Origin of the sequence: Shinella sp. NM-101 (genome assembly GCF_021401195.1) — a bacterium.
Lineage (GTDB): Bacteria > Pseudomonadota > Alphaproteobacteria > Rhizobiales > Rhizobiaceae > Shinella.
In genome coordinates, this window is the sequence record NZ_JACBFT010000012.1 from 56,015 (window position 1) to 112,551 (window position 56,537).

General features: G+C 65.9%; 49 protein-coding genes and 1 tRNA gene (2 of these 50 running past the window's edge). 23 read left to right on the forward strand and 27 right to left on the reverse strand.

All coding sequences use genetic code 11. From position 1 onward, the window contains the following. On the forward strand, positions 1-622 hold the 3' portion of the coding sequence (gene metK / locus L0976_RS20445) for a methionine adenosyltransferase (protein ID WP_234189087.1). It extends 617 nt beyond the left edge of the window; the window shows 622 of its 1,239 coding nt (coding positions 618-1,239); the start codon falls outside the window, past its left edge; its stop codon occupies positions 620-622. A 7-nt stretch (positions 623-629) separates the two neighbouring features. After that, positions 630-1,331: a tRNA (guanosine(46)-N7)-methyltransferase TrmB gene (trmB, locus tag L0976_RS20450; RefSeq protein ID WP_234189088.1), complete on the forward strand. Its 702-nt coding sequence runs from the start codon at positions 630-632 to the stop codon at positions 1,329-1,331. 30 nt (positions 1,332-1,361) lie between these two features. Here trmB and L0976_RS20455 read toward each other — a convergent pair whose 3' ends face one another. Both L0976_RS20455 and L0976_RS20460 read right to left on the reverse strand, forming a co-directional pair. Beyond that, a complete protein-coding gene (locus L0976_RS20455; protein ID WP_203317337.1) occupies positions 1,362-1,619 on the reverse strand; it encodes a DUF1150 family protein in 258 nt (85 codons plus the stop codon). A 130-nt stretch (positions 1,620-1,749) separates the two neighbouring features. Further along, positions 1,750-2,181, reverse strand: a complete 432-nt coding sequence (locus L0976_RS20460; RefSeq protein ID WP_203317338.1) for an Hsp20 family protein — start codon at positions 2,179-2,181, stop codon at positions 1,750-1,752. Between the two features lie 182 nt (positions 2,182-2,363). Here L0976_RS20460 and L0976_RS20465 point away from each other — a divergent pair, with 182 nt between their 5' ends. Both L0976_RS20465 and L0976_RS20470 read left to right on the forward strand, forming a co-directional pair. Next, positions 2,364-3,305: a nucleoside hydrolase gene (locus L0976_RS20465; protein ID WP_234189089.1), complete on the forward strand. Its 942-nt coding sequence runs from the start codon at positions 2,364-2,366 to the stop codon at positions 3,303-3,305. Next, entirely contained in the window at positions 3,305-3,664 is a 360-nt protein-coding gene (locus tag L0976_RS20470) for a hypothetical protein (RefSeq protein WP_234189090.1), read from the forward strand. Before L0976_RS20465 ends, L0976_RS20470 begins: the two co-directional genes overlap by 1 nt. Positions 3,665-3,734: 70 nt before the next feature. On the opposite strand, the gene L0976_RS20475 is transcribed toward L0976_RS20470, so the two are convergent. The 3 genes from L0976_RS20475 to L0976_RS20485 form a co-directional block, all read right to left on the reverse strand. Beyond that, complete coding sequence (locus L0976_RS20475) at positions 3,735-6,062, reverse strand: methyl-accepting chemotaxis protein (protein WP_234189091.1); 2,328 nt, start codon at positions 6,060-6,062, stop codon at positions 3,735-3,737. Between the two features lie 294 nt (positions 6,063-6,356). Beyond that, complete coding sequence (locus L0976_RS20480) at positions 6,357-7,259, reverse strand: ribokinase (RefSeq protein WP_234189092.1); 903 nt, start codon at positions 7,257-7,259, stop codon at positions 6,357-6,359. Positions 7,260-7,303: 44 nt separating this feature from the next. After that, positions 7,304-8,497 (reverse strand): DNA recombination protein RmuC, encoded by a 1,194-nt coding sequence (locus L0976_RS20485; protein ID WP_234189093.1) that lies wholly within the window; start codon positions 8,495-8,497, stop codon positions 7,304-7,306. 112 nt (positions 8,498-8,609) lie between these two features. On the opposite strand from L0976_RS20485, the gene def reads away from it, so the two are divergent. Genes def through truA form a run of 3 tightly spaced genes read left to right on the forward strand, consistent with a single transcriptional unit; the run spans position 8,610 to position 10,863 of the window. Next, positions 8,610-9,134, forward strand: coding sequence for a peptide deformylase (gene def, locus L0976_RS20490; RefSeq protein WP_234189094.1), 525 nt, complete (start codon positions 8,610-8,612; stop codon positions 9,132-9,134). Positions 9,135-9,178: 44 nt separating this feature from the next. Next, complete coding sequence (gene fmt, locus L0976_RS20495) at positions 9,179-10,120, forward strand: methionyl-tRNA formyltransferase (RefSeq protein ID WP_234189095.1); 942 nt, start codon at positions 9,179-9,181, stop codon at positions 10,118-10,120. Beyond that, entirely contained in the window at positions 10,120-10,863 is a 744-nt protein-coding gene (truA, locus tag L0976_RS20500; RefSeq protein ID WP_234189096.1) for a tRNA pseudouridine(38-40) synthase TruA, read from the forward strand. Before fmt ends, truA begins: the two co-directional genes overlap by 1 nt. A 107-nt stretch (positions 10,864-10,970) precedes the next feature. On the opposite strand, the gene L0976_RS20505 is transcribed toward truA, so the two are convergent. From L0976_RS20505 to dapD, 4 genes are all read right to left on the reverse strand, one after another. Continuing rightward, positions 10,971-11,567 carry a hypothetical protein gene (locus tag L0976_RS20505; protein ID WP_234189097.1) on the reverse strand — a complete coding sequence of 199 codons (597 nt, stop codon included), beginning with the start codon at positions 11,565-11,567 and terminating at the stop codon, positions 10,971-10,973. After that, positions 11,554-12,747 carry a succinyl-diaminopimelate desuccinylase gene (dapE, locus tag L0976_RS20510; RefSeq protein WP_234189139.1) on the reverse strand — a complete coding sequence of 398 codons (1,194 nt, stop codon included), beginning with the start codon at positions 12,745-12,747 and terminating at the stop codon, positions 11,554-11,556. The genes L0976_RS20505 and dapE overlap by 14 nt, the downstream gene beginning before the upstream one ends. An 85-nt stretch (positions 12,748-12,832) precedes the next feature. After that, entirely contained in the window at positions 12,833-13,219 is a 387-nt protein-coding gene (locus L0976_RS20515; protein ID WP_234189098.1) for a DUF805 domain-containing protein, read from the reverse strand. A 3-nt stretch (positions 13,220-13,222) separates the two neighbouring features. Then, a complete protein-coding gene (dapD, locus tag L0976_RS20520) occupies positions 13,223-14,080 on the reverse strand; it encodes a 2,3,4,5-tetrahydropyridine-2,6-dicarboxylate N-succinyltransferase (protein WP_234189099.1) in 858 nt (285 codons plus the stop codon). 175 nt (positions 14,081-14,255) lie between these two features. On the opposite strand from dapD, the gene L0976_RS20525 reads away from it, so the two are divergent. Beyond that, the gene (locus L0976_RS20525) at positions 14,256-15,149 is read left to right on the forward strand and encodes an LOG family protein (protein ID WP_234189100.1); all 894 of its coding nucleotides are present in this window, start codon (positions 14,256-14,258) and stop codon (positions 15,147-15,149) included. 244 nt (positions 15,150-15,393) lie between these two features. On the opposite strand, the gene L0976_RS20530 is transcribed toward L0976_RS20525, so the two are convergent. Further along, on the reverse strand, positions 15,394-16,347 hold the full coding sequence (locus tag L0976_RS20530; protein ID WP_234189101.1) for an EF-hand domain-containing protein: 954 nt from the start codon (positions 16,345-16,347) through the stop codon (positions 15,394-15,396). Between the two features lie 137 nt (positions 16,348-16,484). Further along, on the reverse strand, positions 16,485-17,180 hold the full coding sequence (locus L0976_RS20535; protein WP_203317352.1) for a pyrimidine 5'-nucleotidase: 696 nt from the start codon (positions 17,178-17,180) through the stop codon (positions 16,485-16,487). A gap of 93 nt (positions 17,181-17,273) precedes the next feature. Here L0976_RS20535 and L0976_RS20540 point away from each other — a divergent pair, with 93 nt between their 5' ends. Then, positions 17,274-18,176, forward strand: coding sequence for an EamA family transporter (locus L0976_RS20540; protein ID WP_234189102.1), 903 nt, complete (start codon positions 17,274-17,276; stop codon positions 18,174-18,176). 3 nt (positions 18,177-18,179) lie between these two features. Here L0976_RS20540 and argB read toward each other — a convergent pair whose 3' ends face one another. Beyond that, entirely contained in the window at positions 18,180-19,067 is an 888-nt protein-coding gene (argB, locus tag L0976_RS20545) for an acetylglutamate kinase (protein WP_203317354.1), read from the reverse strand. Between the two features lie 205 nt (positions 19,068-19,272). Between argB and L0976_RS20550 the strand changes: the two genes are divergently transcribed. After that, positions 19,273-20,004, forward strand: a complete 732-nt coding sequence (locus L0976_RS20550) for an anti-sigma factor domain-containing protein (RefSeq protein WP_234189103.1) — start codon at positions 19,273-19,275, stop codon at positions 20,002-20,004. A gap of 6 nt (positions 20,005-20,010) precedes the next feature. On the opposite strand, the gene yihA is transcribed toward L0976_RS20550, so the two are convergent. From yihA to rpmH, 4 genes are all read right to left on the reverse strand, one after another. Continuing rightward, on the reverse strand, positions 20,011-20,664 hold the full coding sequence (gene yihA, locus L0976_RS20555) for a ribosome biogenesis GTP-binding protein YihA/YsxC (protein ID WP_234189104.1): 654 nt from the start codon (positions 20,662-20,664) through the stop codon (positions 20,011-20,013). A 136-nt stretch (positions 20,665-20,800) separates the two neighbouring features. Then, a complete protein-coding gene (yidC, locus tag L0976_RS20560; protein ID WP_234189105.1) occupies positions 20,801-22,606 on the reverse strand; it encodes a membrane protein insertase YidC in 1,806 nt (601 codons plus the stop codon). Further along, entirely contained in the window at positions 22,603-22,995 is a 393-nt protein-coding gene (gene rnpA, locus L0976_RS20565) for a ribonuclease P protein component (protein ID WP_203317358.1), read from the reverse strand. Before rnpA ends, yidC begins: the two co-directional genes overlap by 4 nt. A gap of 32 nt (positions 22,996-23,027) precedes the next feature. After that, positions 23,028-23,165, reverse strand: coding sequence for a 50S ribosomal protein L34 (rpmH, locus tag L0976_RS20570; RefSeq protein ID WP_037405882.1), 138 nt, complete (start codon positions 23,163-23,165; stop codon positions 23,028-23,030). Between the two features lie 416 nt (positions 23,166-23,581). On the opposite strand from rpmH, the gene L0976_RS20575 reads away from it, so the two are divergent. The 4 genes from L0976_RS20575 to L0976_RS20590 all read left to right on the forward strand — a co-directional run bounded on the left by L0976_RS20575 (position 23,582) and on the right by L0976_RS20590 (position 28,888). Then, positions 23,582-25,585, forward strand: coding sequence for a methyl-accepting chemotaxis protein (locus tag L0976_RS20575; RefSeq protein ID WP_234189106.1), 2,004 nt, complete (start codon positions 23,582-23,584; stop codon positions 25,583-25,585). A 186-nt stretch (positions 25,586-25,771) separates the two neighbouring features. Beyond that, the gene (locus L0976_RS20580) at positions 25,772-27,241 is read left to right on the forward strand and encodes a HAMP domain-containing sensor histidine kinase (RefSeq protein WP_203317360.1); all 1,470 of its coding nucleotides are present in this window, start codon (positions 25,772-25,774) and stop codon (positions 27,239-27,241) included. Positions 27,242-27,377: 136 nt separating this feature from the next. After that, positions 27,378-27,454 (forward strand) — tRNA-Arg (locus tag L0976_RS20585). A 186-nt stretch (positions 27,455-27,640) separates the two neighbouring features. Then, on the forward strand, positions 27,641-28,888 hold the full coding sequence (locus L0976_RS20590; protein WP_234189107.1) for an alpha/beta hydrolase: 1,248 nt from the start codon (positions 27,641-27,643) through the stop codon (positions 28,886-28,888). A 43-nt stretch (positions 28,889-28,931) separates the two neighbouring features. On the opposite strand, the gene L0976_RS20595 is transcribed toward L0976_RS20590, so the two are convergent. Both L0976_RS20595 and L0976_RS20600 read right to left on the reverse strand, forming a co-directional pair. Further along, entirely contained in the window at positions 28,932-29,570 is a 639-nt protein-coding gene (locus L0976_RS20595) for a DUF1236 domain-containing protein (protein WP_234189108.1), read from the reverse strand. A 123-nt stretch (positions 29,571-29,693) separates the two neighbouring features. Beyond that, positions 29,694-30,500: a phosphodiesterase gene (locus tag L0976_RS20600; RefSeq protein WP_234189109.1), complete on the reverse strand. Its 807-nt coding sequence runs from the start codon at positions 30,498-30,500 to the stop codon at positions 29,694-29,696. A 144-nt stretch (positions 30,501-30,644) separates the two neighbouring features. Between L0976_RS20600 and L0976_RS20605 the strand changes: the two genes are divergently transcribed. From L0976_RS20605 to L0976_RS20625, 5 genes are all read left to right on the forward strand, one after another. After that, positions 30,645-31,679 carry a proline racemase family protein gene (locus tag L0976_RS20605; protein WP_234189110.1) on the forward strand — a complete coding sequence of 345 codons (1,035 nt, stop codon included), beginning with the start codon at positions 30,645-30,647 and terminating at the stop codon, positions 31,677-31,679. Positions 31,680-31,883: 204 nt separating this feature from the next. Then, complete coding sequence (locus tag L0976_RS20610) at positions 31,884-32,312, forward strand: DoxX family protein (protein WP_203317371.1); 429 nt, start codon at positions 31,884-31,886, stop codon at positions 32,310-32,312. Positions 32,313-32,451: 139 nt separating this feature from the next. Beyond that, on the forward strand, positions 32,452-33,150 hold the full coding sequence (locus tag L0976_RS20615; protein WP_234189111.1) for an orotate phosphoribosyltransferase: 699 nt from the start codon (positions 32,452-32,454) through the stop codon (positions 33,148-33,150). Between the two features lie 62 nt (positions 33,151-33,212). Further along, positions 33,213-34,142 carry a carbohydrate kinase gene (locus tag L0976_RS20620; RefSeq protein ID WP_234189112.1) on the forward strand — a complete coding sequence of 310 codons (930 nt, stop codon included), beginning with the start codon at positions 33,213-33,215 and terminating at the stop codon, positions 34,140-34,142. Between the two features lie 41 nt (positions 34,143-34,183). Continuing rightward, complete coding sequence (locus L0976_RS20625) at positions 34,184-35,269, forward strand: glycosyltransferase family 1 protein (protein ID WP_234189113.1); 1,086 nt, start codon at positions 34,184-34,186, stop codon at positions 35,267-35,269. A 3-nt stretch (positions 35,270-35,272) separates the two neighbouring features. Here L0976_RS20625 and pgi read toward each other — a convergent pair whose 3' ends face one another. Together pgi and L0976_RS20635 are read right to left on the reverse strand one after the other, a co-directional pair. Next, positions 35,273-36,898 carry a glucose-6-phosphate isomerase gene (gene pgi / locus L0976_RS20630; RefSeq protein WP_234189114.1) on the reverse strand — a complete coding sequence of 542 codons (1,626 nt, stop codon included), beginning with the start codon at positions 36,896-36,898 and terminating at the stop codon, positions 35,273-35,275. A 116-nt stretch (positions 36,899-37,014) separates the two neighbouring features. Next, positions 37,015-38,715 carry a long-chain fatty acid--CoA ligase gene (locus L0976_RS20635; protein WP_234189115.1) on the reverse strand — a complete coding sequence of 567 codons (1,701 nt, stop codon included), beginning with the start codon at positions 38,713-38,715 and terminating at the stop codon, positions 37,015-37,017. 334 nt (positions 38,716-39,049) lie between these two features. Here L0976_RS20635 and L0976_RS20640 point away from each other — a divergent pair, with 334 nt between their 5' ends. Further along, positions 39,050-40,192 carry an AI-2E family transporter gene (locus L0976_RS20640; RefSeq protein ID WP_370643758.1) on the forward strand — a complete coding sequence of 381 codons (1,143 nt, stop codon included), beginning with the start codon at positions 39,050-39,052 and terminating at the stop codon, positions 40,190-40,192. Positions 40,193-40,203: 11 nt separating this feature from the next. Here L0976_RS20640 and L0976_RS20645 read toward each other — a convergent pair whose 3' ends face one another. The 3 genes from L0976_RS20645 to L0976_RS20655 all read right to left on the reverse strand — a co-directional run bounded on the left by L0976_RS20645 (position 40,204) and on the right by L0976_RS20655 (position 45,396). After that, positions 40,204-41,409: a cytochrome-c peroxidase gene (locus L0976_RS20645; protein ID WP_234189116.1), complete on the reverse strand. Its 1,206-nt coding sequence runs from the start codon at positions 41,407-41,409 to the stop codon at positions 40,204-40,206. Then, complete coding sequence (locus L0976_RS20650; RefSeq protein WP_234189117.1) at positions 41,409-44,099, reverse strand: hypothetical protein; 2,691 nt, start codon at positions 44,097-44,099, stop codon at positions 41,409-41,411. Before L0976_RS20650 ends, L0976_RS20645 begins: the two co-directional genes overlap by 1 nt. Before the next feature lie 400 nt (positions 44,100-44,499). Further along, positions 44,500-45,396, reverse strand: a complete 897-nt coding sequence (locus L0976_RS20655) for a LysR family transcriptional regulator (RefSeq protein ID WP_203317380.1) — start codon at positions 45,394-45,396, stop codon at positions 44,500-44,502. Positions 45,397-45,566: 170 nt separating this feature from the next. On the opposite strand from L0976_RS20655, the gene L0976_RS20660 reads away from it, so the two are divergent. After that, positions 45,567-47,027 (forward strand): MFS transporter, encoded by a 1,461-nt coding sequence (locus L0976_RS20660; protein WP_234189118.1) that lies wholly within the window; start codon positions 45,567-45,569, stop codon positions 47,025-47,027. A 60-nt stretch (positions 47,028-47,087) separates the two neighbouring features. Here L0976_RS20660 and L0976_RS20665 read toward each other — a convergent pair whose 3' ends face one another. After that, positions 47,088-47,861 (reverse strand): FCD domain-containing protein, encoded by a 774-nt coding sequence (locus tag L0976_RS20665; RefSeq protein ID WP_203317382.1) that lies wholly within the window; start codon positions 47,859-47,861, stop codon positions 47,088-47,090. A 230-nt stretch (positions 47,862-48,091) separates the two neighbouring features. Between L0976_RS20665 and L0976_RS20670 the strand changes: the two genes are divergently transcribed. Both L0976_RS20670 and L0976_RS20675 read left to right on the forward strand, forming a co-directional pair. After that, positions 48,092-49,765, forward strand: coding sequence for an L-lactate permease (locus L0976_RS20670; RefSeq protein ID WP_234189119.1), 1,674 nt, complete (start codon positions 48,092-48,094; stop codon positions 49,763-49,765). Positions 49,766-49,839: 74 nt separating this feature from the next. Then, positions 49,840-50,988, forward strand: coding sequence for an alpha-hydroxy acid oxidase (locus L0976_RS20675; RefSeq protein WP_203317384.1), 1,149 nt, complete (start codon positions 49,840-49,842; stop codon positions 50,986-50,988). 13 nt (positions 50,989-51,001) lie between these two features. On the opposite strand, the gene L0976_RS20680 is transcribed toward L0976_RS20675, so the two are convergent. From L0976_RS20680 to L0976_RS20690, 3 genes are all read right to left on the reverse strand, one after another. Continuing rightward, the gene (locus L0976_RS20680) at positions 51,002-52,312 is read right to left on the reverse strand and encodes an HlyD family type I secretion periplasmic adaptor subunit (RefSeq protein WP_203317385.1); all 1,311 of its coding nucleotides are present in this window, start codon (positions 52,310-52,312) and stop codon (positions 51,002-51,004) included. Further along, positions 52,309-54,048, reverse strand: a complete 1,740-nt coding sequence (locus L0976_RS20685) for a type I secretion system permease/ATPase (RefSeq protein ID WP_234189120.1) — start codon at positions 54,046-54,048, stop codon at positions 52,309-52,311. The genes L0976_RS20680 and L0976_RS20685 overlap by 4 nt, the downstream gene beginning before the upstream one ends. 114 nt (positions 54,049-54,162) lie before the next feature. Next, positions 54,163-56,537, reverse strand: partial view of an Ig-like domain-containing protein gene (locus tag L0976_RS20690; RefSeq protein ID WP_234189121.1) — the 3' end only. 3,559 nt of this gene lie beyond the right edge of the window; only the last 2,375 of its 5,934 coding nucleotides appear in the window; its start codon lies off the right edge, out of view; the stop codon is at positions 54,163-54,165.

Below are 56,537 nucleotides of genomic sequence, written 5' to 3' on the forward strand. Positions count from 1 at the left end.
CTCCATCGTGCTCTCCACGCAGCATCTCGATGCCAACTGGGATTCGAAGAAGGTGCGCGAGGTCGTCGAGCCCTATATCCGCGAAGCGCTGCATGACATCGCCATCGCCGATGATTGCTCCTGGTACATCAACCCGACGGGCAAGTTCGTCATCGGCGGCCCGGATGGCGATGCCGGCCTCACCGGCCGCAAGATCATCGTCGACACCTACGGCGGCGCGGCCCCGCATGGCGGCGGCGCCTTCTCCGGCAAGGACACGACGAAGGTCGACCGCTCGGCCGCCTATGCCGCCCGCTACCTCGCCAAGAACGTCGTTGCCGCCGGCCTTGCCGACCGCTGCACGATCCAGCTCTCCTACGCCATCGGCGTCGCCCAGCCGCTTTCGGTCTATGTCGACCTGCACGGCACGGGCAAGGTGAGCGAGGACGCCGTGGAGGCCGCGATCCGCAAGGTCATGGACCTCTCGCCGTCGGGCATCCGCCGTCACCTCGACCTCAACAAGCCGATCTATGCCAGGACGTCCGCCTATGGCCATTTCGGCCGCAAGGCGGGACGCGACGGTTCCTTCTCCTGGGAGCGCCTCGACCTCGTCAAGGCCCTCAAGGACGCACTGAAGAACTGAGGCCGACATGACCGATGCAGAGCGCCGCAGCCGCGCGTCCGAAGCCTTTTTCGGCCGCCGCAAGGGAAAACCCCTGCGGGAACGCCAGGCGCAGCATCTCCAAACGTTGCTGCCGGCGCTGAAGGTCGATCTTTCGACCCCGGCTCCGGCGGAACTCTCCACGCTTTACGACTTCAGCCCTGCCCGCATCCGCCTCGAAATCGGCTTCGGCGGCGGCGAGCACCTCATCCACCGCGCGCTGGAGACGCCCGACACCGCCTTCATCGGCGTCGAGCCCTTCGTCAATTCCATGGCGAAGCTGGTCGGCCGCGTCGAGGAAACGGGTGCGCGGAATATCCGGCTCTACGATGACGATGCGACGGAATTGCTGGACTGGCTGCCGGCGGCCTCGCTCGACCAGATCGACCTTCTCTATCCCGACCCGTGGCCGAAGAGGAAACACTGGAAGAGGCGGTTCGTATCCAGGGTCAATCTGGACCGCTTTGCCCGGGTGCTGAAGCCGGGCGGGCTCTTTTGCTTTGCGTCCGACATCGACACCTATGTCAACTGGACGCTGATGCACTGCGGGGCACATCCCGCTTTCGAATGGACCGCGGAAAACGCGGCCGATTGGCTCACGCCCTATGCCGGCTGGCCGGGCACGCGCTACGAGGCCAAGGCCAGGCGCGAGGGCCGCAAGTCGGCCTATCTCACCTTCCGCCGTCTCTGACGGAAAGCGCTGTTCGAAGCATTGCGGTCGTCAGTGCAGGCTGACGGTGCGCAGGTCGTCTTCGGCGGCCTTGTAGAAGGTGCTGGAGCGGTTGTCGGTGAGCAGGATCGGCGTGCCGTCTGCGCCGAACAGCGCCCAGAGGTCGAGGCTCGGGTCGATTTCCGGGGCTTCCGGGAAGACGCGCGACACCTCGTCGGCTTTCATCTTCCTGATATAGCCGACCTCGCCCGCGCCCAGATGCGCAAGATCTGCCTTCGATACGGTGGGAGTTGCGATTTTCAGGCCCATTTTTGCCTCCATGGCAATGCCGGACGTGCCGGCCACCGGACGCTGATGGCCACCATGGCCCATCGGTCGTTCGGCGATCAGGTTTGCGCGAAACGGTCCGGCGGATGTTCCCGCAGGAACGGCTCATGCCCTAGTCTGGTACGGAAATGTTAATTTTCTTTACCATGCGCACGGGCTCGGGGCGCACGAGGTCCACCGAGAGGAGGCCGTTCTTCAGTTCCGCACCCGAAACGCGCATGCCGTCGGCAAGCACGAAGGTGCGCTGGAACTGGCGCGCGGCGATGCCGCGGTAAAGATAGTCCCGCTCGCTGCTCTCGCTCTGGCGGCCGCGGATGACGAGCTGGTTTTCCTCCGTCGTCACCTCGAGCTCCTCCTCGGAGAAGCCGGCGACGGCAAGCGTGATGCGCAGGCGCTCGGGCGTGCCCGTTTCGCCGTCCTGCCGCAGCCGCTCGATATTGTAGGGCGGATAGCCGTCATTTCCCTTGGCGATGCGCTCAAGGGTCTTTTCCATGGCGTCGAAACCCAGCAGCAGCGGGCTCGTGAAAGGTGTCATGCGTGTCATCGTCCAGTCCTTGGCTCTCAAGCGACCTTGGCGGGACCCGGTCTCGGCATCCCGACGGCTGCAATATGGTGATTGCGGCCCTGTGACGCAAGACGCTTGCGAAAGGCGATCCGGCAAATATAGTCGCCGCTTCGCCTGCGGAGCGTCGGCGGGAATCAGCAGAGACAAGGAACGGAAACGGCATGTCTGAGCCACGCAAGATCATCATCGACACGGATCCCGGCCAGGACGATGCCGCCGCGATCATGCTGGCCCTCGGCAGCCCCGAGCTCGACATTCTCGGCATCACCACCGTCGCCGGCAACGTGCCGCTTTCGCGCACCTCCACCAATGCCCGCATCATCCTGGAATTCTGCTCCCGGCCCGACATCAAGGTCTTCGCCGGCGCCGACCGGCCGATCGCCCGCCCGCTGGTCACCGCCGAGCACGTCCACGGCAAGACGGGCCTCGACGGCCCGGACCTGCACGAGCCGCAAATGCCGCTGCAGGCCCAGCACGCCGTCGATTTCATCATCGAGACGTTGAAGCGCGAACCGTCCGGCACGGTGACGCTCTGCACGCTCGGCCCGCTCACCAATATCGCCACTGCGCTCGAAAAGGCGCCCGAGATCGCCGGCCGCGTGCGCGAGCTGGTCATGATGGGCGGCGGCTTCTTCGAGGGCGGCAACATCACGCCGGCCGCCGAGTTCAACATCTATGTCGACCCGGAGGCGGCCGCCGCCGTCTTCAGGTCGGGCATCCCCATCGTCATGATGCCGCTCGACGTCACCCACAAGGTGTTGACGCTGAAGAGCCGTGTCGAGACGCTGCGGGAGATCGGCAACCGCCCGGCGCTCGCGCTCGTCGCGATGCTCGAATTCTTCGAGCGCTTCGACGTGGAGAAATACGGCTCTGACGGCGGCCCGCTGCACGATCCGACGGTCATCGCCTATCTCCTGAAGCCCGGGCTTTTCGGCAGCCGCGACTGCAATGTCGAGATCGAGACGGCATCGCCGCTGACCGCTGGCATGACGGTCGTCGACTGGTGGCAGGTGACAGGCCGCAGGCACAATGCACGCGTCATGAGGGATGTCGACGCCGACGGCTTCTTCGCCCTGCTCACCGAGCGGGTCGCCCGCCTGTGATGCGCGGCCCCCGCAACGCCGCACCGGGTGCCGAGGCCCGTTTCCACAAGGAGATGCTGGGGCTTTACGAGCGCTTTTCCGACCTCGGCTTCCGTCCGGTCCTGCTGCGCCGCTTCGTGTTGCTGAACGGCGGCGTGGCGGCGGCGAGGGAACTCGTCTTCAAGCCCGGCACGACCGGCCTCGAACGCCTTCTCGATGCCGGCAAGCCGGAGCTTTCCATGGAGGCGCTGATGCTGCACCCGGAATACCGGGGGCTCTTCTCCGAGCTGGAGCTGAAGGAGGCGACGCAGCGCCTGGCAAGCGCCACCCGTTCGCGCTCCCGCGGCCGCCTCCAGGCCCAGCCCACCGACCGCAAGTAGCGCCATCTATCCGCCTCAAAACGAAAGGGCCGGCGTTGCCGCCGGCCCTTTCCGTGTGTGTTGCCGGGTCTCAGAATTCTTCCCAGTCGTCCTGTGCCAGCGCCGTGTTGCCGGCGGCCTGCGGCACGGTGCGGGCCTTGGCGCGCGGTGCCTGGTAGGCGGCGCGCTGCGGCTGCGGGCGTGTCGACTGTACCGGCTGGGCGGCGGCGACGCTGGCCGTGCCGGCGCGGAAGCGGGCGACGAGCGACTTCAGCATCTGCGCCTCGTCGTTCAGCGCCATCGAGGCGGCGGTGGTTTCCTCCACCATCGCGGCGTTCTGCTGCGTCACCTGGTCCATCTGGTTGACGGCCGCGTTGATCTCCTTGAGGCCGACGGCCTGCTCGGAAGCCGAGGACGAGATCTGGCGGATGAGGCCGTTGATCTGGATGACCTGCTCGGCGATGTTCTCCAGCGCCCCGCCGGCCTTGCCGACGAGATCGACGCCCTCGCGGACCTGCACCTCTGACGTGTTGATCAGCGTCTTGATCTCCTTGGCGGCGTTGGCCGAGCGCTGGGCGAGCTCGCGCACTTCCTGTGCGACGACGGCAAAGCCCTTGCCGGCTTCCCCGGCACGCGCCGCCTCGACGCCGGCATTCAGCGCGAGAAGGTTCGTCTGGAAGGCGATGTCGTCGATCACGCCGATGATGTTGGAGATTTCACGCGAAGAGGTCTCGATGCCCCGCATGGCGTCGATCGCCTTCTGCACCACTTCGCCGGACTTGCTGGCGTCGTTGCTGGCGGTGTCGACGGACTTGGCGGCGACGCGGGCATTTTCCGCGCTGGAATTGACCTGCGAGGTGAGCTCGTCGAGTGCCGCTGCGGTCTCTTCCAGGCTTGCCGCCTGCTGCTCGGTGCGGTGCGAGAGATCGGCCGCGCCCTTGGAGATTTCGCTCGTGCCGCCGCCGATATTGCCGACCGAGGCGTTCACCGTCTGGATGGTCTCCTCGAGGCTGGCGATGGCCGAGTTGAAATCGGCCTTGAGCTTGCCGTACTCGCCGGGGAAATCGCCGGAGAGACGGAAGGTCAGGTTGCCGGCGGAGAGCTGGTCGAGGCCGTCGGCGAGGCGCGCGACGATGTCGCGCTGGAGCGCGCCCGATTCGGCCCGCTCGGCTTCCGAGCGGCTGCGCTCGGCCTCGGTGAGCTGGCGCTGGTTGTCGGCTTCGGCTTCGAGGCGCCGCGTGTCGGCGAGCTGGTGGCGGAAGCCTTCGAGGGCCTTGGCGACCGAGCCGGTTTCATCCGAACGGTCCTGGCCGGAGATCGGCCGGGTATAGACGCCTTCGCTGAGCGTCGCCACGTCGCGGACGAGGCCGGCAAGCGGCTTCTGCACGAGCAGGCGCACGGCGAAGTAGAGCCCGGCCAGAACGGTGGCAAGGACGATCAGGCCGCCGATGATCATCATGGTGGTCTGCGCGCTGATCGGCGCGCTGATCGCCGCATGCGGGACGTCGACCAGCACGACCCAGGTCGTGTTGATGTCGGGCAGCGCGAAGGGATAGACGACGCGGTCGAAGGTGGAAAGCTCGTCGAAGGTGAGGTTTTCGATATGGCTGGTCTTGCCGCTGGCGAGCGCGTCCTTGACGGCCTCCATGCCCTGGCCGTCATAATCCTTCATCAGCAGGTCGGCAGTCGGCGCGACGATCCACTTGCCGGTCTGGGAGAGCAGCAGCACGCGGCCTTCGCCGAAGGGCTTCACCTGGCTGAGCTTGTCGTAGAGCGTCTTCAGCGAGACGTCGATGCCGGTGACGCCGATACGCTTGCCGCCCGACACGACCGGGTAGGCGATGGAGGCCATGGTGAAGTTCTCGCCGGTCGAGGTCTCCGCATAGGGCTGGGTCATCGCGCCCTTGCCGCTGGCCGCGGCCAGCGCATACCACTCGGCCTTGTAGTCGGATTCGAAGGTGGACAGCACGATCGAGCCGTCCTTGCGCTTCGTCCAGTACGGGTTGAACGAGCCGTCCTTGAACGTGCCGGTGGCAAGGTCCTCGGGCATTTCGCGCGACTTGCCGTCGAAGGCGTTCGGTTCTTCCGCAAACCAGCTGCCGAGCGCGAAGCTGTTCTTTTCGGCATTCGCCTTGACGATGTCGACGACGGTCCTGCGGTCGAGATGGCCGCCGGAATGGCCCTGCTCGATCACGCCGGCCATGGAGCGCGCCGCGCTCGCAAGCTGGCCGATGTCGGCGGCGATGTCGGATGCGATGGCCTTGGCTTCCGTATCGGCCTGGGAATAGACGAGATCGGCGACGCGGTTCTGGCTTTGGCTGATGAGAACGGCATTGGAGACGAACATCACCAGGGCGATCGTGCCGCCGGTGACCGCAATAAGCTTCGTCGCAAGCGACTTGGCCTGGAACTTGAACATGAAAATCCTCACGATGGGAGACGTCCGCGGCGGATGGCCGCGAAGGGGCACATTCGTTTTGCGGGGGGCTCCATCATGGAGGGCGGGGCGCGCGACCAGCGCCAGAGACGGGGCGGACCTCGTTCATCAAGGCCGATGTCTGAGGATTTCAGTAACCGGTAAGATATTAATAAATAGCCATGCTTCCCCGCCCCGGGATGGTTCGGCTGCCTGATTTTTCAGGCGCCGCGCGGCGAATGCGACGCCTGGTTTGCGGTCTGCCCGCCCACACTGACGCGGCGGTTGTATCCGCCGTCAGACAGCGGCGTCCACGGCGGGGGCGAAGGGGATGGAGGGCTGGGCGCCGGGCTTGAGGCAGGCAAGCGAGCCGGCCACGGCCGCCCGTCGAAGGGCATCCTTGAAGGCAAGGCCGGCGTCGAGCGAGGCGGCGAGATAGCCGCAGAACGTGTCGCCCGCCCCGACCGTGTCGACCGGCTCGATCTTGAGGCCCGCGGCGCGGAAGATCTCGTTCTTGCGAATGGCGACGACGCCGTCGGCGCCGAGCGTCACGATGATCGTCTGGCCGCTTCCGGCATGGAGCTTCTGCATGGTCGCCTTGCGTTCCTCGTCGGAAAGCTCGCCCTTGCCGACGAAGAGGTCGAACTCGTTCTCGTTGGCGACGAGGATGTCGGCCATCGCGCCGAGCCGTCCGGCGGCCGCGCTGAAGGGTGCGATGTTGACGATCGAGATGACGCCCTTTTGCCTGGCGGCGACGAGCGCGGCCTCGATGGCGGCGCTCGGGATCTCGAATTGCAGCATCAGGTAGTCGCCGCGCGACATGGCGCCGACCGCGCGCCGGGCATCCTCCTCCGCGACCGTGCCGTTGGCGCCGGGCACGACGACGATGACGTTCTCCCCGTCGTTCTCGGCAACGAGGATATGGGCTGTGCCGGTCGCTTCCGCCGCCGAGCGCACGGCATTGAGGTCGACGGCGGCGTCGGCGAGGAGGGCGAGCGCCTGGCTGCCCAGCCGGTCGTCGCCGACGGCGCCGGCCATGCGCACCATGGCGCCGGCCCGGCGGGCGGCGAGCGCCTGGTTGGCGCCCTTGCCGCCGGCGGCGGTGGTGAAGCTGGTGCCCATCACCGTCTCGCCCGGCTTCGGCAGGCGTTCAGGCGTGGCGATGAGGTCCATGTTGATGGAGCCGAGGACGGTGATCATGAGAGCTGCCCCTTGTCGTTTCGCCCGGACACTGCCCGAGGCGGTCAGTCCTCGTCAACCACCCTCAGCCGCAACTGGCCCGTCCGGCTCTCCGCCACCGCCTCCCGCGCGTGCGAAAGCTCCGAAACGGTCTCGAATTCGAGCTCGCCGATGCGCGCGCCACGGCGCGCAAGCTTCTCCGTGGACGTCAGAATCAGGTCCACGTCCTTCTGCGCGGCGGTGAAATGGCCATGCAGCTTGCGCACCCGGTCGTCGAGCCGCGTCAAATCGTCCATCAGCCGCGCGACCTCGCCCTGGATGACATGCGCCTGCTCGCGCATCCGCTGGTCCTTGAGGAGCGATTGCAGCACCTGCACCGAAAGCATCAGCAGCGATGGCGAGACGATGACGATGCGGGCGCGATGCGCGCGCTGCACGACGGGCTCGAAATTCTCGTGGATACTGGCGAAGATCGATTCAGAGGGGACGAAGAGGAAGGCGGTGTCCTGCGTCTCCCCGGCAAGGAGGTACTTTTCCGAGATGTCCCGGATATGCACCTCCATGTCGCGGCGGAACTGCTGGGCGGCGATCTTCGCGGCCTCTGGCGAGCGCCCGTCCGCCATGGCGTTCCACGCCTCCAGCGGGAACTTCGCGTCGACGACGAGCGGCGGCTGGCCGTTCGGCATGCGTATGGTGCAATCGGGGCGCACGCCGTTGGAAAGCTGCGCCTGGAACTGGTAGGCGCCGGGCGGCATGGCGTCGGCGATGATCGTCTCCATGCGTGACTGGCCGAAGGCGCCGCGCGTCTGCTTGTTGGAGAGAATGGCCTGGAGCCCGACCACGTCCTTCGCCAGCGACTGGATGTTCGTCTGGGCATTGTCGATCACCGCCAGCCGCTCCTGCAGGCGGCGGAGATTCTCGTGCGTTGCCCTGGTCTGCTCGGAGATCGACTGGCCGAGCCGCTGCGTCAGCCCGTCGAGCCGGCTGTTGATCGCCTGGTTCGTCTCGGCCTGCTTGCTGCCGAACACCTCCGCCATGGCGGCGACGCGCCCCTGCATCTCGGTCTGCGCCTTCAGGAGCTCGGAAAAGCGCACCTCCGCCATCGCCGCCGCCTCCCGCTGGCGAGCCTGGCTGCGGCGCGCGGAAAGGAGCCCGAAGGCCGCCAGCAGCACGGCCGCAAGCAGCACCAGAGCCGGGCCGGGGCCGCCGAGCCGGTGGAGGGAGGAGGAGACGAGCGCGTCGAATGCGGGATCGATCATGCCGCGACCATAGCACGGATTGCGGCGGAAACCAGATCATAACGTGAACAAATCGCCGGAGCGGCCGGTGAAGTCGATTGAAAGCGCAAAAAAACCGCGCTAAGGGAGGCGCATGACCATCAAGCCGCTGATTATCCTTCCCGATCCGATCCTCCGCCAGGTTTCCAGGCCCATCGAAACCGTCGACGGCGAGGTGAAGAGGCTCGCCGACGACATGCTGGAGACCATGTACGATGCCCCCGGCATCGGCCTTGCCGCCATCCAGATCGGCGTCGCCCGCCGCATGCTCGTGCTGGATGTCTCCAAGGACGGCGAGGACAAGACGCCGCTCGTCTTCATCAACCCGGAGATCGTCACCGCCTCGGATGCGCGCTCGGTCTATGAAGAGGGCTGCCTGTCGATCCCGGACTATTATGCCGAGGTCGAGCGCCCGGCGTCGATCACCGTCCGGCATCTCGACCGCGAGGGCATGGAGCAGGTGACGGAGGCCGAGGGCCTGCTCGCGACCTGTCTCCAGCACGAGATCGACCACCTCAACGGCGTGCTGTTCATCGACCATATTTCCAAGCTGAAGCGCGAGATGGTGATCCGCAAGTTCACCAAGGCGGCCAAGATGCGCGGCAGCAAGGCGCTCTGAGGCGGCAATAGCCGCCCGCAATCCATTTCACGGGAGGCTGACCGATGGCCCTTCGCATCATCTTCATGGGCACGCCGGATTTCTCCGTCCCGACGCTGGAGGCGCTTGCCGAGGCGGGCCACGAGATCGTCGCGGTCTATTCGCAGCCGCCGCGCCCGGCCGGCCGCCGCGGCCTCGAACTGGTGAAGTCGCCGGTGCACCAGGCCGCCGAGCGGCGTGGCATTCCCGTCTTCACGCCCGTCAATTTCCGCGCGGAAGCCGACCGCGAAGCCTTCCGCGCCCATGCGGCGGATGTGGCGGTGGTGGTCGCCTATGGCCTCCTGCTGCCGGAAGCGATCCTGACCGGCACGCGCCTCGGCTGCTATAACGGCCATGCCTCGCTCCTGCCGCGCTGGCGCGGCGCGGCGCCCATCCAGCGGGCGATCATGGCGGGCGACGACGAGACCGGCATGATGGTGATGAAGATGGACAAGGGCCTCGATACCGGCCCCGCCGCGCTCACCCGCCGCGTGGCCATAAGCGAGAACATGACGGCCGGCGCGCTGCACGATGCCTTGATGCAGGTGGGCGGCGCGCTGATGGCCGAGGCCATGGGCCGGCTGGAGGCCGGCGACCTGCCGCTGACGCCGCAGGCGGAAGAAGGCGTGCTCTACGCCGCCAAGATCGACAAGGCAGAGACCCGCATCGACTTCTCGAAGCCTGCAAGCGACGTGCACAACCATATCCGCGGCCTCTCACCCTTCCCCGGCGCCTGGTTCGAGCTGCAAATCGGCGGAAAACCGGAGCGCGTGAAGGTGCTGGCGAGCGAGCGGGCGGGCGACGGCGTGTCGAAGCCCGCCGGGACGGTGGTCGACGACCGGCTGACCATTGCCTGCGGGAAGGGCGCGGTGCGCCTCGTGCGGTTGCAGAAGGCAGGCGGCAAGCCGCTGGATGCGGCGGATTTCCTGCGCGGCACGCCGGTTTCGGCCGGCGAGGTGCTGGGCTGATGCCGCGCTACCGGCTTCGCATCGAATATGACGGCACGCCCTATGTCGGCTGGCAGCGGCAGGAGAACGGTCCTTCCGTACAGGGCGCCGTCGAGGCGGCAATCCTGTCGCTGACGGGCGAGACGGTCTCGATCCGCGGCGCGGGCCGCACGGATTCCGGCGTCCATGCCATGGGGCAGGTCGCCCATGCCGATCTTTCTCGGCAATGGAAGGAGCACACGCTGAGGAACGCCCTCAACGCGCATCTCGGCATGGCCGGCGAGCACGTCGCGATCCTCGATGCGGCCGAAGTGCCGGACGATTTCGACGCCCGCTTCTCCGCGAAGAAGCGGCATTATCTCTACCGCATCATCTCGCGCCGCGCGCCCTTGGCGCTGGAGGCGAACCGGGCTTGGTTCGTCGCCAGGGAGCTGGATCACGAGGTGATGCACGCCGCGGGCCAGGTGCTGGTCGGCAGGCACGACTTCACCACCTTCCGCGCCGCCCAGTGCCAGGCGAACAGCCCCGTGCGCACCATCGACAGGCTGGAGGTGACGCGCAGCGGCGAGCTGATCGAGATCCGCGTCTCGGCGCAGAGCTTCCTGCACAACCAGATCCGCTCCTTCGCCGGCACGCTGAAGCTGGCGGGCGAGGGCAAGTGGACGGTGGACGACGTGCGCGCCGCGCTGGAAGCGTGCGACCGCAAGGCCTGCGGCCCGGTGGCGCCGCCGGACGGGCTTTACTTCATGGCGGTGGATTACTGAGCCATCTAGAGCAATTCCAGCAAAAGTGTGCAGCGGTTTTGCGTCCGGAATTGCGTAGAAACAAAAGGATAGAGCGTTTTCGCGATTCGAAGAAAAGCGGAAATGCCCTAGCCGGGCAGCATGCCGAGGATGCGCTGCAATTCCTGCCCGACGATCATCGGCGGCAGAACGTAGATCGCGGTGATCGCCGCCGCCAGCAGGTTCTGCTTGCCGACGCACATCCAGACGAGGCGGAATTGCAGCACGACGCTCGCGCCGAATACGGCGTAGAGCAGCAGGCCGGCAAAGGGCGCGCTCTGCGGCAGGACGAGCGACAGCGCGAAGGGCAGCGCCGCCGCATAGGCGAAGGGCACGGAAATCCAGTTGCTCGCCGTCACCACGGTCGCAAGAAACCTGCCGTAGCCGAGCAGGCGGGCCAGCGCGACGAGCAGCACGAGCGGCAGCAGCCAGCCGATGATGTCGATCACCAGCAACCTGATGACGAAGCCGGCGCCGGCCGGCGTGCCCGCCGGCATGCCGGCGAGATAGTAGAGCCGCCACGAGGCCCAGATGACGGCGAAGGCCGGCAGGCACCAGGCGAAGGCCCAGAAGGAGCGGACGAGCCCGCGCAGGGTCAGGTCCAGCCAGCCGAACCCCTCCTGCTTCTGCTTCAGCAGCAGGTAGATGCCGCTCAGATAGTGGAGGACCTCGTCAAGACCGGGCATCGCCGAACCAGCGCGCGATGAAGGTCTCGTAGATCACGGTCAGCGTCTCGAGATCGGCTACCGCCACCCGCTCGTCCACCATATGCATGGTCTGGCCGACGAGGCCGAATTCCACGACCGGGCAATAGTCCTTGATGAAGCGCGCATCGGAGGTGCCGCCCGTCGTCGAGAGCTTCGGCGCACGGCCGGTCACGGCCTCGACGGCGCCCGACAGCGAGGCGATGAGCTGGTTGTTGCGCGTCAGGAAGACATGGCTCGGCCGCTCGGCCCATTGGATGTCGTAGCGCACGGGCGCGCGGCCGGGCCGGAGCTTCTCGTCCCGCGCGGCGGCGTCGAGCCGGCGCACGATCTCGGCCATCACGGTCTCGGCGGTCCAGGCGTCGTTGAAGCGGATGTTGAAGCTGGCGCTCGCCTCGGCCGGCACGACGTTGGTGGCGCGGTTGCCGACGTCGATTGTCGTCACTTCGAGGTTCGACGGCTGGAAATTCTCCGTGCCGGCGTCGAAGGGCGGGTGCATCAGCGCGTCGGTGAGCGCGATCACGCCGCGCACCGCATTGTCGGCAAGGTGCGGATAGGCGGCGTGGCCCTGCACGCCACGCACGGTGAGCGTGCCGGAAACGGAACCGCGCCGGCCGATCTTGATCATGTCGCCGAGCTGGTCCGGATTGGTCGGCTCGCCGACGAGGCAGGCATCCCAGCGCTCGCCGCGTTCGGCCGCCCATTGCAGCAGCTTGACCGTGCCGTTGACGGCCGGGCCTTCCTCGTCGCCGGTGATGAGGAAGGAGACGGAGCCCTTCGGCGGGCCGTTCTTCTCGATGTGGCGCGCGACGGCGGCGACGAAGCAGGCGATGCCGCCCTTCATGTCGACGGCGCCGCGGCCGAACATCTCGCCGCCGGAAATCTCCGCGCCGAACGGGTTATGCGTCCAGGCGGCCGCATCGCCGACCGGCACCACGTCCGTATGGCCGGCGAACATCAGGTGCGGGCCCTCGGTGCCGATGCGGGCATAGAGGTTCTCGATATCGGGCATGCCGGGCTCGCTGGCGACCATGCGCTCCACCGTGAAGCCGAGCGGCTCCAGCATGGCGGCAAGCGCCGTCAGCGCGCCGCCTTCGGCCGGCGTCACGGAAGGGCAGCGGATGAGGGTCGCGAGGTTTTCGATCGGGTCGGCGGAGGTCATGGGCATGCGTCACGGCACCTGAAAGGGAGAGAATCGAGGTGTAGCCGATCGTTCGGGGCCTGTCACGCGCGGCCGATGCGCGCGCTCAATCCTTCGGCCGGTCGGGCAGGCGGCCGTAGTCGTTCGGGCCGGGCGTGCCGGGCCAGACGAGGAAGACGAAGAGCGCGAGGAAGGAGATGGCGGGAATGAACAGGCAGACGATCAGCGGCAGCGGCAGGTTCATGTCGTGCAGCCGCTTGATCGTCAGCATGATCGAGGAGACCGTCGAGACGATGGCGACGATGAAGAAGGCGAAGGCCCAGAACAGGAAGGCCGGGTCTTCCTTCGGCACGACGACGATGCGGGTAAGCGCCGCCGAGAGCAGCATCAGCCAGAAGGCCCAGCCGAGCGCGAAGGGCACGCGGCTGAGGCGGCCGGACCAGCCGAAGAAGAGCCAGGCAAGGGTCGGTCCCCGCTCTTGCCCGGCCGCCATGGATCAGTCCCTGAGGAGTTCGTTGATGCCGGTCTTCGAGCGGGTCTGTGCGTCGACGCGCTTGACGATGACGGCGCAGTAGAGGCTCGGGGCCACAACGCCGTTCGGCATGGTCTTGTCGGAGGGCATGGAGCCGGCGACGACGACCGAATAGGGCGGCACTTCGCCATAGGTCACCTCGCCCGTCGCGCGGTCGACGATCTTGGTCGACTTGCCGATGAAGACGCCCATGCCGAGCACGGAGCCCTCGCGCACGATGCAGCCTTCGACGACTTCCGAGCGAGCGCCGATGAAGCAATTGTCCTCGATGATCGTCGGGCCGGCCTGCATGGGCTCCAGCACGCCGCCGATGCCGACGCCGCCCGAGAGGTGCACATGCTTGCCGATCTGCGCGCAGGAGCCGACCGTCGCCCAGGTATCGACCATCGTGCCCTCGCCGACATAGGCGCCGAGATTGACGAAGGAGGGCATCAGGATGGCGTTCGGCGCGATATAGGCCGAGCGGCGCACCACGCAGTTCGGCACGGCGCGGAACCCGGCCTTCTCGAACTCGTTGACGCTCCAGCCGTCGAACTTTGAGGGCACCTTGTCCCACCACGACGAATCCCCGGGGCCGCCCTTGACGATCTCCATCGGGTTGAGGCGGAAGGAGAGCAGCACGGCCTTCTTGAGCCACTGGTTCACCGTCCAGTTGCCGTCCTCGCCGCGCTCGGCGACGCGCACCTTGCCGCTGTCGAGCAGGTTCAGCGAGGCCTCGACCGCATCGCGCACTTCGCCGCGCGTTGAGGTGTTGACGCCGTCGCGTTCCTCGAAGGCGCGCTCGATGGTTGCGGAAAGAGTGGCGAGGTCGTGCGTGCTCATCGGAATTCCTTAAACTTCGACGCTTATTTTCGATTGTCGGGATGCCGGAAGGTCGATTTCATCAATCAGCAAGATGCTCTAGAGCAAGTGCCGGGAAAGATGAAGCCCCTTTCCGGCAGATACTGTCGCACGGGCGAACGGGTAATCCCGTGAGATGTGAAAGCAGGAAAACGAGATGGCAAGATTGAAGAAGAAGAGCCTGCGCCGGAAGGACGGCGTCTGGGATCCGTTGGCAGACAGCGCGCAGGACAAGCACCGCGCCGCCGTGGTGCCGCAGACGCCGCAATCGGCAAATCCCGCCTACCGGCTCGCCTATGTCGACGACGACTTCCTCTGCCGCGAGGAATTGCGCCCGGTGCGCCTGCAGCTCGAATTGCTGAAGGTCGAGATGATGCTCGCCGAGCGCGGCATCAAGTCGACCGTCGTCATGTTCGGCGGCGCGCGCATTCCCGCCCCCGGCCAGGAAGCCTGGGCGGCGCGCAACGAGACGCAGCGCGTCAATCTGGAAGCGGCCTCGGTCTATTACGAGGAAGCCCGCAAATTCGCCCGCATGTGCTCGCAAAGGTCGGCCGAGCTCGGGTTCAAGGAATATGTCGTCGTCACCGGCGGCGGGCCGGGCGTCATGGAGGCGGGCAACCGCGGGGCGACCGATGTCGGCGCGCCCTCGATCGGCCTCAACATCGTGCTGCCGCACGAGCAGGCGCCGAACGCCTATGTCACGCCGGAGCTCAGCTTCAACTTCCACTATTTCGCGGTCCGCAAGATGCACTTCCTGCTGCGCGCCAAGGCCGTGACGGTCTTCCCCGGCGGCTTCGGCACGATGGACGAACTGTTCGAGACGGTGACGCTGATGCAGACCGGCCGCATGGCGCTGGTGCCGCTGATCCTGTTCGGCAGGGAATTCTGGCACAAGATCATCGATTTCGAAGCGCTCGCCGCCTTCGGCACGATCGCGCCCGGCGACATCGAGCTGATGCAGTTCGTCGAGACGGCGGACGAGGCCTGGGACATCATCGTGAAGTTCTACGAGAAGCTGGAAGCCGAGCAGGCGGCCGCCGCGCACGGCTGAGGGGCCTTTCATAAAAGACGCCCCGGCCTCGCCGGGGCGTCAGCTTGTCGACAAACCTTGCTCCATCCACTGCCGTCATCCTCGGCCTTGTGCCGAGAATCTGCCAGCGCATTGAAAATGGAGACGTCGCAGATGCTCGGGACAGGCCCGGGCATGACGAAAGAGAGGTTGTCGCACTTTATCAGTAGTCTGGACGCCCCGGCGAGGCCGGGGCGTTGCGGTCGGATGTGCTTGCCGAAATTGCCTATTTTTTGTGGCGCCTGCCCATCTCGTCCAAGGTGATGAAACCATCGCCGTTGCGGTCGCGCTGCTTGAACATCGCGGTCGCGGCGGCCTGCATCTCCGCCTTGGTCAGCGTGCCGTTCTTGTCGGCGTCGGCGCGTTCGAACATGCGGGCGCCCATGCGGTCCATGTGTGCGTCGCGAAGCGCCGCCCGGGCGGCGTCCCTCGCTTCGCCCTCGCTCGCCTTGACCTCGCGGAAGGCCTTGCGGGCGTCGCGGAAGGCTTCGCGCCTGGCGTCGACCTCTGCCTTCGTCACCTCGCCGTTCTTGTCGGCATCGAAGCGCTCGAACATCCGCGTGGCGCTCGCCAGCATCTCGTCCTGCGAAATCTTGCCGTCCTTGTTCGTGTCGAGCCGGTTCAGCATGCGCTCGGCGCGCTTTTCGCCGCCCTTGCCATGATGCCACTTGCCCTTGCCCGGACGGGCGTCGGCGGTATCGAGCACGCCGTCCTTGTTGCTGTCGCGCCGCTCGAAGATCTTCTCCGCCGCGGCGAGCACCTCGGCCTCGGAGAGCGTGCCGTTCTTGTCGCTGTCGGCCTGCTCGAACATCCTGCCGGCGCCCGGCAGCATGTAGGGGCCGCCTGCCCGCAGCGTCTCGCGGGCCTTGTCCTTGTCCGCCTTGCCCGCCTCGCGAACGGCCTTGCGGGCATCCTTGAAGGCTTCGTGGCGCGCCTTGATCTCGTCTTTCGTCACCTGGCCGTTGCCGTCGGCGTCGAAGGCCTTGAAGGCGGTGGAGACATTCGCCTTGAATTCGGTGAGCGAGACCTTGCCGTCCTTGTCGGCGTCGAGGCGCTCGATCATCGCGGCATGGCGGTGATGATGCTTGCCTTCGCCCTTGGCGGCGAAGGCGGGGGCGGCTGCGCCCGAGAAAACGAGGGCGGCGGCGACGGCGCCGAGAAGAAGTTCCTTTTTGGCCATGGTCGTTCCTTTCATCCATCCTTGTCCCTTGGGGGCAGGATAGGGGGAACGCCGGCGGGCGCCAGTTACAAATTGGTAATTCAACCTTTTGACCGGAAAAGGCTTTTTCCGTGTCCGCAATGGGGCTCCCGCGCCGGCTAGAGAAGCGCGTTGAGGAAGGCCGTCAGGTCGGAGGTCGCATAGTCGATATGCCGGTCTTCCTGCGTGCGCTTTTCCCAGGCGTCGACGAATTCGTGGCTGGCGTCGCGCGGGGTGAGCAGCACGGTCTTCATGCCGAGCGTCTTCGGCACGACGAGGTTGCGTGGCAGGTCCTCGAACATCACCGCATGCGTGGTGTCCACCCGGTGCAGCGCCATGAACTTGTCATAGGTCGCGCCCGCCGGCTTCGGCACGTATTCCGCGGCCACGATGTCGAAGACGTCGTCGAAGTGATGGAAGATGCCGAGCGCCCTGGCGGCCATCTCGGCATGTTTCACGCTGCCGTTGGTGAAGATGAACTTGCGGCCCGGCAACGCCTGGATCGCCTCGCCGAGCGGCAGGTCGGGCGACAGCACGTCGTAATTGATGGCATGCGCCTTCTCCAGGAAGTCGGAGGGGTCGATGCCGTGGTGGATCATCAGCCCCTTCAGCGTGGTGCCGTGATCGAAATAGTATTGCTTCTGGAGCGCGCGCGCGTCCTCGCGCGACAGGCCGAGCAGCGCCGAGACATAAGCCGTCATGTTCTTGTCGATCTGCGCGAAGAGATCGACATGGTGCGGATAGAGCGTGTTGTCGAGGTCGAAGACCCAGTCACGCACATGGGAAAAATCGGCTTTGTTCGGAAGATCGCTCATGGCCGTCTTATGGCATGGCGCATGGCAGAGGGAAACGGATTTTTCCGTGCGGGAACGATGGATTCGGCAGGGCCGCCATGCTAGCGGGCCGGCATGGAACTCTGGATCCCCATCACCATCGCCGCCGCCTTCCTGCAGAACCTGCGCTCGGCGCTGCAGAAGCACCTGCAGGGCTCGCTCGGCACGCGCGGGGCGAGCTTCGTGCGCTTCGGCTACGGCTTCCCGCTGGCGATCCTCTATGTGACGATCCTCCACTGGGCCTTCGGCCTCGCCTTCCCGGCGCTGAACGGCACCTTCGCCTTCTGGGCGGTGATCGGCGGCCTGGCGCAGATCGTCGCGACCATGCTGCTCGTCTACCTCTTCTCGCTGAGGAACTTCGCCGTCGGCACGGCCTATTCCAAGACGGAGCCGGTGCAGGCGGCGATCTTCGGCTTCATGCTGCTCGGCGAGCGCATCACCTTCGGCGCGGTCGTCGCCATCATCGTCGGCGTCGTCGGGGTGATGCTGATCTCGCTCGCCCGCGCACCGCTCTCCTGGCGCAACACCTTCGCGGCGCTGACCAGCCGGACCGCCCTCATCGGCATTGCCTCCGGCGCCGTCTTCGGCGTGTCGGCCGTCGCCTATCGCAGCGCCTCGCTCTCGCTCGACGGGCCGGGGCCGATCATGAACGCGGCCGTCACGCTCGCCTGCGTCACGACGTTCCAGACCGCCTTCATGCTGGTCTGGATGGGCTGGAAGGACAAGCGGGAGATCGTCGACGTGCTGAAGAGCTGGCGCTCCTCGTCGCTGGTCGGCATTGCCGGCGTGCTCGGCTCGGCCTGCTGGTTCACGGCGATGAGCCTCCAGCAGGTCGCCTATGTGCGCGCGCTCGGCCAGATCGAGCTCGTCTTCACCTTCATGGCCTCGTATTTCCTCTTCCACGAGCGGGTGAACCGCGCGGAAGTGGCCGGGTGCCTGCTGATCGTCTGCGGCATCCTCGGCCTTCTCTTCCTGTGATCGTCAGGGCACGAGAAGCGTGCCCGCGCCGTGCTCGGTGAAGAGTTCGAGCAGCACCGAATGGGCGGTCTTGCCGTTGAGGATGACGACGCCCTGCACGCCCGCCTTGATGGCCTCGATGCAGGTCTCGACCTTGGGGATCATGCCGCCGGAGATCGTGCCGTCCTTGATGAGCGCGCGCGCCTCGGCGACGGAAAGCTCCTTGATGAGCTGGCCGTTGCTGTCGAGCACGCCCGGCACGTCCGTGAGGAAGAGCAGGCGCGTCGCGTTCAGCGCGCCGGCGATGGCGCCGGCGAAGGTATCGGCATTGATGTTGTAGGTATGGCCGTCGCGGCCGGGGGCGACCGGGGCGATGACCGGGATCATCTCGGATTTCGCAAGCAGGTCGATCAGCGTGCGGTCGACCTCCACCACTTCGCCGACGAAGCCGAGGTCGAGGATGCGCTCGATATTGCTGTCCGGGTCGACGACGGTCTTTTTGGCCTTCTCGGCGAAGACCATGTTGCCGTCCTTGCCGCACAGGCCGATCGCCCATTCGCCGGTCTGGTTGATGAGCGCGACGATCTCCTTGTTGATCGAGCCGGCCAGCACCATCTCGACGATCTCGACCGTCTTCTGGTCGGTGACGCGCAGGCCCCCCTCGAACTTCGATTCGATGCCCATCTTCGTCAGCATCGCGCCGATCTGCGGCCCGCCGCCGTGCACGACGATGGGATTGACGCCGGACTGCTTGAGGAGCGCGATGTCGCTGGCGAACGCCTTGCCGAGCTCCGGATTGCCCATGGCATGGCCGCCGTATTTCACGACGATGGTCTTGTTCTCGTAGCGCTGCATGTAGGGCAGGGCCTGGGCAAGAAGACGGGCTTGGGTTTCGCTTTCGGTCAGGGACATGGCGGCCTCGTGGGAATGGGTGGGGGCCTGTTTAACGCATGTTTTGCGACGATGGAATGATCCCCTTGGCCGGTGGCGCAAAAAGCCGAGGGGGAATATGATGCGCCGCGCGCCGGCCATATAGGCAAAGGCGCACCGTCGTTCCTATATGTAAGGAGAGGCAAGGTCCTCGCGGCAGTCGTTTCAACCAAGAGAGCATGAGCCGATGACGGCGTTCGACCGAGAGATGAGGAAACCGTGCTGCGACGAGGTGATCGCGGGCGAATACGTGCTCGGGATGCTCTCCGCCGACGAGTGCCGAAAGGTCGAGGCGCGGCTGCGGCGGGACGGCCAGTTCGCGGCCATGGTAGGCCGCTGGCAGGAAAACCTCGCCACCTCCGATGACGATGCGGCGCTGCACCCGCCGCCCGGCATGCGCGCGCCCATCGGGCAGGACCTTCTCGTCGACACGCCGTGCGACGCCGTCTTTTCCGGCAGGGTCTCCGGCGGTTGCTGGCATTCGCTGACGCTCTGGCGCGCCTTCGCCTTCGCCTCCTTCGCCGTTGCCGCCGGCCTTGCGCTTTCGCTGAGCGCGCTTCTTGCGCCGCGCCCCGTCAGCGGTGGCCGTCTGGTCGCCGACCTTTCCGGCGGGAATGCCGCGGTCGGCCTCCTCGCCCGCTATGACGATGCGAGCGGGGCCTTGGAGGTCACGCCCGTCGCCGCTGGCGGGAAGAAGGCCGGATCGCTGGAATTCTGGCTGTCGGAGACGGGCATGCCACCCGTTTCGCTCGGCATCCTGCCGCAGACGGGCGAGGGCCGCTTCGCCGTGCCGCCGGACGTGCGCGGCCGGCTTGCCGAGGGCGCAACCATTTCCGTCAGCCTCGAACCGTCAGGCGGCTCGCCAACCGGCGGCATGACCGGCCCGGTGCTCGCCACCGGCGCCGCCCGTTTCGACTGAGCGGCCCTAGCGGTCGATGGCCCCGAGGATCGCGGCGCGCAGTTCGTCGAGACCGCGGCCCTTTTCCGATGACGTGGCAAGCACCTCCGGATAGGCGGCGGGGTGCTTGGAGATTTTCTCCAGCGTTTCGCCGATGAGCCGCGGTACGCCGGCATCCTTGATCTTGTCTGTCTTCGTCAGCACGACCTGATAGGAGACCGCCGCCTTGTCGAGCAGCGCGAAGACCTCGTCGTCGTTCTTCTTGACGCCGTGGCGGCTGTCGATCAGCACATAGACGCGCTTCAGCGTCGAGCGCCCGCGCAGGTAATCGAAGACGAGCTTCGTCCAGGCGTCGACCTGCTCCTTCGGCGCCTGGGCATAGCCGTAGCCGGGCATGTCGACCAGCGCCATCGGCGGCAGGTCGTCCTCGGCGCCGGAAAAGCCGTCCGGCACGAAATAGTTGAGCTCCTGCGTGCGGCCGGGCGTGTTGGAGGTGCGCGCCAGCCCCTTGTGGCCGACGAGCGCGTTGATCAGCGACGACTTCCCCACATTGGAGCGGCCGGCAAAGGCGATCTCCGGCGGTCCCTCGGGCGGCAGGAATTTCATGGCCGGCACGCCGCGGATGAAGATCCACGGGCTGCCGAACAGCGGCTTGTCGCGCGGTGGCGTCGTCTCGGTCATTGCTTGCGCCTTCTCTGTCGGGCTTCCGGATTCCGGGTTTTGGCCGCGAAAGTCAAGCGCGCCGCGGCTACGGGGAATGGGGCAAAAGAAAAACCCCGGCACGAGGCCGGGGTTCTGCCTGCCGCCTGACGGGCCGTCAGGATGGCTTGGTTTTGTTGCCGAACAGGCCCTTCAGATTGTCGAACAGCTCGATCTTCACGCCGTGGCGCTTCATGATGATCGCCTGCTGGATGATCGACAGCGTGTTGTTCCAGGCCCAGTAGATGACGAGGCCGGCCGGGAAGGTCGCCAGCATGAAGGTGAAGATCAGCGGCATCCAGGTGAAGATCATCGCCTGGGTCGGGTCCGGCGGCGTCGGGTTCATGCGCATCTGCAGGAACATGGTGATGCCCATGATGATCGGCCACACGCCGATGAGCAGCATGTGCGGCACCTCGAAGGGCAGCAGACCGAACAGGTTGAAGAGCGACGTCGGGTCGGGCGCCGACAGGTCGCGGATCCAGCCGAAGAAGGGCGCGTGGCGCATCTCGATAGTGACGTAGATCACCTTGTAGAGCGCGAAGAAGACCGGCACCTGGAGAAGGATCGGCCAGCAGCCCGCCAGCGGATTGATCTTCTCCTCCTTGTAGAGCTGCATCATGGCCTGCTGCAGCGCCATGCGGTCGTCGCCGTGCTTGGCCTTCAGTTCCTCCATCTTCGGCTGCATCTTCTTCATGTTCGCCATGGAGGCGTACTGCTTGCTGGCAAGCGGGAAGAAGAGACCCTTGACGACGATCGTGGTGAGCAGGATCGCGATGCCGAAATTGCCGAAATAGCGGAAGAAGAAGTCCATGAGCTGGAACATCGGCTTGGTGAAGAACCAGAACCAGCCCCAGTCGATCATCAGGTCGAAGCGCGGGATCGAATAGGACGTCTTGTACTGGTCGATGATCGGCACTTCCTTGGCGCCGCCGAAGAAGAGGTTCTTGACCTCGATCGACTGGCCGGGCGCGATGGTGATGTCGTCCTGGCGGTAGTCGGCCTGGTAGCGCGGGCGGCCGTCCTGGAAATAGGAGAAGCGCGTCTCGTAGGGCGTCGCCTGCGGCGGCACGAGCGCGGTCGCCCAGTACTTGTCGGTGATGCCGAGCCAGCCGCCGGTCGCCTTGCCGGGCGCGACGGTGGTGTCCTTCTCGGTGTCCTTGTACTTCACTTCGTGCAGGCCGAGATCGCCGAGCACGCCGATGAAGCCCTCATGCAGCACGTAGACCGACGGGGTGGTCGGCTTGAAGAAGCGCGTCGTGCGACCGTAGGGCGAAACCGCGATGGCTGCGTCCGTGCGGTTCTCGATGTTGTCGCTCACGGTGAACATGTAGTGTTCGTCAACCGAGATCGTGCGGGTGAAGGTGACGCCCTCGTCGTTGGTGAACGACAGCTTGACCGGGCTCGCCTGCGTCAGCTTGCCGGCGCCGTCCTGCGTCCAGACGGTCTGCGGGCCGGGCATCTGGCCGGTCGCCTCGCTGCCGACATAGCCGATCTCGGCGAAGTAGCCATGCTCGGTCTCGGCCGGGCTGAGCAGCGTGATGATCGGGCTCGTCTTGTCGACGGTCTCGTGGAATTCCTTGAGCTTCAGGTCGTCGAAGCGGGCGCCCGTCAGGTTGATGGAGCCGGAGAGGGCGGGCGTGTCGATCTCGACGCGGGCGGACTTGGCAAGGGCCTCGTCACGCGTTTCGGTCGTGGTCGCGCCGGCCGCAGCGCCCGGCAGCGCGCCGTTCGTCCCGGTCGCGGCCGGCGTGGTGCCACCCGCGGCGGTGGTCGTCGTCTGCTCCGTCTGCGCGGGCTGCTGCGCTTCCAGCGCGACACGGTCCTTCTCGAGCTTGGGGTTCACGTAGAGGAACTGCCACGCGACGAGGATCAGCACGGACAGCGCGATCGCCACGAAATAATTGCGGTTGTTTTCCATCATTCTTTCCCGGGAGCAGCAGGGCGCTGCTGCTGCTTCTGTTTCCTGCCTGTCGCGATCCTGTCCTTGAGACCGGCTGCAAGCGTTTCGAAGGACGCGCCGAGCACATCCCGCCTGGCGACAACCACATAGTCGTGTCCGGGCTCCATTGCAAACCCGGCCGATAGCCGCACCGCCTCTTTGAGGCGCCGGCGCATGCGATTGCGCTCCACGGCATTGCCGTGCTTCTTGGTAACGGTGAAACCGACGCGGGGCGGCTCGTCCGGCATCTGCCGGTCGCGCACTTCGAGAAGGAACAGCGGTCCCTTGCGCCTCTCGCCCTCGCGCACAAAAAGAAACTGCGGACGGCTTTTCAGCCGTCCGACAGCAGATTGTCTAACAGTCTTGGTCATTGCCCGTCGCCTCTGTTCGGGCAGGCACGGCCTTAGGCCGAGAGACGGGCGCGGCCGCGGGCGCGGCGTGCGGACAGGACCTTGCGGCCGCCCTTCGTAGCCATGCGGGCGCGGAAGCCGTGACGACGCTTGCGGACAAGCTTGGAGGGTTGGTAGGTACGCTTCGACATTTATTTAATACCGCGGTGTGCGGCCCTTCTTGGGTTTGCGTTACGCAAGGAGCGTTGAAAGTCCGGCACGGCCCGGCCCTCGCGGGAAGGCAGCATTCCAGACGTGCGCGGCTTATAAGGGCAAAGACGGTGGAAAGTCAATCGCGCGCCGCGCAAGACGCGCCGCCGTCATAATCGTTAACGGGCTTGCAGCCGGCGATTGCATCGCGGCGGCATCGCGGAATGTCCTCCTGCCGTAACGTCAGGCCTGCGCGCTGATTTTCCCGGGATTTTTCAAGCCTGCGCCGCCCGTTGCAGCGCACGAGCCTCCGGCAACCGCATCAAAATCTAATTAACTTTTAGCAATTACCGTCTCTGCCAATGGCGAGATGGATCATGCCGTCTTGTCGACCTGCTGTCTGTTCCGGGAGTGAGATGTGAAGATACGCGGCAAGATTTACCTCATCGTGGGCGTGATGGGCCTCATCTCCGTCCTCATCGGCGGCATTGCCGTCCATGTGGTCTCGGAATTCAGCGACAAGCTGAAACAGTACGAGAACGCCGCCGACCGCGCCTTCCTCGGCGAGCACCTGAACCGCCAGGTCACCGCCGTCGTGATGGAAGCCCGCGGCATCTACGCCGCCAAGGACGCGGAAGGCGCAGGCAAGTTCGCCCAGGGCATCGCCAAGGAACTCGACGGCATCGACAAGACGCTGAACGAGTGGCGTCCGCTGGTTCCCGAAGAGCAGAAGGCCGCCTTCGACGCGGTCGTCGCGCGTGCCGCCGAGTTCCGCACCTTCCGCACGGAAACGGCGCGCCTCGGCACCGAGGGGGCGATCGTCGCCGCCAACACGCAGGGCAACAACGAGGGCAACCGCGCCAACCGCAAGGCCTTCCAGCAGGAAATCGACGCCGTCGTCGAGACGGACAACCAGAACCTTGCCGCCATCAAGGACGACATCTCCGCCTTCGAGACGCTGATGCTGACCCTGGTGCTCGGCACCGTCGGCGCCGGCCTCGTGCTCGGCGGCGGCATCGCGTTCTACATCGCGACCAACGAGCTCAGCCGTCCGATCCAGAACGTCACCGAGACGATGAAGCGCCTTGCCGGCGGCGACCTCGACACCGAGGTGCCCTATGCCGCGCGCAAGGACGAGATCGGCGAAATGGCCGGTGCCGTCGCGGTCTTCCGCCAGAACGCCATCACGGTGCGCGACCTCAATGCCCAGGAGCAGATCCTGCGCGAGAAAAGCGCCGATCTCCAGTCCTCCATCGCCACCGTCGTGCATGCCGCCGCGGCGGGCGATTTCAGCTCGCGCATCGCCAAGGACTACCAGAACGACGACCTCAACCGCTTCGCCCACAGCGTCAACGAGCTCGTCGCCGGCGTGGAGGAGGGCATCGCCGAAACCCGCCGCGTCATCGGCGCGCTGGCCGAAGGCGACCTCACGCAGACCATGAACGGCAGCTTCCGCGGCGCCTTCGCCGAGTTGCAGCAGAACGTCAATTCGACGCTCGCCACGCTCCAGCGCACCATGCGCGAGGTGCGCGCCTCCACCGACGCGATCAACGCCAATTCCGGCGAGTTGCGCACGGCTTCCGACGACCTCTCCAAGCGCACCGAGCAGCAGGCCGCCGCGCTGGAGGAGACCTCCGCGGCGCTGGAAGAGATCACCGCCGCCGTCAAGAACTCGACGGAACGCGCCAGCGAGGCCAGCCTCATGGTCGGCGAGGCGACGCAGAGCGCCAAGCAATCCGGCGCCATCGTGCGCAACGCCATCGACGCCATGGGCCGCATCGAGCAGGCCTCCAGCGAGATCAGCCAGATCATTTCGGTCATCGACGAGATCGCCTTCCAGACCAACCTGCTTGCGCTGAATGCCGGCGTCGAGGCCGCCCGTGCGGGCGAGGCCGGCAAGGGCTTCGCCGTCGTCGCGCAGGAGGTGCGCGAGCTCGCCCAGCGCGCCGCAAGCGCCGCCAAGGACATCAAGGGCCTCATCACCAAGTCGGGCAGCGAGGTCTCCGTCGGCGTCAAATACGTGCAGGAGACGGGGACCGCGCTCTCCGACATCGAGACCCGCGTCGTCACCATCAACGATCGCATCCACGCCATCGCCACGGCCGCCCGCGAGCAGGCGACCGGCCTGCAGGAGGTCAGCACCGCCATCAACCAGATGGACCAGGTCACCCAGCACAATGCCGCCATGGTCGAGGAGACCTCGGCCGCCACGCACAAGCTCAAGGGCGAGGCCGACAGCCTTGCCGACCTCGTCGCCCGCTTCCGCACCGGCGACATGGCGGCGGCCCGTGTGGCGCCCGCGCGCGCCGAGGCCCGCCCGGTCGAATCGCCCGCGCGCCGCATGATCGGCAACGTCGCGCGCGCCTTCGGCGGCAACCGCGCGACGGCGGCCGCAGCCCAGGAGAACTGGGAAGAGTTCTGACAGGCCAGAGGTCATCATAAAAAAGGCGCGGCGGTCGCAGGACCGCCGCGCCTATGTCTTTCCTGTGGCGGCGTTGGAAAAAATGCCGCAATCCTCTATCATTGGCTGTCGGCGTGGCCGACGATATGTCGTCGATCCTGGGTCGCGATCTAGAGCGCCGCCTTGCGGCAGTCCGGGAGTGGAGACATGGTGGAAAGAGACGGGACGCCGCCCCTGACCGAGACGCCGGTGCCGGCGGTCGGTTTCCTGTCCGGCCTTTCCGGAAAGCTCCTCCTGCTCACCGCCGTCTTCGTCATGATCGCCGAGGTGCTGATCTTCGTGCCCTCGGTCGCCAACATGCGGCTGATGTGGCTGCGCGACCGGCTGAACACGGCGGCCGCCGCCAGCGTCGTCATCGAGGGCCTGCCGGACCAGGAGCTGCCGCGCCCCGTGCAGGAGGAGACCCTGCTGGCGACGGGCACCAAGGCGATCGTGCTGAAGAAGCAGGACGCCTCCCGCATGGTCGCCGCGGTCGACATGCCGCCGAGCGTGGACGCGCAATACGATCTTTCCGACGTCTCGCTGCCCGCCGCCATCTATGACGCCTTCGACACGCTGCTCTTCGGCGGCAACCGCGTCATCCGCGTCTACGGCCCGGTCGGCGAGACGACCACGCGCATCGAGCTGCTGCTCGACGAAGGCGCGCTGCGCCGCGCCATGCTGCACTACGCGCGCAACATCTCCATTATCTCCCTGGTCATCTCGCTGGTCACGGCAAGCCCGATCTTCTTCGCACTGAACCGCCTGCTGATCCGCCCGATCCGCCGCATGACCGCGAACATCCGCGATTTTGCCGCCGATCCCGCCAACCCGGCCCGCGTGCTGGAGCCGTCCGGCGGGCGCGACGAGATCGCCGTCGCGGGCGTTCACCTCGCCGCCATGCAGCAGACGCTGCAGCGCACGCTGAAGGAGCAGAAGAACCTCGCCGATCTCGGCCTCGCCGTGTCGAAGATCAACCACGACATGCGCAACATCCTCTCCTCCGCCCAGCTCATGTCGGACCGACTGTCGGATGTCGACGATCCCGTGGTCAAGCGCGTCGCGCCGAAGCTCCTGCGCAGCATCGACAGGGCCGTGGGCTATACGAACGAGGTGCTTTCCTACGGCCGCATGCGCGAGCCGGAGCCGCGCCGCCGCTTCGTCGCGCTCCACCCGCTGGTTCAGGAAGTCTCCGAGGTTCTGGCGCTCGATGCGCGCGGCGACATCGACTTCGTCGTGCAGATCGAACCCGGCCTTCAGGTCGATGCGGATGGCGAGCAGCTCTTCCGCGTCATCCACAATCTCTGCCGCAACGCCGTTGAGGCGCTGGCGCAGGAGGCGGGGCTCAAGCAGCGCGCCGTGCTGGTGACGGGCCTGCGCACGGGCAGCGTCGTGTCCATCGCCATCGAGGACAACGGCCCGGGCATGCCCGCCAAGGCGCGGGAAAACCTCTTCGCCGCCTTCCGCGGCTCCGTGCGCTCCGGCGGCACCGGCCTCGGCCTTGCCATCGCCCGCGAGCTGGTACTCGCCCATGGCGGCACGATCGCGCTCGTGGAAAAGGCGACGCCCGGCACGCTCTTCCGCATCGAGCTGCCGGACCGCCCCGTGCCCCTCGACGCCTTCCGCCACCGAGCCTGATGGCCGGGACTTGCCGCCGGGTCGGGGCGGCTCCATGAAAAAAGTACATTATTTCTCCGAAAGACGCTTGCAATGCGCCCGGCTACCCTTTAGAGAACCGCCTCGCAGCAGGGCACAACGACCCGCCACTGCCAGCGCACCCGTAGCTCAGCTGGATAGAGCACCAGACTACGAATCTGGGGGTCAGGAGTTCGAATCTCTTCGGGTGCGCCATTCTTCCCCTCTCGTGATTTCCCGCGTCATGCCGTGGCCGATATGCCACGCGGCGCGCGCTCCCTTTCGTCATGTTCCGCCGCGCCCGCACGGCTTCTCTTCAAATCCCCCCGCCGCTCGGCTAAGCAATGACAAGCGGTGCGTGTATGGCGCCGGCCAAACCAGGATAGCGGAAGGAAGCGGGACATGGCGAACAGCGTTATGCCGCGTGTATTGCGTCGCGTGATCTTCGCCGGGGTGCTGGTGCTGGCGGGCTGTGCCGGACGGCTGGAAGGCGTGCTGGTGCCGAGCGGCGAGGCACCGCCGGGCGTTTCCAAGGTGGACCTGCTGGTCGCGACCACGCGTGCGCCGTCCAGCCAGCCCGGCGTGCTCTTCTCCGGCGAGCGCGGTTCGCAGCTCGAACTGCGCGACATCGCCGTCTCCATCCCGCCCGATGCCAATCGCAAGGTCGGCCAGGTGCAATGGCCGAAGAAGCTGCCGGCCGATCCGATGAAGGATTTCTCGACCGTCAGCGTCAAGCCCGTCGAAAGCGCGCGTGCGGCCCGCACATGGCTCGACCATAACCTGCCGAAGAGCCGGCGCGTGTTCGTCTTCGTGCATGGTTTCAACAACCGCTACGAGGATGCCGTCTATCGCTTCGCGCAGATCGTGCACGATTCGAAGACCGACGCCGCCCCCGTCATCTTCACCTGGCCCTCGCGCGCCAGCATCTTCGACTATTCCTACGACAAGGAAAGCACCAACTATTCGCGCGACGCGCTGGAGGAATTGCTGCGCGCGGCGGTCGATACGCCTGAGGTCGGCGAGATCACCATCATGGCCCATTCCATGGGCACCTGGCTTGCGGTGGAGACGCTGCGCCAGATGGCGATCCGCGACGGGCGCGTGCCGAAGAAGATCCAGCAGGTCATCCTCGCCTCGCCCGACCTCGACGTCGACGTCTTCGGCCAGCAGCTCCGCGCCATCGGGCCGGAAAGGCCCCAGTTCACGCTCTTCGTCTCGCGCGACGACCGGGCGCTGACGCTCTCGCGGCGCATCTCCGGCAATGTCGACCGCCTCGGCCAGATCAACCCGGCTGAAGAGCCCTACCGTAGCATGCTCGAAAAGCAGGGCATCACCGTGCTCGACCTGACGGCGCTGAAATCCGGCGACCGGCTCAACCATGGAAAATTCGCCGAAAGCCCGGAGGTCGTGCGCCTCATCGGCAACCGACTGATCGCCGGCCAGTCCGTCACGGATTCGCAGGTGGGTCTGGGCGAGCGGCTCGGTGCCGTCGCGCTCGGCACGGCCCAGACGGTCGGCAGCGCCGCGAGCATCGTGGTCTCGACCCCCATTGCCGTCTTCGACCCCGTGACGCGAAAGAACTACGACGACCAGTGGCGCCGCCTCGGCAACTCCGTCGAGGACACGACGATCACGGCCGTCGGACAATGAAAAAGGCGGCCCCCGGGCCGCCTTCTCCGTTTGCTGCGGGGGATTATCGCACCCAGATCACTTCGCGCGTGCCGCGGTCGACGAGGACGGGGCGCTGGTCGATATAGATATAGCCGTAGCTCGGGTTTTCCGGCACCTCGACGATCTGCACCGTGTCCGGGATCACCACCCCGGCCTCGACCGGCCCTTCCAGGACGACGGGATCGACCGGGTGGCGCTCGACATAGGTGATCGTCGCCTCGGGAATGTCGGGCGAAATGCTGCCGGTCGTCGTCTGGACGTCAGGCGCGTAGATCACCTGGCGGCTGTCGGTCCGCACGATGACCGGGCGGTTGTCGACATAGACATAGGCAAGGTCCGGGTGCCTGGGGATCGGCGTCAGCGTCACGGTATCGTCGAAGCGCGTATCGGCGCTGACCGGGCCTTCGAGGATCACGGGCGGCGTCGGGTTTTCCATGACGTAGACGCGGGCGTCGTCGGGAACGGCGGCTTCCGCGCCGATCGCAAAGCCCGCAACGCCGCCGACGACGGCGCCGATCGGCCCGCCGACCACGGCGCCCGCCGCGGCACCCGCGGCCCCGCCGGCAGCGCCGCCGAGAACTTCCTTGTCGCGATCGTCCGCATGGGCGGCGGTGGCGCCGATGAGTGCCAGGGCGGCACCGGCCATGAGAATCTTGCGCATGTTCTTCTCCTTCGAATATCGGGTTTCCCACCCCTTCGGCGGAGACAACGCCGCATGTCCGGACCGGTTCCCCGGCAAGGCCCGTCGGGCATCACGATGTGTAACGCCTGTTAACCGGCCCCCTCAGGCGATCTCGGGATCGCGCCGGGCGATCTCGTAGTCCTCGTTGTGCACCTGGAGACCTTCCGGCGTCACCACGACGATGCCGTAGGCGGCGGGCTCGTCGACGGAGAGCGAGGCGTTCGGCGTGTCGAAGGGCATCGGCTGCTGGTGCACCGGGCTCTTGAAGATCGAGAAGGGGATGCCGCGGTGCGAGCCGCCGATCGTCCGGTGCACATGGCCGGCGAAGATATGCCGGACATTGCCGTGCCTGAGGACGAGATCGTAGAATGCATCCTCGTTACCGAGACGGATGGCGTCCATGCCGGTGAAGCCCGTCTTGTGCGGCGGGTGATGCATGAAGACGAGCACCGGAAGGCCGTTCGCGCCGCCGAGAGCCCGGTCGAGCCAGGCGAGGCGCCTTTCGCAGAGATAGCCGGCATGGCTGAGCGGATAGTCGTAGGGCGGGGCGAAGAGCGTGTCGAGCAGCACGACGCGGCAGTCGGTAAAGTCGATTGCCTGCTGCACGAAGCCGTTCTCGTCCGGCTGCACATGGGAGAAGGTCTCGAGGAACCGGTCGCGATAGTCGTGGTTGCCGATGGTGATGGCGGCGGGCGGCACGAGCAGCGAGAGGAGATCGCGCAGCCGCTCGTAGGAGAGCGTATCGGCGCGATGCGTCAGGTCGCCGGTGAAGATCACCCGGTCGGCGTCCGCGTGATGGCGGTTGACGTGCTCGATGCCGGCTAGCAGCCGCCGGTAGGGATCGAGGCCGATGATCGTCGCGCCCTCGGGCACCATGTGCAGGTCGGTGAAGATGATGAGTTTGGTCATGAAGCTTCTCTTGGCGGGAAAGGGCGCGGACCCTGTTGTCGTAGCGCGCGAACCTGTCGCATGAAAAGCTGTTGGAACGTATGACGATCTGATATATCAGGGCTGGAAGCAGCCGGGCGGCCGGCGAGAACGGAGCATGTCGACATGAGATGGAAGCGCACGATCCAGTTGCTGGACGTTCATTGCGAGGGCGAGATCGGCAAGGTGGCGATCGGCGGCGTGCCGAAGATCCCCGGCAACACGATCGCCGAGCAGCTCAATCACATCAACACGGTGGACGACAGCCTGCGCCGCTTCCTGTGCCTGGAACCGCGCGCGGCGGCGACCGGCTCGGTCAACCTTCTGGTGCCGGCCAAGCGCCCCGAGGCCGATGCCGGCTTCATCATCCTGCAGGCCGACCAGGCGCATGCCTCCTCGGGCTCCAACTCGATCTGCGTCACCACGGCGCTGCTCGAATCGGGCATCGTCGAGATGAAGGAACCGGAAACGATCGTCGTGCTCGACACCGCCGCCGGTCTGGTCAAGGCGACGGCGACCTGCCGCGACGGGCGCTGCGAGAAGGTGAAGCTGACCATGGTGCCGTCCTTCGTGCAGGAACTGGACGTCGAGATCGACACGCCGCACTGGGGCCGCGTGCGCTTCGACATCTCCTATGGCGGAATCTTCTATGCGCTGGTCGATGTCGACCAGATCGGCACGAAGATCGAGAAGGCCAATGCCCGCGCGCTCGTTGATGCCGGCATGGCGCTGAAGGATCTCATCAACAAATCGATGACGATCGTGCATCCGGAAATCCCCGAGATCAACGGCGTCGCCTATGTCATGTTCCGCGACCGGGACCCGGACGGCCTCGTGCGCACCGCCACGACCATGTGGCCGGGCCGCGTCGACCGCTCGCCCTGCGGCACCGGCAACTCCGCCAACCTCGCCACGCTGCACGCCCGCGGCCTTGCGAAAGTGGGCGACACGTTCCGCTCGCGCTCGATCATCGGCTCCGAGTTCGAAGTGGGGCTGGAGGCCGAGACCGAGGTCGCCGGCCGCAAGGCGATCATTCCCACCATCACCGGCCGCGGCTGGACCTTCGGCCTGCACCAGATCGCGCTCGACCCGACCGATCCGCTGGCGAACGGCTTCGCCATGACGGACACCTGGGGTCCGCAGGCGGGCGAGATCCGCTAGCGCGAGGCATGTTGCTCTGCGACGGTGCCGGCGGCGGCACCGTCGCAGGCGTTTCCAGGAAAGGACGGGCGGGTGGCTTCTTGCCCGCACAAGGAGATCGTTCACAAAAATAGAACGATCTGTCGTCCGGGCGGCCGGCTAGTTTGACGCTGGAAAGCTGGTATTTCTGATCCATCGCAAACGACAGAGCCTCAGGAGCTTTTCATGCCACAGAACGCCGTCGTCCTCGTCGGACGCATCCTCCTCGCCCTCATGTTCATCACGTCGGGCTATCCCAAGCTCATCGATCCCGCGGGCACGGCGGGCATGATCGCCGGTGCGGGCCTTCCGGCCGCCACCGCGCTCGCCTATCTCGCCGGCATCTTCGAGCTGGTCGCCGGCCTCTTCATCCTCGTCGGCTTCCAGACGAAGATCACCGCCTATCTTCTCGCCGCCTTCTGCGTCTTCACCGGCCTCGTCTTCCATAGCGGCGCGATCAACGTGCCGGACTTCCCGGAAGGCGCCAACGGCCTGCTGACCATGTTCAACGGCCTGATGATGTGGAAGAACATCACGATTGCCGGCGGCTTCCTCGTGCTCGCCGCCTTCGGCCCGGGCTCCATCTCGCTCGACGCCCGCCGCGCCGCAGCCTGAATATCGGCAAAGTCCCGATCCTCCCGAAACCCTTCCCGGCCTGCCGGGGAGGGTTTTTCCGTGTCCGGGCCGCCCATGCGCTGGAAAGCCGCCGCTCTTGCTGCTATGCGCAGGCAAGACAGTCATGCGGGAGATGCCGATGTTTTCCAATTCCTTTCCGGACAGAGACGTGATGGCGGAGCTGATGGCCCGCATGCTGTGGGAGATCAGGGCGGTGCATTTCCGCCCGGAAGAGCCCTACAAGCTCGCCTCCGGCATGGCATCCCCCGTCTACATGGACTGCCGCAAGCTGCTCTCCTATCCGCGCATCCGCTCGGCGATCATGGATTTCGCGGCCGCGACCATCACCCGCAATGCCGGCTTCGAGCGTTTCGACGTGATTGCCGGCGGCGAGACGGCCGGCATTCCCTTCGCCGCGCTCCTCGCCGACCGCCTCGGCCTGCCGATGATCTATGTGCGCAAGAAGCCGAAGGGCCACGGCCGCAACGCCCAGATCGAGGGCGTGATGGCCGAGGGCGCGCGCGTCCTCGTCATCGAAGACCTCGTGACGGTCGGCGGTTCCATGTTCACCTTCATCGATGCAATCCGCGCCGCCGGCGGCGTGGTCGAGCACGGCATGTCGCTCTTCTACTACGGCATCTTCAAGGAGGCCGAGGCGCGCTATGCCAATGGCGGCGTGACGCTGCACCATGTCGCCACCTGGCGCGACGTGCTGGCCGTCGCCCGGCGGGAAAAGCTCTTCGACGACGCGACGCTCGCCTCCGTCGCGGCTTTCTTCGATGCGCCGCTCGCCTGGTCCGCCGCTCATGGCGGCGTGGCGGAACTGCCCACGTCGTAAAGCCTCTGGCGCTTTCCGTCGAGATCGTTTAAATCGATTGAAAATCGATTGGAGGAAGGTTCATGATCCTGTGTTGTGGTGAAGCGCTGATCGACATGCTGCCGCGGACGACGACGCTCGGCGAAGATGCCTATGCGCCCTACGCGGGCGGGGCCATCTTCAATACGGCGATCGCGCTCGGTCGCCTCGGCGTTCCCGCAGGCTTCTTCACCGGCCTTTCCGACGACATGATGGGCGACATCCTGCGCAAGACGCTGGGCGAAAGCGGCGTCGACTACAGCTACTGCGCCACGCTCTCGCGCCCCACCACCGTCGCCTTCGTCAAGCTCGTCGACGGCCACGCGACCTACGCCTTCTACGACGAGGGCACCGCCGGCCGCATGATCACCGAGGCCGAGCTTCCGGCGCTGGGCGAGGACTGCGAGGCCCTGCATTTCGGCGCGATCAGCCTCATCCCCGAGCCCTGCGGCTCCACCTACGAAGCGCTGCTGCGGCGCGAGCACGACAGGCGCGTCATCTCGCTCGACCCGAACATCCGCCCCGGCTTCATCAAGGACAAGGACGCCCATATGGCGCGCATCCGGCGAATGGCGGCCATGGCCGACATCGTCAAGTTCTCCGACGAGGATCTCGCCTGGTTCGGCCTCGAAGGCGACGAGGACGCCCTTGCCCGCCACTGGCTGCATCACGGTGCAAAGCTCGTCGTCGTCACGCGCGGCGCGGAAGGTGCGGTCGGCTACACGGCAGGCCACAAGGTCACGGTGCCGAGCGAACGCGTGACGGTCGTCGATACGGTCGGCGCGGGCGATACCTTCGATGCGGGCGTGCTGGCCTCGCTGAAGATGCAGAACCTGCTCACCAAGGAGCAGGTGGCACGGCTCTCCGAAGAGCAGATCGCCAGGGCGCTCGCCCTCGGCGCAAGCGCCGCCGCCGTCACCGTCTCACGCGCCGGCGCCAACCCGCCCTGGGCAAGGGAGATCGGCCTCGCCTGAGGCTTTCACGCGCCTGTCATTGCGGCATGGTCAAAGGGACCATGCTCGAAGACACCGCCCCTGATTCGCACTCGCCCGCCCGGCCCGGTGACCGGGCACCCACCGTCCTCGTCGTCACGGACGCCTGGCGGCCGCAGCTCAACGGCGTGGTGCACACGCTGGAGGAGCTCGCCCGCTCCGCGGCGGAGGAGGGCGTCGATGTCGTCTTCCTGACGCCGGAGAAGTTCGCGACGGTGCCGCTGCCGTCCTATCCGGAAATCCGCCTCGCCATCGCCTCGAAGCGCCGCGTGCTGGCCGAGATCGAGGCGGTCGCGCCGGACTATATCCACATCTCCACGGAAGGCCCGCTCGGCATGGCGGCGCGGCGCGCCTGCCTTGCGCGCCGGCTGCCCTTCACCACGGCCTACCACACGCGCTTTCCCGAATTCATCAGCGCGCGCCTGCCGATCCCGGAAAGCTGGAGCTACTGGTGGCTGCGGCGCTTCCACAATTCCGGCGAGGGCATGATGGTGGCGACGCGGTCGCTCGGCGCGGAAATGGCGGCGCGCGGCTTCGTGCGCATCAAGCGCTGGTCGCGCGGGGTCGATACCAAGCTGTACGATCCGGCACGGCGCCGCGACCTCGGCCTGCCGCGGCCGGTCTTCCTCAATGTCGGGCGCGTGGCGGTGGAAAAGAACCTGCCGGCCTTCCTCGACCTCGACCTGCCCGGCAGCAAGGTCGTCGTCGGCGACGGGCCGGACCTTGCCATGCTGCGCCAGCGCTATCCGGACGCGCATTTCCTCGGCCGCAGGACCGGCGAGGAGCTGGCGACGATCTACGCCTCGGCCGATGTCTTCGTCTTTCCGAGCCGCACCGACACGTTCGGCAATGTCATGCTGGAGGCGCTGGCAAGCGGCGTTCCCGTCGCCGCCTTTCCCGTCACCGCCCCGCGCGACGTGCTGGGCGAGGCGGGCGCGCTGTCGGAAGACCTGCGCGCGGCGGCGCTCGCCGCGCTCGACATCCCCGGCGATGTCGCCCGCAGCCGCGCCATGACCTATAGCTGGCGCGCCTGCGCCCGCGAATTCCTCGGAAACCTCGCCCGCGTGCCGCGCGATGCTTTCGCGGCACGCCGCCTCGGCCTTCGCTGAAGCCTACGTCGCCGCCTTCAGCAGCGCCGCGACGAGCCCGGCCGTCGAGGAATCGTGCCCCGCCGCGCTCTCCTTGCCTTCCACCACGGGCAGGAGGCCCGTCGCCAGTTCCTTGCCGAGCTCCACGCCCCACTGGTCGAAGGAATTGATGTTGAAGAGCACGCCCTCGACGAAGACGCGGTGCTCGTAGAGCGCGATGAGCCGGCCGAGCGCGAAGGGCGTCAGGCTGTCATAGACCATGGTGATCGAGGGGCGGTTGCCGGAGAAGACGCGGTGCGGCGCGATCCTGTCGGCCTTCGCTTCGTCCATGCCCTTGGCGGTGAGCTGCGCCTTCGCCTCTTCGAGCGTGCGGCCCTTCATCAGCGCTTCGGACTGCGCCAGGCAATTGGCGATGAGGAGCTGGTGCTGGTGGCGCAGGGTCTTCTCGTGGCCGTTGGCCGCGATCATGAATTCGGCCGGGATGATCGCCGTGCCCTGGTGGATGAGCTGGTAGAAAGCGTGCTGGCCGTTTGTGCCGGGCTCGCCCCAGACGACCGGGCCGGTTTCGCCCTCGACCTGCGTCGAATCCATGGTGACGGACTTGCCGTTCGATTCCATGTCGAGCTGCTGGAGATAGGCCGGGAAGCGCGACAGGCGCTGGTCATAGGGCAGGATCGCGCGCGAGGGATAGCCCAGCACGTTGCGATGGTAGTAGCCGATCAGCCCGAGCAGCATGGGGATATTCTCCCGCACGGGCGCGCTTCGGAAATGGGTGTCGACGGCATGGCCGCCGGCAAGGAACGCGGCAAAGTCCTCTTTGCCGATGGCGATCATCAGCGGCAGGCCGATGGCCGACCAGATCGAGTAGCGCCCGCCGACCCAGTCCCAGAAGCCGAAGACGCGGGCCGCGTCGATGCCGAAGGCCGCGACCTTGTCCAGCGCGGTGGAGACCGCGCAGAAATGGCTGCCGACGGCGGCATCGCCGAGCGTCTCGACGATGAAGGCGCGGGCCGTCGCGGCATTGGTCATCGTCTCGATGGTGGTGAAGGTCTTGGACGCGACGATGAAGAGCGTCGTCTCCGCATCCAGCAGCTTCAGCGTATCGGCGATATGCGCGCCGTCGATATTGGAGACGAAGTGCAGGCGCGGGCCGTCATGGTAGGGCGCCAGCGCCAGCGTCGCCATGACCGGGCCGAGGTCGGAGCCGCCGATGCCGATATTGACGACATCGGTGATCTTCCTGCCCGTCGCGCCCTTGAGTGCGCCCGAGCGGATGCCGTCGGCGAACTTGCCCATGGCCTCCAGCACCGCATTGACGTCCGGCATGACGTCCTTGCCATCGACGAGAACGGGCGTGTTGGCGCGGTTGCGCAGCGCGGTGTGCAGCACGGCGCGCTCTTCGGTGATGTTGATGATCTCGCCGGCGAACATGGCGTCGCGCTTCTTCTCGACGCCGGCATCCTTCGCCAGCGCCACAAGCGTCTCCAGCACGGCGTCGTTCACCGCGCATTTCGAATAGTCGAAGAGAAGGTCGTCGAGCGTTGCGCTATAGCGCGAGAACCGCTTCGGATCGGCCGCGAAGGCCGCCCTGATGTCTGTGGCGTTGGTATCGCGGACGATGGATTTCAGCTTTTCGACAAGCGGCTTCATCGGCGTCTTCCCTTGGCTTTGGACGATGCCGCTAGCTAGTCGCTTTGGCACCAGCAAATCAAGACCGCAAGTGTCCTCCGATCGAAAAAATTAAATCGGTTTAACCGCTGGTGTCCTCAGCCTCGGAGGTCCTTGCGCAGGATCTTGCCGACGTTGGATTTCGGCAGTTCGGTGCGGAATTCGACGAATTTCGGCCGCTTGTAGTTGGTGAGGCTTGCCGCGCAATGGGCCTTCACGTCCGCCTCCGTTAGCGCCGGGTCCTTCTTCACGACGAAGAGCTTGACCGCCTCGCCGGAATGCTCGTCCGGCACGCCGATCGCCGCGCATTCCAGGATGCCGGGATGCGACATCGCCACCTCCTCCACCTCGTTGGGGAAGACGTTGAAACCGGAGACGAGGATCATGTCCTTCTTGCGGTCGACGATCTTGGTATAGCCCTGCGCCGTCATGAAGCCGATGTCGCCGGAGCGGAAGAAGCCGTCCGGTGTCATCACCTTCGCCGTCTCGTCCGGGCGCTGCCAGTAGCCGGCCATCACCTGCGGGCCGCGGATGCAGATTTCGCCGACCTCGCCGAGCGCCAGCGTCTTGCCGTCGTCGTCGCGGATCTCGATGTCGGTCGAGGGCAGCGGCAGGCCGATGGTGCCGGTGAATTCCGGCTTGTCGAAGCGGTTGGCGGTCGCCACCGGCGAGGTCTCCGAAAGCCCGTAGCCCTCGGTGATCGCGCAGCCCGTAATGCTCTGCCAGCGCTCTGCGACCGGGCGCTGCACGGCCATGCCGCCGCCGAGCGTCAGCACGAGCTCGGAAAGGTCGAGCCTGGAGAAGTCCGGATTGTTCATCAGCGCGTTGAACAGCGTGTTGAGGCCGGGGAAGATATGGACGCGGTACTTCGCCAGTTCCTTCACGAAGGCGGGAATGTCGCGCGGATTGGCGATCAGCACGTTGTGGCCGCCGAGCGCGATGCCCATCAGCCCGTTCACCGTCAGCGCGAAGATGTGGTAGAGCGGCAGCGCGCAGACGAAGACGAGCTGTTCCGGCCGCTTCTTGATCGTGAAGGTCGGCTCGATCCACAGCTTGATCTGCTCCATGTTGGAGAGCAGGTTCGCATGGGTGAGGGTGGCGCCCTTGGAAACGCCCGTCGTGCCGCCGGTATATTGCAGGAAGGCCGTGTCGCCGGGCGCGATGCTGACGGGCCTTGCGGTGCTGCGCGCGCCCTCGGCCATGACCTGGCGGAAGGGAACGTGGCCCGGCAGCGACCAAGCCGGCACGAGCTTCTTCACCTTGCGCACGACGAGGTTGACGATCAGGCCCTTCAGGCCGAGCATGTCGCCCATCGTGGCGACCACGACATGCTTCAACGCCGTGCGGGAGACGACCTGCGCCACGGTGCCGGCGAAATTCTCCAGCACGAACAGCGCCTTGGCGCCAGCGTCCCTGAGCTGGTGCTCCAGTTCGCGGGGCGTATAGAGCGGATTGACGTTCACCACGACGAGGCCGGCGCGCAGGATGCCGAAGATGATGACCGGGTTCTGCAGGATGTTCGGCATCATCACGGCGACGCGGTCGCCCTTTTCCAGCCCGCGCGCCTGCAGCCAGGCCGCGACCCTTGCGGAAGCCGCTTCGAAATCACGGAAGGTTAGCGTCTTGCCCATGCTGGTGAAGGCCGGGCGGTCGGCGAACTCGGCGCAGCAGCTTTCCACGAGCGCGCCGATGGAGGTGTGGCGCAGCGGCGCGATCTCCGGCGCCATGCCGTCCGGATAGGAGGCGAGCCAGAAGCGGCCGGACGGCGCGGTGGACGGGTGCATCTGTGAGACCGACATATGTGCTCCTCCTCGTTGGGCGCGGGCATCCCTCGTCCCGCCGCAGCGAAAGGTCCTCCAACCGTCCGATGCGGACAAGATGATGCTTTTGATAGGCGCCATCAAGGGACATCGCTATATTACATTGACGTAAACGTCAATAATCCGGTCGGCGGCCGGCGGCTTTTTCGCGCAGCGGGCGGGCTGCGGCGTCTCATCGCGCGCGGGCCGCAAAAAACGCGTATATGTTTAACATTCTTCAGTTAGACCTTATCTTGTAGGTCCGGCGCGGACGCCGGACCAGGAGTGGACGAGTTTGTTGCATCAGGAACATCGCAAAAATGAGCCCCGGCTACTGGGCGCGGCGCGCCAGAGCGGCGCGGCGCTCATATCCCCGATCTCGGCGGCGCGCTGGCTCCTCGTGCTCATCGTCTTCGCCGGCATCTATTTCTTCCACGGCTTCGTCGTGCCGGTGCTCGCCGCCCTGGTCATCGCCTTTGCGAGCTGGCCGCTCTATGTGCGCCTGCTGGCGCAGGTGAACGGCAACCGCACGCTTGCCGCCTCCATCGCCATCCTGCTCATCCTCGCCTTCATCGTCGGGCCGATCGTGATCGCCTCGACCTATGCGCTGCACGAGATCCGCGACTGGATCGGCTGGGCGGTCGAGACGAACCGCACCGGCGCGCCGACGCCGGAATGGATCGGCGCCCTGCCGGTCATCGGCGGCTGGCTCGACATGCAGTGGACGCGCTTCCTCGATCATCCCGGCGCGATCGGCGAACTGACGCAGATCGTCAGCGGCGCCAATATCGGCAATATCTACCGCGTCGCGCTGGCGGCCGGCGGCAAGGCGTTCAACCTCCTGCTCGCCATGCTCTTCATGCTGATCGCGCTCTTCTTCATCTACCGCGACGGCCAGTCCTTCGCCGGCCAGGTGGACCGGCTCGGCGAGCGTATCCTGCCGATGCGCTGGGAGCGCATCTCCCGCATCGTGCCGGCGACGATCAGCTCGACCGTCACCGGCATGACGCTGATCGCCATCGGCGAGGGCATCGTCCTCGGCGTCGCCTACTGGATCGCCGGCGTGCCTTCGGCCGTCACGCTCGGCGTCCTGACGGGCGTCATGGCGCTGTTTCCCGGCGGCGCGCCGCTCTCCTTCACGCTGGTGTCGCTCTATCTCGTCTCCAGCGGCTCGCCCGTGGCGGGCCTCGCCCTCTTCGCCTGGGGCTCGGTGGAGCTTTTCATCGTCGACAAGACGCTGCGCCCGCGTCTCGTCGGCGGCCCGATCAAGCTGCCCTTCCTGCCCACCTTCTTCGGCCTGATCGGCGGCGTGAAGACCATGGGCTTCCTCGGCCTGTTCATCGGCCCCGTCCTCATGGCCCTGCTCGTCGCCATCTGGCGCGAATGGATCCGCGAGGTCGAAGCGACCGAGCCCGCACCGCCGATCCTTCTCGACCATCATACCGAACCGCCCGACCAGGAACGAAACGTCGGCTGAGCGAGCCGCCCTCAGAGCGCCTCGAGGAACGCCACCAGCGCCCGCCTCTCGCGCTGCGTCAGCGGGAAGGGCTCGAGGAACGGCGATGTCATGCCGGCATAGGGCATCAGCGGATTGGCCTCTTCGCTTTCGTTGCGCGGGCGCGTCCGCCCGCCGCCGACCTGGTAGAAGATGACGGTGCGTCTGAGGTCGCGGATGATCCCGTTGTGCATGTAGGGCGCGGTCCGCGAGACATGGCGCAGGCTGGGTGTCCGGAAGCGCCCGACATCCAGCAGCCTGTCGGTGACGGCATAGCGGCCGACATCCTCGCGCGGGCGGCCGAGCAGGGAAAGGCCGAGATTGTGGAACTTGTTGTCGGTCAGCAGCGGACCGTTGTGACAGTTCGCGCAGCCGCCCTTCGTCCGGAAGATATGCATGCCCCAGATCTGCTCGTCATTCAGCGCGTCATGCCGGCCCGACAGGAACCGGTCGAGGACGGTCGGCTCCTCCAGCGTCCGCTGGAAGGCCGCGATCGCATCGGTCACGTCCTCGATCGCCGGGCTGGATACGTTGTAGACCGAGCGAAACGCGTCCCGATAATCCGGCCGCGCGCCGATGCGTTCGACCACGGTGGCAAGGTCGTGGTTCGCCATTTCGCGCTGGTCCGTCAGCGGCAGGAGCGCCTGGTCTTCGAGCGTGTCCGCACGTCCGTCCCAGAAGAGCGGCGAGCGCAGGCCGGCGTTGAAGAGGGGCGGGGCGTTGCGCTTGCCCTTCGCGCGGTCATGGCCGAAGGAGGTCTGCAGGCCGTCGCCCCATCCAAGCTCGCGATTGTGACAGCTCTGGCAGGCGATCTGCCCGGACCGGGACAGGAGGGGATCGGTGAAGAGCTTGAATCCGAGCCGCGCCTTTTCGAGGTCCTTGCCCTTCGGCCGCGGCGGGATCGGTAGCGGCGCGAACTCCTGCGCCTCGATCCCCGGGAAAAGCCGCATGGGCGGAAACGCCTCGACCGGCTGCCGGTAGGCCGCCGCAAGGATCGCAAGGTCCTGATCGGACGGCTCTCCCGGGAACGCGGCGAGCAGCGCTTGCCGGCGCTGCTCGAATGCCCGTTCTTCCAGTGTCGCAAGTCGCACCAGGCGGATCGCATCCCGCCCCCTGGCGGCCTCGTAGAGCGAGGCTGCCAGGATGACCGAGAGGCCGACCGCCCAGAAGGCGATGAGCAATCTGAACTGTATCTTCATCAGAACGTCGCCTTGGCGCCTAACCAGATGCTCCGGCCGGGAATCCAGGGCTGCGTCGCCGTGGAAATCTTGTTGCCGGTTTCGTTGAACATGTTCTGGACCTTCATTTCGAATTCAAGCGACCCGTACTCGGATTCCACGGCCTTGTACGTCGTGTTGAGGTCGAACGTCGCGACGGGCCTGAAATGGAAGTCCTCGTATATGTCGTGGAGCATGCCCAAGCCTTCCGAACCGGCCGGCAACCGGCATTTTGCGGCAGCGCTCGTCGAGGGCGTGCAGGTCGTGTCCGTCGCGCGGGCGCCGTCATAGGAGAAGTTGAGGTTTCCCGAAAGACCCACGGTCAGCCGCTCGTCGAGAAAGGTCGTCACCAGATCGACGGAGGTCCTGACCGGAATGTCCATGTTTCCCGTCGCCATGGCGAATTCACCGAGTGAATAGGAAGCGTCGTTGTACCAGATGCGGGTATCGGTCGGGTCGTCGAAATAGCCGTTCGAGGTCGTGCGCTGCTTGGACCATGTAAGGCTACCCGACAGGCGGACGGTATCCATGTGCCCCTCGTTCACCGCCCATGTCTTGCCGTATTCGATGCTGGCCGACTGGTACTGCGAGTCCCCGTCATTGGTGAGTGCCATGACGGTGCTCGTTGAGGCGGCGGACTTCAGATACTGGTCCTTGCCCTGCCGCAGGAGATAGCGTACGCGCAGGTCCCCATCCAGCCATGGATCCGTCCATTTGACGGCAGCCGTGAACTCGTCCGTATAAGGCGTGTCGAGGTCGAGGCCGGAGAACGTGTAGTACCGCTGCGTACCGGCTCCGGCCCAATTGGAGACGACACCCGCCGAATTGTGCGAACGATTGTAGGCGCGCGATATCGGCTGGCCGTCGCGGATGGCATAATAAATCGAATTCGCATTGTAGTAGCGATTGAAGCCGGCAACGAAATCAAGGTCTTCGGTCGGCGAGACCGTCGCCGTCAATCGTGGTGCGAGATTGAGGTTGCCGAAGAAATCCTCATAGCTGAGACGAAGACCTGCGCGGATATTGAGCCAGTTCCACGTCTGGTCGACTTCCGCATACATGTCGAGGGCATTGATAGACGCTTGGTTGTGGTACGCGGAGGTAACGATTTTGGTCTTCGCATATTGCTCGCGAGAGCAGGCAACATCGCCGGGCGCGCAGATGAACGAGGAGACGAGCGGCGTGTTCAGCAGGGTATTGTTCGCAGAGTAGGACGTATATTCTTCTGCCTCACGATACGCGTCGATCCTCCTGTAATCGAAACCGGCGGCGAACGTCCCGGCGAGGATATCGCCCTCGACGTCGGACTTGAAGCCGGCTTCCTCCTGGCCCTGCCTCTTGTTGCCGTAACCGCCCTCGCGGCAAAGCTGCGCGGTGCCGGTCAGGCCGGACGGGAGCGGAATCCGGCACCAGGAGAGCAGACTCGGATCGGTTGAGTAGAACCATTTCGTTGGATCCGTGACCGAAACGCCGGTGCGCGCCCAGACGGTCCGGTAGATCGTCTCGTTTTCCCCGCCGTCGTTCTCCGTTCGGGACTTGTTGAAATAGGCTCTGCTGTCGATCTTCACATTGGCGAGCCCGAGTGGCTCGTAAACGGCGGTATCAAGATCCTTTTCCCATCGGAGCTGGCCGGTGAAGCCCTTGTTGCGGGCCATGATCTGGGTATCTCGATAGAAGTAACCGTCCCACTCCTGCTCGTAGTCCGTATAGGACCCTTCGAGCGTGAACAGCCCGAGATCGGTATCGTGCTTGCTTGCGAGACGGTAGAAATTGTTGAGCGAGAACTCGTCGGCTATCTGGCTGTAGTACCGGTAGTCCTTCACCTTGTTGGTGTCGCCTCCGGAGCGGCTGTACTGGCCGAGGATCGCCCAGGTGTCCGTCAGGGGAACGTTGACCTGCGCGGACGTCTTGTACCGGAAGAATTCCGGGGGCGGGTTGTTCTGGGGGTTGAGGCCGTCCTTCGTTCCCAGGACAAAGCTCGTCGTGTCGTCGCTCTCGAAGCCGTAGCTGAGCGAGCCGGTCACTTTCTCGGCTTGCGGCTTGGTCAACGTGTAGTCGACGACGCCGCCCTGGAACTGCCCGTAACGCGCCGAGACGTTGCTGTCCAGCACGGTGGCCTTGTCGAGGAAGTCCGCCGGCACGAAGACGGTCTGCGAATGGAGCCCGAACACTTCGTTGATGTTGGGGGTATTTTCATAGCTTCCAAGCGAGCCGCCGAAGGGGTCCTGCGAACCCGTGACATTGTTGATCCCGATTCCATTAAGGATGAAGTTGTTCTCGTAGACCTTGCCGCCGGAGATCGACACTTCGAGCGGGCGCAGGTTGATCATGTCCTGGCCGTCGACCCCAGCGCTGTTGTCGGAATCGTTCTGGTACTGAACGTTGGGAAGGTTGCGCAGGATCGAGTTGGCGTCGCCGATGCCGCTGGCCTTGTTCATGATGACGACGCTTTCGAGCGAGGTCGTCCCCGTGTCGGACGTCGCCTTGCCGCCAAGGCTCAGCCACAGGGGGCGAAGCTTGACGACGATCTGCTCGAGCACCGTGGGTTTTTCAGGCGCGGCCTTCTCCTGCTGGGCACTTGCCGGAGAAATGAAAGCGATGCCGATTGCGATCGAAAGCAGGCACGCGGCGGCATTCGCCACGCGCGGTGACGTCCGTCGGTTCGGATACATGACTGAAATCCCTCCAGAAAGTGCAGCGCGCGGGCGCCGTGGAGGTTCGATAATAAAACACGACATAAAGAGTCAAGTTTTTATTGCGCCAAATATGACGATTCTCATTCGTACTGCGTTTTTGCACCGTTTCGGCGCAATTGCGCGTATGCGCCGCTTAGACCACCTGCTGATGACCAGGCGATCGCCGGGGATGCGCACCTGCTCTGGTCCTGTGGCCTGACGGACGCAGGGCGGTCATGTCGCTAAGCTAAATTCCAGGGCGAACCGGAAGCGTCGGCGGTTATGACAATGCCCTCGCTGAAACGATCAACGGCCTCCGTAAGGCCGGGTCATTCATCGTTGCGGATCGTGGCGAAGCTGCGAAGCAGGACGCCGGCAACCCGGTGCGGTTCGAACCTTACCATTCAAGCGGGCTGATCTGTCGTGGCGGAGTGTTGTGAAGCTGCTGGACAAAATGCTTCACCGTCGGGGAGCTTTCGCTGGAGCGAAAGACCGCCGCGACTTCCGAAAAAACGGGCTCTCCGGCGATGCGATGGAATGTAACTCCCGGCAATGTCACGACATTGCGCACCACGCTCGGGATGACCGCCACGCCCGCACCAAGCGAGACGTGGGTGAGGACGGCCAGGAGGCTGCCGGGCGCGGCGACGATATCGGGTTTGAAGCCCCCGCGTTTGGCGACTTCGTAGGTCCCGGACTCCTGCTCGGGCGCGATGAACGAAGCGCCCGACAGGCGGGCCGCGCGGACGTCGCCCTTGATGTCGCGATAGAGCGAGGAGGGCGCTGCAAGGCAGAAGTAGTCCCTGAGAAGCGTATGCATTCGCAGCGACCGCGGCATCGCGACCGGCATCCGGACAAAACCGATGTCGACCGTGCCGTCAGCGATCAGGTGCGGCAACGCGTCCATGGGAAACTCGCGGGCGTTGAGCTGGACACCCGGCCACCGTTCCGAGAAGGCGCTCATCTGATACTGAAGAACACCGGCATAGGCCGCCGATCCGACATAGCCGATCTCGACCCGCCCGATCTCGCCGCGTCCGGCGCGTCGGCCCACGCTTTCCGCCTTCGCGTACTGGTCCAGTACATTGCGCGCCTCGGCCAGGAAAATCTCGCCGGCCGGCGTCAGCGCCACGGAGCGCTTGGTGCGGTGCAACAGGCGTGCCGACAGGCTTCGCTCGATCTCCTGGATCTGCACGGTGAGGGTCGGAGGCGCGATGTTCAGACGCTCGGCCGCGCGCGCAAAATGCAGCTCCTCGGCAAGCGCGACGAAATAGCGAAGATGCCGAAGCTCCATGATCGATCTCCGATAATTAGGTTTTACCTAATAAACGGGAAAAAAGGCAAGAATGAAAGGAATTCACGAATCTGCGACAACTCCGGCGCCCCGCATCGAAGGAAAATGAAATGCCCCCACTGTCTTCCAGACCGACACTCGTGCTGCTCGCCGCATCGACGGGATGCGCTATGACGGTGCTGGACACCAATGTCGTGGCGGTGGTGCTGCCGACGATCGCGCGGGAGTTCGGTGCGAGTTTTGCCGAAGTCGAGTGGGTGGTCAGCACCTATGTCCTCTGTTTCGCATCGCTGCTTCTGCCCGCCGGATCCATCGCGGATCGGTATGGGCGGCGGAAAATCTATCTGGCGGGCATCGTGGCGTTCGCGCTTTCGTCCTGGCTTTGCGGAGCGGCCACGACGGCGAAATATCTGTATCTGGCGCGCGCGGTGCAAGGCGCCAGCGCGGCCTTCATGCTGGCACCCGCCTTGGCGATCATCGGCCATACGTTTCATTCCGACAGTGACCGCAACCGCGCCTGGTCCATCTGGGGCGGTATAATGGGACTGACGATGGTGCTGTCCCCGATCATCGGCGGCGTCATCGCCCACACTTTGGGGTGGCGGTGGGCGTTCTACATCAACATTCCCATCTGCCTCGCGCTCGGGGCCGTCGTGTTCGTCGTGATCGGCGAATCCAGGGACGATAGCGCCCGGCGCCTGGACCCGCTGGGGATCGTGGCCTTTACGGGGGCGATGTTCGGATTGACATGGGGGCTGATCAATGGCCAGGCGCATGGCTGGACGTCGCCGGTTGCCATGGCCGGTTTCCTCGGCGGCGCCGTGGCGCTGGCGGGTTTCCTGCTTGCCGAGAAGGCCCAGCAGAGACCCATGCTCGATCTTCGCCTGTTTGGAAATCCCCGCTTCGTCGGCGGTGTATGGGCGATGTTCGCCTATGCGGCCTGTGCGCAGGTCATGGCGTCGATGCTGCCGCTGTATCTCCAGAACGGCCTGGGCCGGACGGCGCTGGAAGCCGGTTTTTCCATGCTTCCGTTCGCCTTGGCCATGCTGGTCTTTCCGCATCTCGGACGCGTTCTGTCCCATAGGCTGTCTTCCCGCGAGATCCTGGCGATCGGGCTGTTCGTCGTTGGCATCGGAAGCTTCATCACGGCATGGGGAGCGAACAGCGCCCATTGGGTCACCGTGATGTGCGGCATGCTGGTGCTGGGAAGCGGCGGCGGCCTTCTCAACGGCGAAACGCAAAAAGCGATCATGAGCGTCGTTCCCCGGGAGCGGGCCGGCATGGCGTCGGGAATCAGCACGACGTCGCGGTTTTCGGGAATATTGCTCGGCTTCGCCGTTCTAAGCGGAATACTGGCGACTGCGGTCCGCGCCGATCTGTCGTCTGCCGGCTGCGGGAATGGGGCGTGCCCGCCGGAATTTGCCGAAGCGGTCGTCGCAGGAGACGTGCGGAACGCTGTTGCCGGCTTGGATACGGCGTCGCATGCCGCATCCATTGCCCGCGCCCTCGAAGCCTATTCCCATGGGTTTTCCGCCGCGCTCCTCACGTCGGGGATTCTAGCAATCGTCTCGGCGTTGGTTGTCCTGAGGCTCATGCGGCGGCCGGTTGCCGCCGCCGTAACGTTGCAGTGAGACCGTTCGGCGCGATGAACGTCCCGGCCGGGACCTGAAACCAGACGGACCCGGCGACTTTCAGCGGCGACGGGAGGCAGCGACGCTGCCGCCGCCGATGCGGCGCAGGGAAATCCCCAGCCTTGCTTCGGCTGCGTTGACCTCCTTGAGCGCCCGGTGCGTGTAGTGGATATGCGCTTCGGCCGCCTGTCCCGCGGCTTCCGCATCGCCCGCCATCACGCCCTCATAGATCGCCCTGTGCTGCGCCCGCAGGGCATCGCGCGTCTCGGGACGCTGGAAAAGCTTCTCACGGTTCTCGATCACGCCGCGCCGCAGCATGCCCGAAAGGGCGCGCATGACGTGCAGCACGACGAGGTTGTGGCTCGCTTCGTAGACGGCGATATGCAGATCGACGTCCGCATCGCCCTCGTCCTGCTGCGAACCGCGTTCGTGCGCCTCGTCTATACGCTCCATGCAGCGCTTCAACTGCGCGCGGTCCACGTCGTTCGCACGCCTGGCGGCCAGTTGCGCGGCCATCTTCTCCGTGGTGGCCCGAAACTCGAGATAGTCGTCCACCACGTCGGAATGGGCCATCAGGTCCATGAGCGGATCGGTGATCGTGGTGCCCAGCGGAGCGATGGAGCGGCTTCCGTCCCTGGACAAGATCAGCCCGCGGTCCTCAAGGATCCTGATCGCCTGCCGAAGCGTCGGCCGCGACACATCGAGGCGCTGGGCCAGTTCGCGCTCGGGCAGAAGATGGTCGCCGGGGCTGAGGGAGCCCTCGAGAATCAGCATTTCGATATGCCGCGCGGTCTTCTCCGCCGCGCTCTCGTCCTTGGCAGTATTATCGTCCACGTCGTCGCCTCCCGGATGCTACCGTTACAATCGTGCGTGCGGAAAAGCTAGCTCTCCGGCTTGACCTTTTTGGTAAAATGATTTTACCAATGGGGAAGCATGGTAACATGCGGTGACCGATCCGGTCATCGGGAGGGGTGTTCAAGCACATCGAGCCGGGCCGCAAGGGCCTGCAAGTCGGTTGGTCCCTGGCTGCCCATTGGCTGCGCGATCAGGGAAAGGGAGGAAATATGACCTGGAATCAAATCTACGATCCGTTGGGCAACATGACATTGTCCACGCTGCTGGCGGTCCTGCCGATCGCCGTCCTGCTGGGCGGCATCGGCATTTTCCACATGAAGGCGCATATCGCGGCGTTGCTCGGCCTTGCCGTCGCGCTCGGCGTTGCCATCATCGGCTTCGGCATGCCGGCGCAGATGGCCGGTGCCACCGCCGTCTACGGTGCCGCCTTCGGCCTGCTGCCGATCGGCTGGATCATCCTCAACGTCATCTTCCTCTATCGGCTCACCGAGCAGACGGGGCAGTTCAACGTCCTGCGCGATTCGATTGCCGGCATCACGCCGGACAAGCGCCTGCAACTGCTGTTCATCGCCTTTTCCTTCGGTGCCTTCTTCGAGGGCGCGGCGGGCTTCGGCACGCCCGTGGCCGTGACGGCCGCCATGCTGATGGGGCTCGGTTTCGCGCCGCTTCCGGCAGCCGGGCTTTCGCTCATCGCCAACACGGCGCCCGTCGCCTATGGCGCGCTCGGCACGCCCGTCATCGCGCTTTCCGCCGTCACCGGCATCGACCTGCTGCAGCTTTCCGGCATGATCGGCCGTCAGCTTCCCTTCTTCTCCGTCATCGTGCCGTTCTGGCTGATATGGGCCTTCGCGGGCCGCAGGGGCATGATGGAGGTCTGGCCGGCTTTGCTGGTCGCAGGCGCCTCCTTCGCGGTCCCGCAATTCCTCGTCTCCAATTTCCATGGCCCCTGGCTGGTGGACGTGGTGGCGGCGATCTGCTCGATGGGCGCGCTCGCAGGCTTCCTGCGCATCTGGCAGCCGAAACGTATCTGGACCTCGACGGGGAAGGACGACGAGGACGCCGCCGCGCCCGTGCAGGTCAAGCACAGCCATTCGACCGGAACGGTGTTCAAGGCCTGGCTGCCCTGGCTCATCCTGTCGCTGTTCGTCTTCCTCTGGGGCACGCCGCAGTTCCGCGCCTGGCTTGACGCGCTCTGGGTCTGGAAGGTGCCGGTCCCCTATCTGCACAACCTCGTGTTCAAGGTTCCGCCGGTCGTGGCCGAGGCGCATGCGGAAGCTGCCGTCTACACGCTGAACCTGCTCTCGGCGACCGGCACGGGCATCGTGCTCTCGGCGATCCTCGCAGGCTTCGTGCTGGGCTTCAGCCCGGCAAGGCTGATAAAGGCATACCTGCAAACGGCTTATGTCGTGCGCTATTCCCTGCTCACCATCGCCGCCATGCTGGCTCTCGGCTATGTCACCCGCTATTCCGGCACCGATGCGACGCTGGGGCTCGCCTTCGCGCAGACCGGCTGGGTCTATCCGTTCTTCGGCGCCATGCTCGGCTGGCTGGGCGTGGCCCTGACGGGGTCCGACACGTCGTCGAACGTGCTCTTCGGGGGATTGCAGAAGATCACCGCCGAGCAGCTCGGACTCTCGCCCGTGCTGATGGCGGCGTCCAAGTCCGCCGGCGGCGTGATGGGCAAGATGATCGACGCGCAGTCCATCGTCGTCGCCTCGACGGCCACGCAATGGTACGGGCATGAATCGAAGATCCTGCGCTACGTCTTCGTCCACTCGATCGCGCTCGCCAGCCTGATCGGCATCCTCGTGATGCTGCAGGCCTATGTGTGGCCTTTCACGCTCATGGTGCCGGCCGAGGTCATCCCCGCCGTCACCCACTAGGAGCAAGCGGCCGGGACGCCCCGTCCCGGCCGCCTCATGTCCAGCCATCGGGAAACGCCCGCGGAGCAGCGAAGATGCGTTTGAGCAACTGTCACAATTTCCACGACTTCCGGCGCCTGGCGAAGCGTCGCCTGCCGGGACCGATCTTCAACTACATCGACGGCGCCGCCGAGGACGAGGTGACCTACCGCCGCAACACCGCCGCCTTCGAGAACTGCGACCTTCTGCCGAACGTGCTGCGCGGCGTCGATGCCGTCGATCTCTCCGTAACGGTGATGGGCCAGAAGCTCGCCATGCCCGTCTACTGTTCGCCGACCGCGCTGCAGCGCCTGTTCCACCACGAGGGCGAGCGCGCGGTGGCGGCGGCGGCCGGCAGGTTCGGCACGATGTTCGGCGTCTCCTCGCTCGGCACGATCAGCCTGGAGGAGGCCCGGCGCATCAGCCAGAGCCCGCAGGTCTACCAGTTCTATTTCCACAGGGATCGCGGCCTGAACCGCGAGATGATGGCGCGGGCCAAGCAGGCCGGCGTCGAGGTGATGATGCTGACGGTCGACAGCATCACGGGGGGCAACCGCGAGCGCGACAAGCGCACCGGCTTTGCCATTCCCTTCAGGCTCAACCTTGCCGGCGTCGCCCAGTTCGCGGTCAAGCCCGGCTGGGCGCTCAACTATTTCATGCACGAGAAGTTCAGGCTGCCGCAACTCGACAGCCATGTGGACATGGGCAGCGGCACGATGTCGATCAGCCGCTACTTCACCGAAATGCTCGACCCGGCGATGAACTGGGACGACGTTGAAGAAATGGTGCGCCACTGGGGCGGCCATTTCTGCCTGAAGGGCATCATGACGGTCGAGGATGCCCGCCGCGCCGCCGATATCGGCTGCACGGGCATCGTGCTGTCCAACCACGGCGGACGCCAGCTCGACGGCTCGCGCAGCGGCTTCGACCAGCTTGCAGAGATCGTCGATGCCGTGGGCGACCGGATCGACGTGATGATGGACGGCGGCGTGCAGCGCGGCACCCATGTCCTCAAGGCCCTCTCGCTCGGCGCCAAGGCCGTGGGTCTCGGCCGTTACTATCTCTTCCCGCTTGCGGCTGCCGGCCAGGCCGGCGTCGAGCGTGCGCTCGAGCAGATGCGCACGGAGATCGAACGGGACATGCGGCTGATGGGCTGCGCATCCGTCGCACAGCTCACGCGCGAGAACCTGCGGTTTCGAGCGTGAGCCGCCGGCCGGCTCAGCTCTCGCGGAACGCGCGGTTCATCTGGTCCATGAGGGGCTTGATGAAGTAGGAGGCGACGGAGCGCTCGCCGGTCGTGATGAAGGTTTCCACCGGCATGCCGGGAACGAGCGTCACGGCGCCGAGGCGGGCATATTCGGCCTCGCTGATGGCGATGCGGGCGGTGTAGAAGGAAACGCCCGTCTTCTCGTCGACCGTCACATCGGCGGAAACGCGCTCGACGGTGCCCGCGATCTCCGGCGTGGTCTTCTGGCTGAATGCGGAGAAGCGCAGGACCGCACGCTGGCCGACGAAGATCTGGTCGATGTCCTGCGGCTGCACCTTGGCCTCCACCACGAGCTTGTCGACACGCGGCACGATCATCATGACGGGCTCGCCCGGAGCGATGACGCCGCCCACCGTATGCACCGACATCTGATGCACGATTCCGCTCTGCGGGGCGATGATGTCGACGCGCTTCAACTGGTCCTCGGCGGCGATCCGGCGCTCGGCATATTCGCCTATGCGCGCGTCCATCTCGCGCAGGTCGCTTCCCACCTCCTCGGCCCATTGCTCATCGACCTGGATGATCTGGAGAGAAGTCTCGGCCATCTTCTCGCGAACGCCCGCGATACCGGCCGTCAGCCGGCCGATCTCGCCGTCGGCATCGGTCGTCTGGCGCTTGAGGGCCGTCAGGCGACTCCTGTCCGTCAGGCCCTGGTCGTGCAGGCGCATGTAGCGGTCGAGTTCCTCCTCGATCAGGCTTCTTTCCTGCTGGCTGGCGGCGCGCTCGGCCTCCATGCCGCGGATCTCGTCGTGAAACTGCTCTATCCGGCGCTCGAGCTGCTTCTTCTTGCTCTCGCGCACGTCCCTGCGGCTCTCGTAGAGGCGCTGCTCGGCGGCGAGCATGTCGGCGATCTCCGGCTCGTGCTTGCGGGCGAGCAGGGTATCGGGGAAGAGCACGCGTGCGTGCCTGCTGCGCTCGCTCTCCAGCCGGGCCTTGCGCGCCGCGAACTGGTCGAGGCTCTTCAGGATGATCTGCAGGTTCGCCTTGGTCATCGTTGCGTCGAGCCGCATGACGACGTCGCCTGCCTCGACGGGATCGCCGTTGCGCACGAGGAGGTCGCTGACCACCCCGCCGACGGGATGCTGTACCTTCTTCAGGCTGCTTTCGACGACGATCGATCCCGGCGCGATCACCGCGCCGACGATTTCCGTGGCCGCCGCCCATCCGCCGATGCCGCCGACGAGCAAGGCGAAGGCGAGGGTGCCGATCCCGATATGCAGTCTGATGGAGCGTTGCAGGCTGTGCCAGTCATCGGTTTTCATGCGTTTGCCGCCTCTGCGTTCTGGACGACCTTCAGGGCGCCCGTTTGCCTCAGGACCTTCGACAGGACCTCTTCCTTCGGGCCGAAGGCCTGCTGGCGCCCGGCCAGAAGCATCAGCACCTTGTCGACAGCGAGCAGCGCGCTCGGACGGTGCGCGATGACGACGACGATGCCGCCGCGCTCGCGCACGTCGAGGATCGCCGACGTCAGGGCGTCCTCGCCCTCCGCGTCGAGGTTCGAATTGGGTTCGTCGAGGATGACCAGGAACGGCCTGCCGTAGAGCGCGCGGGCGAGCGCCACGCGCTGCTTCTGTCCGGCCGAGAGCTGGCGGCCATGTTCGCCGACCTCGGTGGAATAGCCCTCGGGGAGGCCGACGATAAGATCGTGCACGCGCGCCGCACGCGCGGCCTCGATGACATCCTCCGCGCGCGCGGCGGGATCGAAGGACGCTATGTTCTCTGCGACCGTCCCGTCCATCAGCTCGATGGCCTGCGGCATGAAGCCGATATGGCGGGCCATAGCCTCGGCCGGCCACTGGTCCAGGGTCGCGCCGTCCAGCCGCAGCGTGCCGCGTGCCGGCCGCCACAGGCCGACGAGGACCCGGGCGAGCGAGCTCTTGCCCGAGCCGCTGGGGCCGATGATGCCGAGCCCGGTACCCGCTTCGAGGTTGAAGGAAACATCCTGCAGCACGGCTTCCTTCGCCTCCGGCGGCACGACGCTGATGCGTTCGGCATTGAGCGCCGCCTTCGGCGCGGGAAGGTCGAGCCGCCTTGCGGCCGGCGGCAGCATGACGAGCATCTTCTGCAGCCGTGCCCGGCTCTGCCGTGCGGCGACGAAGCCCTTCCAGTTTGCGAGGGCGAGGTCGACGGGAGCGAGCGCGCGGGCGGAAAGGATCGAGCCGGCGATGATGACCCCGGGGGTCGCCTGCTCGTTGATGACGAGCCAGGCGCCGACCGCGAGAATGCCGGACTGCAAGACCATGCGCAGGACCTTGCTGGTCACGCCGAAGCCCGAGGAGACGTCGCTTGCCCGGCGCTGCGCGACGGCGAAGTTGCGGTTCTCCTCCATCCAGCGTCGCTGCAGGCGAGGGCCCATGCCCATGACAGCGATGACCTCGGCGTTGCGCCGGCCGGACTCCGCAAGCCGGCTGCGCCTTGCGGAGTGCCGGGACGCCTCGGCGACGGGATTGCGCGACGCCAGTTCCGTCAGCAGCGTGACGCCTGCGAGGATCGTCGCGCCGATGAGGACCGTCACGCCGAGCCAGAAATGGAAGGCGAAGCAGATCGCGATGTAGAACGGCAGCCAGGGCAGGTCGAACAGCGCCGTAGGGCCGCTGCCGGCAAGGAAGCTGCGCACGGTCTCGAGATCGCGCAGGGGCTGCGCCTGCCGCGCCGTCATCGGCATCGACAGTTGCAGGCCAAGCATCGCATCGAAGATGCGCGGGGAAAGCGCCTGGTCGAGACGGTCGGCGATGCGCACCAGGAGGCGGCCGCGGAGCGCATCGAAAAGACCCTGGAAGAGATAGAGGACCACGACGAGCCCGAGCAGCGCGGCGAGCGTCGGCAGGCTGCGGCTCGGCAGGACGCGGTCGTAGACCTCCATCATGAACAGCGAGCCGGTGAGATAGAGGATGTTGACGACCGCGCTCATCAACGCGATGCCGAGGAAGGCCATGCCGCATCCGGCAAAGACGCCCTTGAACTGGTTGTCGCTCGGGTGCTGGGAAACGGGTTGCATGTGGACCATCCAGGATTACGCAGGCGTTTCAATCAGCCTTGCATAACAAGGCAATGACAATGACGGGGAACGTGGAAGAGAAGGCGCACCGTCGCCGGTGCGCCCCCATCCGCATCAGGCGAAGCGGAAGTCGTCGATGGCGAAGTCCGCGACCTTCACGCCGTGGAAGGTGATGGACGAGCCGTCGTCGAAGGCGATCTGCGCTCCGTGCTCGCCGTCGGTCAGCGCTCCCGAGGAGAGGAGAGCCTGGTAGTCGGCGAAATCGTCCTTCGAGAGCTGGACGACATCGCCGCCCTGCTCGCCCGCCTGGAAGTCCAGCACGGTGTCGCGTCCGTCACCGGAAGCGAAGATGAACGTATCGTTGCCTGTACCGCCGGTGAGGACATCGTTGCCGGCACCGCCGCGCAGCGTGTCGTTGCCTTCGCCGCCGAACAACTGGTCGTTGCCCGCGCCGCCGGAGAGCACGTCATTGCCCTCTCCGCCCATCAGCACGTCGTTGCCCGCACCGCCCTCGACCACGTCGTCGCCGTCGCCGGCGATCACCCGGTCGTTTCCGGCTCCTGCGTCGATCAGGTCGTTGCCACCGCCGGCCAGGATCGTGTCGTTGCCGTTGCCGGCCTCGATCATGTCCTTGCCTTCGCTGGCCACGAGCACGTCGTTGCCGTCGCTGCCGGTGACGATGTTGTACTCGGTGTAGCCGTCGATGGTGAGCGTCGCCGTGCCGGTTGATTCACCGCCCTGTGCGTCGCGCACGGTGTAGGTGACGGTCATGACCGCCGCCTCGCCGTCCTGCAATGCCGTAAAGGCGACCGAGGGATCGGCGACGAGCTTGCCGTCGACGATGGAGAAGGCCGAAGCCGCCGCGTCGTTGGAGATGGCAAGACCCGCGACGGCGGTGACGGCGAAGCCGACGAGCGTGAGGCTGTCACCCTCGACATCCGTGTCATTGGCGACGAGGTCGAAGGTCGCGGTCTCGTTTTCCAGCACGCGGCCGGTATCGGCGACGGCCACCGGCGCATCGTTGACCGGGCGGACATTGACGGTGACCGTGCTTTCGCTGGTGCCGCCCTTGCCGTCCGAGACGAGGACCGTGAAGTTGTCCGTCCCGTTGGCGTCGGCATTCGGGCTATAGGTCCAGGCGCCTGTCGCTGCGTCGAGCTGCAGCGTGCCGCGTGCCGGGCCCGCACCTTCCTTGACGGAGAAGGTGAGCGCGTCGCCGTCGATGTCGCTCGCGGGGATGGTGCCGGTGAGCGGCGTGTCCTCGTCGGTTTCCACCGACTGCGGACCGGAGACCGGGGCGTCGTTGACCGGCTTCACCGTGAAGGAGGCCTGAGCCTCGCTCTTGCCGCCGCGGCCATCGCTGACCTCGTAGGTGAACGAGGCCGTGCCGTTGAAGTCGGCCGCCGGGGTGAAGCGGATGCCGCCGTCCTCGATGACCGCCGTGCCGCCGACGACCGACGAGACGCCGACCACGGAAAGCTGGTCGAGATCGGCATCCGTGTCGTTCGCGGTGAGGCTTGCGAACGGGATGAGGAAGGAGGCCGCATCCTCGTCGATGGCCGTGAGCGTGTCCGCCGCGGCGACCGGGCCGCGGTTGACGAGGCCGTTCACGATGCCGGCGCGGCTCAGCACCGTGCCGTCGGCGAAGGTGATGAGTTCGACGCCGCCATCGGCGAGCTGTCCCTTGAGCAGGATCGTCTGGCCGTTGGCGAATGCGACTTCCACCGCATCGCCGACCTTGTGCAGCACCGCCTGGTCACGGTCGATGTCGTGAAGAACCAGCACGTCCTGGTCGCCCGCGGTGGCAGCCGTCTCGACGATCTCGTCGTTTCCGTCGCCCATGCCGTAGACATAGGTGTCGGAACCATCGCCGCCGATGAGAAGATCGTTGCCTGCGCCGCCTTCGATGACGTCGTTGCCGAGGCCGCCGGCAATGACGTCGTCGCCGTCATTGCCCATCAGCACATCGTCTCCGGCTCCGCCGAAGATGCTGTCGCGGCCGGCACCGCCCAGCACCGTGTCGTTGCCGTCGCCGGCATCGATGCGGTCGTCGCCGCCGTTGCCGAGGATGGTGTCGTTGCCGCCGAGGCCGTAGATCGTCTCGTCGGCATCCGTGCCGGCAAGCACGTCACGGCCGCTGGTGCCGTTGACGACATGGCCGCCTTCGAGGCCCGAGGTCAGGTCGACCACGGTGAGATTGTCGAAGGACAGGCCGGCATTGCCCCAGGAGTAGAGGCCGAACGTGCCGGCATCCAGACCGCGGTCGCCGACCGGATAGGCGAACAAGGCCTCGTCATTGAGATAGGCCGTGATCTTGTCGCCGACGACCTCGAGGCGCAGCTTCATCGGCTGGCCCGGCTCGTACTTGCCCGGCACCTGCGCGAGGATTTCCTCGACGCCGTCCTTCATCCGCACGAGGTTGAAGATGCTTCCGGCACCGTTGCTGGGGCTGCGGTCGAGGATGCCGTCGGCATCGAGCTCCAGCTTGT

Excerpts from the sequence above, each read along its gene's own strand:
- trmB (WP_234189088.1), top strand. The coding sequence starts at position 630 with ATGACCGATGCAGAGCGCCGCAGCCGCGCGTCCGAAGCCTTTTTCGGC.
- L0976_RS20535 (WP_203317352.1), bottom strand. The coding sequence starts at position 17,180 with ATGAGCGATCTTCCGAACAAAGCCGATTTTTCCCATGTGCGTGACTGG.
- L0976_RS20620 (WP_234189112.1), top strand. The coding sequence starts at position 33,213 with ATGATCCTGTGTTGTGGTGAAGCGCTGATCGACATGCTGCCGCGGACG.
- L0976_RS20590 (WP_234189107.1), top strand. The coding sequence starts at position 27,641 with ATGGCGAACAGCGTTATGCCGCGTGTATTGCGTCGCGTGATCTTCGCC.
- L0976_RS20580 (WP_203317360.1), top strand. The coding sequence starts at position 25,772 with ATGGTGGAAAGAGACGGGACGCCGCCCCTGACCGAGACGCCGGTGCCG.
- L0976_RS20605 (WP_234189110.1), top strand. The coding sequence starts at position 30,645 with ATGAGATGGAAGCGCACGATCCAGTTGCTGGACGTTCATTGCGAGGGC.
- pgi (WP_234189114.1), bottom strand. The coding sequence starts at position 36,898 with ATGAAGCCGCTTGTCGAAAAGCTGAAATCCATCGTCCGCGATACCAAC.
- L0976_RS20470 (WP_234189090.1), top strand. The coding sequence starts at position 3,305 with ATGCGCGGCCCCCGCAACGCCGCACCGGGTGCCGAGGCCCGTTTCCAC.
- L0976_RS20685 (WP_234189120.1), bottom strand. The coding sequence starts at position 54,048 with ATGCAACCCGTTTCCCAGCACCCGAGCGACAACCAGTTCAAGGGCGTC.
- L0976_RS20680 (WP_203317385.1), bottom strand. The coding sequence starts at position 52,312 with ATGAAAACCGATGACTGGCACAGCCTGCAACGCTCCATCAGACTGCAT.
- L0976_RS20550 (WP_234189103.1), top strand. The coding sequence starts at position 19,273 with ATGACGGCGTTCGACCGAGAGATGAGGAAACCGTGCTGCGACGAGGTG.
- rpmH (WP_037405882.1), bottom strand. The coding sequence starts at position 23,165 with ATGTCGAAGCGTACCTACCAACCCTCCAAGCTTGTCCGCAAGCGTCGT.
- L0976_RS20460 (WP_203317338.1), bottom strand. The coding sequence starts at position 2,181 with ATGACACGCATGACACCTTTCACGAGCCCGCTGCTGCTGGGTTTCGAC.
- L0976_RS20610 (WP_203317371.1), top strand. The coding sequence starts at position 31,884 with ATGCCACAGAACGCCGTCGTCCTCGTCGGACGCATCCTCCTCGCCCTC.
- L0976_RS20660 (WP_234189118.1), top strand. The coding sequence starts at position 45,567 with ATGACGGTGCTGGACACCAATGTCGTGGCGGTGGTGCTGCCGACGATC.
- def (WP_234189094.1), top strand. The coding sequence starts at position 8,610 with ATGACCATCAAGCCGCTGATTATCCTTCCCGATCCGATCCTCCGCCAG.
- truA (WP_234189096.1), top strand. The coding sequence starts at position 10,120 with ATGCCGCGCTACCGGCTTCGCATCGAATATGACGGCACGCCCTATGTC.
- L0976_RS20635 (WP_234189115.1), bottom strand. The coding sequence starts at position 38,715 with ATGTCGGTCTCACAGATGCACCCGTCCACCGCGCCGTCCGGCCGCTTC.
- dapD (WP_234189099.1), bottom strand. The coding sequence starts at position 14,080 with ATGAGCACGCACGACCTCGCCACTCTTTCCGCAACCATCGAGCGCGCC.
- L0976_RS20655 (WP_203317380.1), bottom strand. The coding sequence starts at position 45,396 with ATGGAGCTTCGGCATCTTCGCTATTTCGTCGCGCTTGCCGAGGAGCTG.
- fmt (WP_234189095.1), top strand. The coding sequence starts at position 9,179 with ATGGCCCTTCGCATCATCTTCATGGGCACGCCGGATTTCTCCGTCCCG.
- argB (WP_203317354.1), bottom strand. The coding sequence starts at position 19,067 with ATGTCCCTGACCGAAAGCGAAACCCAAGCCCGTCTTCTTGCCCAGGCC.
- L0976_RS20615 (WP_234189111.1), top strand. The coding sequence starts at position 32,452 with ATGTTTTCCAATTCCTTTCCGGACAGAGACGTGATGGCGGAGCTGATG.
- L0976_RS20540 (WP_234189102.1), top strand. The coding sequence starts at position 17,274 with ATGGAACTCTGGATCCCCATCACCATCGCCGCCGCCTTCCTGCAGAAC.
- L0976_RS20530 (WP_234189101.1), bottom strand. The coding sequence starts at position 16,347 with ATGGCCAAAAAGGAACTTCTTCTCGGCGCCGTCGCCGCCGCCCTCGTT.
- L0976_RS20675 (WP_203317384.1), top strand. The coding sequence starts at position 49,840 with ATGCGTTTGAGCAACTGTCACAATTTCCACGACTTCCGGCGCCTGGCG.
- L0976_RS20525 (WP_234189100.1), top strand. The coding sequence starts at position 14,256 with ATGGCAAGATTGAAGAAGAAGAGCCTGCGCCGGAAGGACGGCGTCTGG.
- L0976_RS20480 (WP_234189092.1), bottom strand. The coding sequence starts at position 7,259 with ATGATCACCGTCCTCGGCTCCATCAACATGGACCTCATCGCCACGCCT.
- yidC (WP_234189105.1), bottom strand. The coding sequence starts at position 22,606 with ATGATGGAAAACAACCGCAATTATTTCGTGGCGATCGCGCTGTCCGTG.
- L0976_RS20455 (WP_203317337.1), bottom strand. The coding sequence starts at position 1,619 with ATGGGCCTGAAAATCGCAACTCCCACCGTATCGAAGGCAGATCTTGCG.
- L0976_RS20515 (WP_234189098.1), bottom strand. The coding sequence starts at position 13,219 with ATGGCGGCCGGGCAAGAGCGGGGACCGACCCTTGCCTGGCTCTTCTTC.
- L0976_RS20475 (WP_234189091.1), bottom strand. The coding sequence starts at position 6,062 with ATGTTCAAGTTCCAGGCCAAGTCGCTTGCGACGAAGCTTATTGCGGTC.
- L0976_RS20595 (WP_234189108.1), bottom strand. The coding sequence starts at position 29,570 with ATGCGCAAGATTCTCATGGCCGGTGCCGCCCTGGCACTCATCGGCGCC.
- L0976_RS20600 (WP_234189109.1), bottom strand. The coding sequence starts at position 30,500 with ATGACCAAACTCATCATCTTCACCGACCTGCACATGGTGCCCGAGGGC.
- L0976_RS20465 (WP_234189089.1), top strand. The coding sequence starts at position 2,364 with ATGTCTGAGCCACGCAAGATCATCATCGACACGGATCCCGGCCAGGAC.
- L0976_RS20650 (WP_234189117.1), bottom strand. The coding sequence starts at position 44,099 with ATGTATCCGAACCGACGGACGTCACCGCGCGTGGCGAATGCCGCCGCG.
- dapE (WP_234189139.1), bottom strand. The coding sequence starts at position 12,747 with ATGACCTCCGCCGACCCGATCGAAAACCTCGCGACCCTCATCCGCTGC.
- L0976_RS20485 (WP_234189093.1), bottom strand. The coding sequence starts at position 8,497 with ATGATCGATCCCGCATTCGACGCGCTCGTCTCCTCCTCCCTCCACCGG.
- L0976_RS20625 (WP_234189113.1), top strand. The coding sequence starts at position 34,184 with ATGCTCGAAGACACCGCCCCTGATTCGCACTCGCCCGCCCGGCCCGGT.
- rnpA (WP_203317358.1), bottom strand. The coding sequence starts at position 22,995 with ATGACCAAGACTGTTAGACAATCTGCTGTCGGACGGCTGAAAAGCCGT.
- yihA (WP_234189104.1), bottom strand. The coding sequence starts at position 20,664 with ATGACCGAGACGACGCCACCGCGCGACAAGCCGCTGTTCGGCAGCCCG.
- L0976_RS20645 (WP_234189116.1), bottom strand. The coding sequence starts at position 41,409 with ATGAAGATACAGTTCAGATTGCTCATCGCCTTCTGGGCGGTCGGCCTC.
- L0976_RS20670 (WP_234189119.1), top strand. The coding sequence starts at position 48,092 with ATGACCTGGAATCAAATCTACGATCCGTTGGGCAACATGACATTGTCC.
- L0976_RS20505 (WP_234189097.1), bottom strand. The coding sequence starts at position 11,567 with ATGCCCGGTCTTGACGAGGTCCTCCACTATCTGAGCGGCATCTACCTG.